Source organism: Bradyrhizobium sp. SZCCHNS30572, assembly GCF_032484415.1.
Taxonomy (GTDB): Bacteria; Pseudomonadota; Alphaproteobacteria; order Rhizobiales; family Xanthobacteraceae; genus Bradyrhizobium.
Window position 1 is genome coordinate 1 of the sequence record NZ_JAUESY010000007.1, and the last position, 57,671, is coordinate 57,671.

The following is a 57,671-nucleotide window of genomic DNA, read 5'->3' on the forward strand; positions in this document are numbered from 1 at the left end:
AAGCGCCTCATCGATTCCCCCAAAAGAATCACTGGAGAATCATAACAGCCGCGCAGCGTTTTCACACAGCCAGGGTCAGCAGCAGACATCCCCGGCGCTGGCTGGGGCGCCCGAGATGGGCCAGAACCGGAAATTGGGAAGACCCGGCCCTCGACATTGAGGGTGGTGTCTCTTACCGGTGGGCCAGAGCTGCCTCGGAGTCCTCTACGATGAACGTAAACCCGCGCGGCGGGAAAAGGCGCCGATAGAACCAGCTAACTCGATGCACTTCTTCTGGCACGACCACCCCAGTATCCACGAAAGAGAATAAGCAAAGTCGTTTGTCTCGGTAAACTTCAGTGATCGCTTTCTCTATCGCTCGTTCGACATCCAGGGCATCCACTACTCGTGTCGTATAGAATCCGAGCGTCGCCGGCCATTCCTCCATGCTTGGACGAAGTTCTTCCTGCCGTGAAACAAAGCGCTCTCCCCTAAGCAAAACGTAAAATCGCACGAGGGAAATCCTTCAGCGGAGTAGATAATAAGACGCGATATTACACCAGAGTACTGTTGGCTATTGCGACGAGTGCGTTAGCGGCAGCAAACCAGGGTTAATTCATCACTAAGTCGGTCCCATTTGATCGGGGGTGATTCTGGGAGCACCCTTGGCGTCCGTAGTGGGTCAAAAGCGTTCCTATGGTCCTTTGACGCCTGCTTCCAGTCCGCTCCGGGAGCGGACGTCGCGAGCGCCAACCGAGAAGATCCGCGAGGCGACGTCTCGAATCGGGCTCTCGGCCGGGCCATCTCAGCGCTCCTGAAATAGTCGCGCGGCATGCCGTTGACGCGCACGCACTCGACTCAGAAAGGTGCCGAGGTGTCTATTCGTCGTCGACCCAAGCGCAACGATGCTAAGGGAGTCGCTTTAGTGCCCTGCCTCCCAATCGATACGCGGCCGTCACTCATCATTGTCGGGCCGCCGTCCTTCTCAGCAGCGACATTGCCACGTCTCGGCTACGTGGGGCACCGAAAGGTGGCCACTAAACCAGAAATGGATTGGCTCTGCCGATTGCTAGGCCATGCTGGCGTACTGTGTGTGGATGGAGGACCGAAGCACGTCTGGCGAGGCGAACCGGGTTCACACCCCGGTGCCCTGATCGACCCATAGCTTTGCCCATCGAGGGCAGGATGGGTATGTCCGCCGAAGCCTACGGCTTGCTGTTCTGCCAGATCCCTGAGAGCGGGTTCGGCAGCGGGACATAATCGCGCGTGTTCTAAAGGGCAGATCGAGGGTGAAGATGGTAAAAGGGTCGCGCCGGCCGGGCTGTCGTGAACGGAGTCGCTAGCAAGTATGGACGCGTCTCCGCCATTCGGCTTTCATCCCTGGCGCATCATGATGGATCGCTCGCCGGGGGCAGTCGGTCCCGCGTCCCGGCTTCGCCGTCGCATGCTGACGCTCCTGCGGCTGCCCTCTTGACCGGTCTCGCGATCGCAGTCGGTCCCGCGCCGCAAAGCGGCGCTCCTGCGGCTGCTCTTTCGTGCTCCATGCCCTGGCGGCTGATTGCCGCACCTTCTCTTCAAAGAAGATCCCAGGGCAAAGAGGTTCCCAGGAGCAAGCGGCGCCTCGCGTAAGGTGGCTTCGATTCCCTCTATCGTGGTAGGCGTTCGCCCCGCGGCGATCATTCATTCCGACCTTCGGCCGGACGCACGAGGCTGCGGATCGGGAGCTCGTCGTGTAGATGCCGAAATCTGGCAGGCTCACCTCCGCGATGCTTGGCCGGGCCCGACCACTTTGAGCGCGACCGATCGTCTTGCAGTCCGGCTGTCCGAAGCCGTGCCGCGTGGTCTAGAATCGTTTTCCTTTGGTTCCGTCAGCTTCGCGGCAGCGACGCTACAACGCCGCCCGATGACTCCACACGAGCGAGCGCTTCGAGTCTCGGACGCGGAAAAGGTTGTCGCCGGGAGCTGTAGGATTGGGGCGCAAGGCGAGCCCGTCTTTGTGCAATCCGCCGGCTCGTTCAGGCCGCAGGTATATCTTCCTTGGCCGGCCCGCGTGCGACGATCTCGAGCGCGCCATCGGGCAATGGACGTTGCAGCTCCTTGGCCTCGTTCCATGGCGCACGCAGCCAGACCTCCCTCTCTTCTTCGGTCGTCAGGATGACCGGCATCGCCTTGGGGTGGATAGGTGCGACCACGGCGTTGGGCTCCGTGGTCAGGAAGCCGTAGACCAAATGAGGGCCTGGCAGCGGCTTGGATTTCGTGCCGCGGTCGCCTTTGAACTCGGTCCAAATGCCCGCGAAGCTGGTCAAGGGGCGATCATCAGACAAGGCAAACCAGACCACGTCCTTCTTCTTCGTCTCCGGGTTCGGCTCAGGCGCATATTCGGCGAAGCTGTTGAAAGGCACGAGGCACCGGTTCTCGGGCTTGAGCCAGCCGCGCCAATGCGGAGACGACGTGTTGCGGATGTTGGTCACGGGTGGCCCGCCAGTCCGCGGAGGTGGCGGCATTCCCCACCGCATCATCATCATCTCGCGGTCGTCTCCGGTGCCGCGAATGATCGGAGCCGGATAGTCGGGGAAGACGCCCGGCATCGAGGGGAGATTGCCCGCGAACTGGCGAACGATCCGAAAGAGCGCGGCGATCGCGGCCTGGTTGGTGGTGATCGAGTAGAGATTGCACATCGTCAAGATGATCCCGGAACCAAGCGTCTCGCGGTCGGCATGTGGTGAGAGTAGATGTGCTCGGTACTTGTCTTCAGGTCGATCACCGCGCCGCAGAAGCAGCGCGAGCGACCTGACTTGGTTTGGGTTGGCTGAGGACATCCGGCCTCCCGCATCTGATCCTTCCAGGCGACGAAGGCCCGGTGCTGGCGCCATTCGTCGAAATCTTGCTGTGACCGATTCGATAGGAAGACGTTCCATGCTGCCTGGAACGCGTCGCGCGCCTGCTCATAGGTGCTGGCGCCGCCGAGCTGTTGCTCGCCTGGGTGACTGCCTGGATAGAAGCCGCAGAACCACTGCCAGACGGGCGAACCGGAGGGGCCTTCGGGGCGCTCTGCAATCGTTCCAGCCTCGACGTCTCCGAAGTAAATGCGCCAGGTCTCGTTTGGCGAGTGCGGATCGCGGCGACGGGTGAGTGTAGGCATGCCGCATTGATTCCAGTCCGGCGGCTGAAAGTGAAGCCGCTACGCCTTGGGTGCAACTACATCGCCGTCCTCAATCTCTGGGCCGGGCGGTTCGGGAACCTGAACGGGAGACCTTGGTCTCGAGCCCGATCGAGAGCTGGATTGCACAGCGCTGTGCGCTCCTGTTTGGCGGCGAGAGGTCGTGGCCGCTCTGCCGCTTACGGAACTCCATTTGGAAAGACGGTTCTCAGATACCGATCGTCAGCCCTCCCCGCGCGGGAATTCGCGACCGTCGCCGGCGCTTTGGCAACATCGGCCGTGAGTATTATTCTCGAGATGAAATGTGGACGTGCGTCGGCTACACGAACGCAGGCGACGAGCCAAGCGTGAGCGAGCGCTTGCAGCAAAACGCCTTGGATTAGACGCAAGCGCTTCATGGCGGCGGCAAAGACGCGTCGAATTGTCTTCTCAAACAGCTCCGGCTTTGCCGGCATTTCAACACGGACATCTTTCTCTCACGCGGGAGCGACAGCTGAAGACGTTTGGAAAGCGGTCTCGTGCCCGGATCTCGACGGGGTCCGTGCTGCTTTTTCAGGTCGACAGGTTGTGTTCGCTCCAAACAGGTTCTGACCAATGCCCATTCCGCCGCTCGATCCCGCTGTCGCCGACCTCGCGCCGACTGATTCCGTTCTGACAGCCTATGATGAGGAACATGCTGTGACCTATCTCCGCCTTCTGGATGCAGCATCCGAGGGCGCGGACTGGGAGGAGGTTGCCCGGCTCGTCTTGCACATCGATCCGGTCAACGAACCCCAGCGTGCCCGCCGCGCCTTCGATAGCCATCTGGCGCGGGCGAGGTGGATGTCTGAGAAGGGTTATCATCAGTTGCTACGCGGATCGGATCAGACGTAGCTCTGAGCTCCTGAGGCTGCGGCAGGCCCGCTTGGATTGGAAACAAGCCGCGGTCCGTCGCGAGCATGGATTGAACGGGCTTGCGAGATCATACGCAGGCAACCAAACTCAAGTTGCGGCAGAAGCGATCGAACGCATGCGGCGCAGCTTCAGCCAGCTTCGAAGCCGCCTTGCGGCATGCGCCGCGATCCATGGTCTTGGCCGACACTCAGATCCTTCTCCAGGCGACTGAGGGCGTAGACAAGAGATCAGGGCGGAAGCCGCACGCGGAGCGTCCCTGGGTCGCGCCTGAGGCATCATCTGGCTGCCGCTCGCGCTTGATCCTGCCGGTGGGTCTGCGAGCTCACCCAATGGCAGCGGGCGGGCGATCGCTATCCGAGGATTTTCGGAACTGCCCTTGAGCGCGGCATTCAGCATGCCACTGATCGGCCTCCTATGCTCAGCCACACCGGTCGCCGGTGAAAAGACGGCTCGTGGCCGATAGGGGCTGTCACTAAGGCCGCGCCCGCCGCCGCAAAGACGAGTCGCTTCCTTGAGGCGAGGGGGTGCCGAAACCGCGCCCCTCGATCTCCGGCATCCCCCCTCGCTGCCCTGCGCGTCGATCATGTCCGTCGACGCGCCGAACGACCCGTGAGGGCGCGAACCTGTCCCGGAGGATGCTCGATGCCCGATCAGACAGCCGGTCCCCCGCCGCGCTTTCTTCGTACCCCCGAAGCTGCGCGTTACCTTGGACTGTCCGGCCGCACCCTGGAAAAGCACCGCACCTACGGCACCGGCCCCTTATATCGCAAGATCGGCGGCCGCGTCGTGTATGCGCTCGACGATCTGAAAGCCTGGGCCGATCGCGGTACCAAGACGTCGACGGCTGATCCCGGCCAGGGCACCGTTCTGCCGGCGAAGCGACATCCAGGTCTCATTCCCTATGCAGGGCAGGAGCGTCGCGCGTCGCGGGCTGGGCGGGCTTGAACGTGCGGGGTTTGCGCAAATCCGAGCGCGATCAGCTCGATCTGTTTCGCGCGCTGCCTGGCGATCTGGCGCCGCGCGATGCGCAGGATCTGATGGCCTATCCGTTCTTCTCACTGGCCAAGAGCAAGCGAGTCGTGCCGATCGACTTCCGCGCGGGGCCTGTCGCCATTCGGGTCGAGGCCGTCCCCGAACATGGCATGGCGACGATCTGGGATGCGGATGTTCTGATCTGGGCGGCGTCACAGATCGTCGAGGCTCGCGACGCCGGACTGAAGACGTCGCGCCTGATGGCCGCCACGCCGTATGAGATCCTGACGTTTGTCGGTCGCGGCACCGGCGTGCGTGACTACGACCGTCTGAAGGCAGGACTTGATCGGCTGCAGTCGACGACCGTGCTCACCTCGATTCGCCAGCCGGCCGAGCGGCGGCGGCACCGCTTCTCCTGGATCAACGAGTGGAAGGAGACGGCGGATGCCCATGGCAGGCCGTCCGGATTGCAGCTGATCCTGCCGGACTGGTTCTATTCGGGCGTCATCGATGACGCGCTCGTGCTGACGATTGATCGGGCCTATTTCGCGCTGACGGGCGGGCTGGAGCGCTGGCTGTACCGCCTCGTGCGCAAGCATGGCGGCCATCAGGATGGCGGCTGGAGCTTCGATCTCCGCTATCTGCATGCCAAGTCCGGCAGCCTCTCGCCGCTGAAGCATTTCGCCTACGATCTTCGCGAAATCGTCCGCCGTCAGCGCCTGCCGGGCTACGAGCTGGTCCTCACCCGCGATCCAAACGGCACCGAACGGCTGAACTTCGCAGCCGCCGTTACTGACCCGGTCGCAAGGCGTTTCGCCAGGCATCACCCCTCGAGCTCCGCAGGGGACAAGCTGTGAATTGTCTCGTGCTATCGGGGACCGGAGGACGCGTGCCATCGAGGACCGGATGGTCGTGCCATCGGGGACCGAAATCGGGCTTAAGCCTTTGGTTTGGCGTGTCCTTTCCGCCTTCTAACATACCTAACCGCAAAATCCTTCGGATTTTGTCTAACGGGCCCGCGCTTTGGGGGGCCGGTGCACGCTGGTGTCTCCTGTTGCCAAGGGTGGAGGCCGCTCGAGACGCCACGGCCGTTCTCATTGCCGGCCCGCAGCGCCGTCCAGATGTCATCAACCTCAGAGTTTGCGAATGAGCGAGCTGACGCGCGTCCAATTGCTATGGCTGCAGGGTAAGATCGAAAACCGCATACGCTTCGGTCGAACCGTGCAGGAGGTTCGCCTCGACCGTTATCGCCGGGAGGTCGCGTTCACGCCGGGCAGCGTCTTTGCGTTCGTGCGCTGGTCGTCGAACGACTACGGCACGGTGCTGTCGCGGATCAACGTTCTGCAGGCCGTTGGCCCCGGAGAAGCCTGTGCGACCGTGCCCTTCGTCGCTCCGGGAGCAGCGATCCTGTTGCAGGTGTTTGGCTGGCCGAAGGTCGAGCGGGTGCTGAAGCAGATCGACGCGATCGAGGCGCTCGGCATCGATCCGGCGGATGTCGCACCGGATCATTGGTGGCACGTTCAGAACCGCATGGCCGCCGGACAACCGCCGCGTCCCTACACGGATGTGCGCCATCGGGCCTGGCTGCATCGAAGGACGATCATGCCATGACGAAAGGGCTTGCCATTGGCGTCGCGATGCTCGCCGGGGTTTGGCTCGTGACGGAGGTCGGGCGACCAAGGTTGCGTCCGCTGCTCATCTGGAATGTCTCCGGCAGCGTTCCGATCGGCCTCTATCTGGTTCGGCCGGTCCGGCAATGGGTCACCAACGAGATCGTCGTTGTCCTGCCCCACGGCGTGCTGGCCGAATGGCTTGCGGACGAAGGCTACCTGCCCAGGGGCGTACCGATGCTGAAGCGCATTCTTGCTCTTCCGGGCCAGGCCGTTTGTCGTCGCGAGCATGTCATCCTGATCGATGAGGTCGAAGTCGGCATCGCGCAAGAGAGCGACAGACAGGGCCGGCCGCTACCGGATTGGCGTGGCTGCCGCATCATCGGCGGTGACGAGCTCTTTCTGATGAACAGGCAATCGGACAGCTCTCTGGATGGACGCTATTTCGGTCCGACGGCGACATCGGACGTCATCGGGCGCGCCATTCCCGTGTGGACGAGGCAGCCGTGATGATGCACGCGTTCTGCGCACGACCTGCGAACGTCATGCCGACTTTGATGAGCAGCCGCTGCGATCGGAAACGGTCGTCATTGAGGTCGGCACGAGAGGCTTTGAATGACAAAGCCGACCGCAGCGGAATTCCTCGTGACGTTGTCGTGCGGTGCGATGCGTCGGCCTCGATGATGATCGTCCGTCGCAGTCCTCACGGCCGCCGCTGCTTCGCTGTTGTTTCCGGCACGCCGGCGCGGGGCGTGAGACCGAGAGCCGAGGCGAGGGTCCAAAGCCAGCCGCAAGCTGCCGACGGTCGATCGCAAGATAAAAGCGGCTCGCCTGTTGATCAGCAAGCCATTGACATGGCTCGCGTTCAACCGTGCCGTCCGGTCGGAGCGCGTGTCGCGCTGATGCTCTTTCTCAACAACATCAATGCTGCTTTCGGCACTATAGCCTCAATCCTTGCCGCGGGATGCCGCGCATGAGCACCACAGAGCGCGAATTCCGCATCCGTCCGGGGCGCATCCGTCAGGCGCGTGAGAGGAAGGCCAGAAGCTTCATCAATCGCGTCCTGCGCGCGGCGAACGCCGCGGGGCACGTCACGCTGCCCTCGGTGATCGACGGACGCCGGCCGGCTCGCACCCATTCGACCTTCGGCCGCGGCCGTCTCAGCTTCAGTCGCGAGCGCCTCTTTGCCTCGGGCCGCCGCGTCACGGTGAAGGCCCGCATCGCAAGGCACAAGGGCCGTGCGTTTCGGTCAGCGCCGCTGGCGATGCATCTGAGCTATCTCAAGCGGGAGGGGGTCACCCGTGACGGCGAGCCGGCAAGGATGTTCGATGCGCGAGCTGATCACGCCGACGAGGCCGCATTCGAGGCGCGGAGCAGCGACGACCGGCATCATTTCCGCTTCATCGTCTCGCCAGAGGACGCAGCCGACATGGTGGACCTCAGAGCGTTCACGCGCGATCTGATCCGGCAGATGGAAGCTGATCTGTCGACGCGTCTCGAGTGGATCGCGGTCGATCATTGGAATACGGACCATCCGCACGTTCATGTGCTCGTACGCGGTGTCGATCAGACGGGCGCAGATCTCGTCATCGCCCGCGACTATATCGGCCGGGGCCTGCGCTCCCGGGCCGAAGAGCTGGTGGCGCTCGAGCTCGGTCCGAAGCCTGAGCACGACATCCGCAACGCACTGGAAAGAGAGATCACCGCGGATCGCTGGACACGGCTCGATCGCGAGATCCGCATGGCCTGCGATGAGGTGGGGGCCATCGATCTCCGTCAGCGGGTGGCAGCGGGTCCTGATCCCGAGGTCCACCGCCTGATGCGAGGGCGCCTGCAATATCTGGAGCGCCTGGGACTGGCAGCGGCGGCCGGACCCAACGAGTGGATGGTCGAGCTTGGCGCAGAGCGACAGCTCCGCGAGCTCGGCACGCGTGGTGATATCATCAGGACCATGCATCAGGCGTTCGCTCGCCGTGGTGAGGAGCGGAGCGCTGCGGACTACGTCATCGACGGGATCAACAGTCCATCATCGATCATGGGGCGGTTGGTCGACCGTGGACTCCACGACGAACTGACCGGCGAAGCCTATGCAGTGATCGATGGCATCGACGGCCGCGCCCACCACGTTCGCTTCCGCGGGATCGAGGCCTTTGCGCAGGCGCCTCAGCCTGGCGGCATTGTCGAGATCAGGCGCTTTGGCGCTGCGGACGAGGCGCGGCCGACCCTGGTCCTGGCGACGCGCTCGGACCTAGCCCTGGCCGATCAGATCAAGGCCGAGGGAGCGACCTGGCTCGATCATCGGCTGGTCGAGCGTGAACCTGTCTCCCTGGCCCTCGGCGGATTTGGCGCGGAGGTGAGGAGCGCGCTGCGCAGCCGGGCGGAGTATCTCGCGGACCGGGGACTGGCGCAGAGACATGGCCAGCAGATCGTCCCGCAACGGGATCTTCTGAAGACACTACGCAGGCAGGAGCTCGAATCCGTGGGCGCGCGGCTGTCGGCGACCAACGGCGCGCCGCAGCTGAAGGTCGACCCCGGCCAACAGGTTGCGGGCATCTACCGCCAGCGGCTTGTCCTGGCCTCCGGCCGCTTCGCCATGATCGACAATGGTCTCGGTTTCTACCTCGTCCCGTGGTCGCGCGACATCGATCACCGGCTCGGTCAGAAGGTCACGGGCCTTGCGAAGGCCACCGGCATCGACTGGCAGCTTGGTCGCAAGCGCGACCTCGGTCTTTAGCACTCGGGAGACGCCACATGCCTGCGACCCGAATCCAATGGGCACAATTACTCGCCGTCGTGCTGATCAACCTGCTTGCGATATGGGCCGCGACCGAATGGACGGCCTGGCGGCTCGCCTTCCAACCGCGATTGGGGACGCCATGGTTCATGCTGTCCGGCTGGCCAGTCTACTTCCCACCGACCTTCTTCTGGTGGTGGTTCATCTATGATGCCTATGCGCCCTCCATCTTTGCCGAAGGTGGGGCTATCGCGGTCAGTGGCAGTCTCGCGTCTATTGCGGTTGCGGTCGGCATGTCACTGTGGCGGTCGCGGGAGGCGAAAGCCACAGCAACTTACGGGTCCGCGCGCTGGGCCGAGCTGGGCGAGGTGCGCAAGGCGGGACTGCTCGGCGAGGATGGCGTGGTCCTGGGACGGTTGGGAGCGCGCTACCTGCGCCATGACGGACCGGAGCATGTGCTCTGTTTTGCACCGACGCGGTCTGGCAAGGGCGTCGGTCTCGTGGTGCCGTCTCTTCTGACGTGGCCGGGATCGGCGATCGTTCACGACATCAAGGGCGAGAACTGGCAGCTCACGGCAGGATTCCGCGCGCGGCACGGCCGCATATTTCTGTTCGACCCGACCAACCCGAATGCCTCAGCCTACAATCCGCTGCTCGAAGTCAGGCGAGGGGCCTGCGAGGTGCGTGACGTCCAGAATGTCGCCGACGTGCTGGTGGATCCCGAGGGATCTCTCGACAAGCGCAATCATTGGGAAAAGACCAGCCATTCGCTTCTGGTCGGTGCCATCCTGCACGTTCTCTATGCCGAGCCCGACAAGACCTTGGCCGGCGTTGCCGCGTTCCTTTCCGACCCCCGGCGCACGATCGAGGCGACGTTGATGGCGATGATGGCGACGCATCATCTGGGCGCAGCCGGGCCGCACCCGGTGGTGGCATCGACAGCGCGCGAGCTTCTGAACAAATCGGAGAATGAGCGCTCGGGCGTCCTTTCAACGGCGATGTCATTCCTCGGTCTTTACCGGGATCCGGTGGTGGCTGCTGTCACGGGGAGATGTGATTGGCACATTGCTGATCTGGTTGCAGGGGAGGAGCCCGCGACGCTGTATCTCGTCGTGCCGCCATCCGACATCTCACGTACGAAGCCGCTCATTCGTCTGGTTCTGAACCAGATCGGCCGGCGTTTGACCGAGGATCTCAAGGCAAAGCAGAGCCGGCATCGTGTCCTGATGATGCTGGACGAGTTTCCGGCGTTAGGCCGGCTCGACTTCTTCGAATCCGCTCTCGCCTTCATGGCTGGGTACGGCATCAAGAGCTTCCTCATTGCGCAATCGCTCAATCAGATCGAGAAGGCCTATGGGCAGAACAATGCCATTCTGGACAACTGCCATGTCCGCGTCAGCTTCGCGACCAACGACGAGCGAACCGCCAAGCGCGTCTCGGACGCGCTCGGCACCGCAACCGAAATGCGGGCCGTGAAGAATTACGCCGGGCATCGCCTGGCGCCATGGTTGGGTCACCTCATGGTGTCGCGCCAGGAGACGCCGCGTCCGCTCCTGACGCCGGGCGAGGTGATGCAATTGCCGGCGGCTGATGAGATCGTGATGGTCGCCGGCGCACCACCGATCCGCGCCAGGAAGGTGCGATATTTCGAGGATGAGAGACTGGTCTCGCGCATCCTGCCGCCGCCGGACATCGCCAGGACCAGAGCGTCTGTGGGTGCGGATGACTGGTCATCGCTTGCGCCCCTTACGCCTGTGCTCGCCGGATCCCGGCTGACGCTGCCCCCCGAGACAAGGGACGAGCAGGCCAATGGCGGCTTGCGACGCGAGCCGGAGCTGCCGCAGCACGAAGCGATCGCGAGCGAAACGACGAGCGTAGATCCGGCGGACGAGTTTTCGGTCGTGTTCGATGACGATGATGGGACGCCGCAGCTGGTCGGCTCACGCGATGCGAGCACGACGGGGATTGCGCGTCAGGCTGCGCTCGACCCGCGCGATGACATGGGCTTGTGAGGACAGACCAATGCGGGATCGAATGAATGTCTACTTCCCGCCGGAGCTGCTGCGGCAGATCGTAGAGCTCGCCGATCGCAGGAAGCTTTCGCGCTCGGCCATCGTCGAGGCGGCGGTTCAGTCGTTTCTGTCGCCGGATGCGGCTGATCGGCGCGAGGCGGCGCTCACACGCCGGCTCGACAGGCTGTCGCGGCAGATGCAGCGGCTCGAGCGTGATGTCGGCATCCTTGCCGAGACGCACGCATTGTTCGTTCGCTTCTGGCTGACCGTGACACCCCCGCTGCCGTCCGAAGCGCAGGCCACAGCGCAGGTCAAGGGACGCGAGCGGTTCGAAGGCTTTGTGGAGGCGCTCGGCCGCCGGCTGCAGAAGGGGCAGAGCTTCCTGCGCGAAATTCCTGAGGATTTCGTCAGACCGCCGTCGAGCGAGCCCGGCTCCTGAGGCGGTGGAAGCGTCGATCGGGACCGTTCCAGCGCGCGGGTTGAGCTTGGCATCTACGCCAGAGTTTCTTTCCACCCGCCAGGCTTCGAACGTTCGAATCTTGCGCGTGCCAGGCCAGGCAAGCTGACCTAATCGACGGACCAGATGAGGTCCGAACGATGAAGAAGAAACTCACTTTGCAGCTATCCAGCGAGATTCTCGCCCGCCTTGCCGGCGCAGCCGAGGAAAGATGCGTGAACCGCACGATCGTCGTGGAAAAGGCGCTCGAACGGTTTCTAGCCCAGCCGCTGGATGGACCGATGCCGGCGCAAGATCGCCTGCAGGGCCTGGAACAGCAGCTGCAAACGATTCAGCGCGACATCGCGGCCCTCAATGAGACGGTCGCCCTTCATGCACGCTACCATCTGGCGGTGACGTCGCTGGCGGATCAGGAGAGCACGAGCGCAGCAAGGGGCGGTGATCGTGATTTCGACCAGGCGATGCGGATTGGCGCGATCCAAAAGCTGCAGCGTGACTTGTCGGAAAGGCAGCGAGAGACGCGACCCGATGGCGCTGCGCGAGCCGGTCAAGTGAGCCAGCCATTTCCGGCTCAACTTCGCCGCGCCGAGCCTCCAATCGCCGAGGTGTCCTGGGGCGTGCCTGCCGCCGGGGAGGGCGGCGAGGATCCCTTTCGCCTCCCGCCTCAATCGAGCCGTTGAGCGATCCCGCGAGCACGCGGATCACGGCAGTTCGTTGTCGGCCTATGCCTTCGGCCGAAAGGGCACCGAAGCCGGAGACCAAGGCCATCGCGAGATCACAGGCTGGCGGCTCGCCGCCCTGGTGTTTCTGCCCTTCGCAATGGGCTATTTCCTGTCCTATCTGTTTCGCACCATCAATGGACTCGTCTCTGCCAGTCTTGCCTCAGAGCTCGGGTTGAACGCGGCCGACCTTGGTCTGATCACGGCGGCTTACTTCCTGGTCCTTGCGGCTGCCCAGATCCCGGTCGGCATGATGCTCGACCGCTATGGCCCGCGCCGGGTTCAGAGCGCGCTTCTTGTCGTCGCGGCCTTTGGCGCGGAGGCCTTCGCAAGGTCGTCGGGGCCGCTCTCGCTGCTCCTCTCACGCGCCCTGATCGGGCTCGGGGTCGCTGCGGCTCTGACCGCGGGCCTGAAGGCCATTGTTCTGTGGTTTCCGCGCGAGCGGGTGGCGTTGGTCAATGGGTACATGGTCATGCTCGGGGCGCTTGGCGCTGTCAGCGCGACGCTGCCCGCCGAGGCGATCCTGGTGAAGACCGGATGGCGCGGCCTGTTTGACATCCTGGCCATCGCGACCGCTGCAGCGGCGATCCTGATCTATTGCCTGGTGCCGGAGCGCGAAACGCAGGGCTCGTCCGCGTCGGAAGCAGGTGGCTTGCGGAGCATTCTTCGCGACGTCCGGTTCTGGAGGGTCGCGCCGCTATCCGGAGCCTGCATCGGATCGGCGTGGTCGCTCCAGGGCTTATGGGCATCCGCGTGGCTGGCCGACGTGGAGGGCATGACCCGCGCCCAAGTCGTGACAGCGCTGTGTCTGACCGCCCTGATGCTCAGCCTCGGTGCGTGGATGCTCGGTGCGCTGACCAACTGGACACGACGCAGGGGATTAGGTCCAGAGCATGTGCTGGCTTTGATCGCCGTGCTCTCCATGGTGGCGCAGCTGGCGCTGGTATGGCGGCTGCCATTGCCGGCGATCGCGCCATGGCTGATCATCGCGATCGTCGGAGCCGCCACCGTGCTCAGCTTTGCGATCATCTCGGACTATTACCCGAAGGAATTGGCTGGCCGCGCCAACGGGGCCTTGAACGTGGTGCATTTCGGGTGGGGGTTTCTGGCCCAGTACGGGATCGGTGTATTGCTGGCCCAATGGCCGCAATCCAATGGGCACTATCCTGTCATCGCCTATCAGGTTGCCTTCGGAGTGAACCTCGCGCTGCAGGCAGCAGCACTGATTTGGTTTGCCGCTCCACGAGAGCACAGACCGCGATCATCGGAGGCGAGCAGCGGGACCGAATTTGTCATGGCCGACCTCCCCGCGACCTCAAGCGATCGCCCGGCTCCCGCCCGCGAGCCGCCAAGCCATGCCAGATGGTGAGCCGACGTCGCGGCGCCGGTGGCGACCTTCGCCTTCGCTACAGCAGCGTTCGCCGTCGCTCTCGGCCGCGAGGGGGCGGTGCTGCGGGCCCATGACCCGCGCTCTGAAAGCTGCTGCCCCGCCTTGGTGATCTGCTTGTCCCGCCCGAAAGAGCCCTCCTGTCTCTACGCTTTCCTGCGCCAGGCTACACCCGAAGCGCTGTTGGTCTTGCTGCTGCAGGAGGTCTGCATCTTTGATCATCACAAGCGATGCTGACCGCGCTTCAATGATCGGAGATGAGAGTGACCGGCTTCGTCCAGACACAGCGCATCACGCGTGGCACCCGCATGCTGCGGACGGCATTGGGGCCTGCCATCGCGCGTCATCTCGACGATCAATCCGTCGTGGAGATCATGCTCAATCCAGATGGCCGGCTCTGGGTCGATCGGCTCGCGTCTGGCTTGGCCGATACCGGTGAGAGTCTTGCTGCCGGTGATGGCGAGCGCGTCGTCCGGCTGGTCGCGCACCACGTCGGGCTCGAGGTCCATGCGGGCTCTCCGCGCGTGTCGGCGGAGCTGCCGACGACGGGCGAACGTTTTGAAGGCCTGCTGCCGCCGCTCGTTGCAGCCCCGACATTCGCCATCCGCAAGCCCGCGATCGCCGTCTTTACGCTCGACGACTACGTGGCTTGCGGGATTGCGACCGCAGATCAGGCCGGCGCGTTGCGGCGGGCTGTTGCCAACCGCTGCAACATTCTGGTGGCCGGCGGCACCTCGACCGGCAAGACCACGCTGGTCAATGCCTTGCTGGCTGAAGTGGCGATGACCGGCGACCGCATCGTGCTGATCGAGGATACGCTCGAGCTGCAATGCTCGGCGCCCAACCTCGTGACGCTTCGAACCAAGCAGGGTGTGGCGTCGCTTTCGGATCTGGTGCGCGCCGCGCTTCGGCTGCGCCCGGATCGCATTCCGATCGGCGAGGTCCGCGGGCCGGAGGCGCTCGATCTCGTCAAGGCCTGGGGCACCGGCCATCCCGGCGGCATCGGCACCATTCATGCCGGGTCCGCACTCGGCACCCTCCGGCGGCTGGAGCAGCTGGTTCAGGAGGCCGTCGTGAGCGTCCCACGTGCTCTGATTGCCGAGACGATCAACGTGATCGCCGTTCTCGCCGGGCGCGGCTCGCAGCGGCGGCTCGGCGAGCTCGTGCGTGTCGAAGGGCTCTCACCTTGCGGGGACTACATCCTCGTTCCCTTGGGAGATCAGCGATGAAGGCGCGACTGTCTTGCTGGTCCATCGCCACGATTGCGATTGCGGCAGCCGCAGTGCTCGTGGCGGCGGCGCCGGCGCATGCGGCGGGCTCGAACATGCCTTGGGAGCAGCCGCTCAACAAGATCCTGCTTTCAGTCGAGGGACCGGTCGCCAAGATCATCGCCGTGATCATCATCATCACGACGGGTCTGTCACTGGGTTTTGGCGAAACCTCCGGTGGCTTCCGGCGGCTCATCCAGATCGTCTTCGGTCTCTCCATCGCCTTTGCCGCCTCGAGCTTCTTCCTGTCGTTCTTCTCCTTCGGCGGCGGCGTGGTGTTGTGATGGATAGCGAGATCAAGGGCTTCAGCGCGCCTGTGCATCGCTCGCTGACCGAGCCCATTCTGCTCGGGGGCGCGCCGCGATCGGTCGCGATTGTCAACGGCACCGTGTCGGCGGCGCTCGGCCTCGGTTTGCGGCTCTGGCTCTTCGGCCTGCTGCTCTGGTTCGTCTGCCACATGGTCGCGGTCTGGGCGACACGGCGCGATCCGTCCTTTGTCGAGGTCGTGCGCCGCCACCTGCGGATTCCCAATCACCTCAGCCAGTGAGGCTCGCATGTTCAATTTGGCCGAATACCGCCGCACCAATATCCGGCTTGCGGATTTCCTGCCCTGGGCGGCGCTGGTGGACGAGGGCGTCGTTCTCAACAAGGACGGCTCGCTGCAACGGACGGCGCGTTTTCGCGGGCCTGACCTGGAGAGCTCGGTCGCATCCGAGCTCACAGCAGTCGCCTTCCGTCTCAACAACGCTCTGCGGCGCCTGGGGTCGGGCTGGGCGATCTTCGTCGAGGCGCAGCGGCATTCGGCCGGAGCCTACCCAATTTGCGTGTTTCCGGATGCCGCGTCCGCCCTGGTCGATGCCGAGAGAAAGGCACAGTTCGAGGAGCAGGCGGCGCACTACGAGTCGAGCTATTATTTGACGTTTCTGTACCTGCCGCCGCGAGAAGACTTAGCCCGTTCCGAACGCGTGCTCTATGAAGGCGCGCCGCAGCCGGAGGGCTCGCGCGGCCGCGACATCCTGCGCAGCTTTGTCGATCGCACCGACCGCATTCTGCAGCTCGTGGGCGGCTTCATGCCGGAATGCGGCTGGCTCGGCGACGACGCCGTGCTGAGCTATCTGCACTCGACCGTCTCGACCAAGCGCCAGCGGGTCCGCGTCCCTGAAATCCCCATGCATCTGGATGGGCTGCTCGCCGACCAGCCGCTGACCTGCGGCCTCGCGCCGATGCTGGGGGCGGTCAATCTCCGCGTGCTCACCATCATCGGCTTTCCCTCTGCAACGACGCCAGGACTGCTGGACGAATTGAACGGGCTTGCATTCGCCTACCGCTGGTCGACCCGCGCCATCATGCTCGACAAGCAGGATGCCGTGAAGCTCGTGACACGGATCCGCCGGCAGTGGTTTGCCAAGCGCAAATCTCTGGCGGCGATCCTCAAGGAGGTCGTGACCAACGAGGTGGCAAGCCTCGTTGACAGCGACGCCCACAACAAGACCGCTGACGCCGATGCGGCGCTGCAGGATCTCGGCTCCGATGAGATCAGCCAGGCCTATGTCACCGCGACCGTGACGGTGTGGGATCCTGATCCGGCGAGGGCTGACGAGAAGCTGCGCCTGGTGGAGAAGGTGATCCAGGGGCGCGATTTCACCTGCATGACGGAGACTGTGAATGCGGTTGAGGCCTGGCTCGGCAGCCTTCCGGGGCATGTCTATGCCAATGTGCGCCAGCCACCGTTGTCGACGCTGAACCTTGCGCATCTCGTCCCGCTCTCGGCGGTCTGGGCAGGTGAGGTGCGTGACCATCATCTGAGGGCGCCTGCGTTGCTGTTCGGCCGCACCGAGGGCGCGACGCCATTCCGGTTCTCGCTCCATGTCGGCGATGTCGGCCACACGCTGGTGATCGGACCGACCGGAGCTGGCAAATCGGTGCTGCTGGCGCTGATGGCTCTGCAGTTCCGCCGCTATCCGAATGCGCAGATCCTTGCGTTTGATTTCGGCGGCTCCCTGCGGGCCGCCGCGCTTGCCATGGAAGGTGACTGGCATGATCTCGGTGGAGCGCTCTCGGCCGATAGCGAGACCTCGATCGCGCTGCAGCCGCTGGCAGGCATCGGTGATGTGATGGAGCGCGCCTGGGCGGCGGATTGGATCGCCGGCCTGCTGGTCCGCGAGAAGATCGTGGTGACGCCGGACGCCAAGGAGCATCTCTGGTCGGCGCTGACCTCGCTGGCTTCCGCGCCAACTTCTGAGCGGACCCTGACCGGCCTGTCGGTGTTGCTGCAGTCGAACATCTTGAAACGGGCCCTCAAGCCGTATTGCCTCGATGGCGCTCACGGACGACTGCTGGATGCCGATCATGAGCTCGTGGGCGACCGGTCGGTCCAGGTGTTTGAGACCGAGGGGCTGATCGGGACCGCTGCCGCTCCTGCTGTCCTCGCTTATCTGTTCCACAAGATCGCCCGGCAGCTCGACGGCCGCCCGACACTTCTGATCATCGATGAAGGGTGGCTGGCGCTGGACGACGCCGACTTCGCGGGCCAGCTCAGGGAGTGGCTGAAGACCCTGCGCAAGAAGAACGCCTCCGTCGTTTTCGCGACCCAGTCGCTATCCGACATCGACGGCTCGCCGATCGCACCCGCCATCATTGAGAGTTGCCCGAGCCGCATCCTGCTGCCGAACGAGCGGGCGCTCGAGCCGCAGATCATGGGCATCTATCGTCGCTTCGGTCTCAATGATCGTCAGATCGAGCTCGTCAGCCGTGCGGCCCCCAAGCGCGACTATTACTGCCAGTCGCGCCGGGGCAACCGCATGTTCGAGCTCGGTCTCGGCGAGGTCGCGCTCGCCTTTGCCGCGGCGTCGTCCAAGGCCGATCAGGCCGCGATCTCGGACGTTCTGAAGTCCGCCGGCAGGGACGGCTTTGCGGCAGCGTGGTTGCGGCACCTCAAGCTTGGCTGGGCAGCCGACCTCATCCCCGGCCTCGACAATCTGGAGACGCGGCAATGATCTCTGGCAAGCGATGGGCAGCGTCGTTGGCGCTGCTGGTTCTGACCTCGGCGGGTCCGGTGCGGGCCCAGCTCGTCGTCTTCGACCCCAACAATTATGCTCAGAACGTGCTGACCGCCGCACGTGAGCTGCAGCAGATCAACAATCAGATTCTGGCCCTGCAGAACCAGGCAGAGATGTTGATCAATCAGTCGCGCAACCTCGTCAACCTGCCGTATTCGTCATTGACGCAGCTGCAGCAATCGATCCAGCGGACCCAGGATTTGCTCAAGCAGGCTCAGCGCCTGGCCTACGACGTGCAGCAAATCGAGCAGGCGTTCAAGACGGTCTATGCGCCGGCAGCCGCCGGCGCCAGCGCCGCTGACCTCGCGGACAATGCGCGCTCACGCTGGCAGACGTCCGTGGCCGCGCTGCAGGATGCGCTCAAGCTTCAGGCGGGCGTGGTCGGCAATCTCGACACCATCAAGAGCCAGTCCGTCGCGCTGGTTGTCGCGAGCCAAGGAGCCGCCGGCGCCTTGGCTGTCAGGCAAGCCGGCAACCAGATCCTGGCGATGCAGGCGCAACAGCTCGCGGATCTGACGGCGGTTGTGGCCGCCCAGGGACGGGCGCAGAACCTCACCATGGCGGAGCGCGCGGCGGCCCAGGATCAGGCACGCGAACAGCTCCGCCGCTTCCTGACGCAGGGTCAGGGCGACCAGGCCTCCAGCGTACGAATGTTTCACTGATGATGACGAGCGTTCCGGACCAAATTGGCGGATCCCCCGCCGCGGCTGCCCGGCAGCTCATGGTTGAGATTGCCCGATGACAGGAACGGGGATCATCGATCAATTCCTGGAGACCTTTACCCGGACAATCGACAGCGGCTTTGGCCTGGTGGGCGGTGAGGTCGGATATCTCGCAACCACGCTCGTCACCATTGATGTGACGCTTGCTGCGCTCTTCTGGGCGTTTGGCGGCGAGGACGATGTCGTCGCCCGGCTGCTGAAGAAGACCTTGTTTGTCGGCGTGTTCGCCTACCTGATCGGCAATTGGAACAGCCTCGCCCGGGTCGTCTTCGAGAGCTTCGCAGCACTCGGCCTGAAGGCCTCGGGCTCGGCGCTGTCGGCGGCGGACTTCCTGCGCCCGGGCAGGATCGCGCAAGTGGGTCTCGATACCGGGCGGCCGCTCCTCCAGGCGATCTCGGGCCTCCTTGGATATGTGAGCTTCTTCGAGAACTTCCTGCAGATTGCGGTCCTGTTGTTTGCGTGGGTGGTCGTGCTGCTCGCCTTCTTCATTCTGGCCATCCAGCTCTTCGTCACCCTGATCGAGTTCAAGCTCACGACGCTTGCTGGATTCGTGCTCATCCCGTTTGGTCTGTTCGGCAAGACCGCCTTCGCAGCCGAACGTGTGCTCGGCAATGTCATCTCCTCCGGTGTGAAGGTTCTGCTGCTCGCCGTGATCTCAGGAACCGGCTCGACCCTGTTCGGTCAGTTGACCCAGGTGACGAGCGGCGATCCTCCGACCGTCGAGAGTGCCATGGCCCTGGTCCTGGCGTCCCTGGCGCTGCTCGGCCTTGGATTGTTCGGGCCCGGGATCGCCAATGGTCTTGTCAGTGGTGGACCGCAGCTTGGAGCAGGGAGCGCGGTCGGGACGTCGCTTGCAGCGGGTGGTCTCGTCGTGGCCGGCGCCGGCATGGCCGCTGGTGCAGCGGGGCTCGCAGGCGGCGCGATCTCTGGTGCAAGCCGTGCTGTCGCGCCGCTTGGTGCGGCGGCGTCCGGCGGAGGGCGCGTCAGCGGCGCTGCCGCCGAGGCAGCAGGAGCGAACGCGAGTCCCCTTCGCCAAAGGGCGAATGTCCAGGCTGGCGGCTCGGATCAGCCGGGTCAGGCCGATGGCTCGGGCTCTCCGATGTGGGCGCAGCGCATGAAGGCAGCGCGCGCCGTCCATCAGGGCGCATCTACAACGGCACAAGCCGTTCGCCATGCCGAGCGCGGCGGGCAGGGAAGCGCGGTCGATCTCTCCGAGGGGAAATCCTGACATGTTCAAGCGGTCATCTGTTCATTACGGCCGTACGCCCGAGCCGGTGACGCCCTATCAGAAGGCAGCGCAGGTCTGGGATGAGCGCATCGGCTCTGCGCGCGTGCAGGCCAAGAACTGGCGGCTGATGGCATTCGGCTGCCTCACCCTCGCCGCAGGCTTCGCGTCCGCCCTGATCTGGCAGTCGGCCCGCGGTACGGTGACGCCCTGGGTGGTCGAGGTTGGCCATCTCGGCGAGGTCCAGCGGGTAGCGCCTGCGGTGGCTGACTACGTGCCGACCGATCCGCAGGTCGCCTTCCATCTTGCCCGGTTCATTGAGGACGTGAGAGGTCTGCCGGCCGATGGCATCGTGCTGCGCCAGAATTGGCTGCGCGCCTACGACTTCACCACCGATCGCGGCGCGGCTGCCCTGAATGACTATGCCCGCTCCAATGATCCTTTTAGCAAGCTCGGGAAGATCCAGGTCTCGGTCGAGGTCTCCAGTGTGATCCGCGCCTCGCCGGACAGCTTCCGGATCGCCTGGGTCGAGCGTCGCTACGAGAACGGCGCCTCGGTTGCGACCGAACGCTGGAGCGCGATCCTCACCCTCGTGTTCGCCATGCCGGACGATGCTGACCGCCTGCGCAAGAACCCGCTCGGCGTCTACGTCCAAGCCATCAACTGGTCGAAGGAGCTGTCGCAATGAGCAAGCCAATGGTCCGGAGGGCTGGAGGGCCAATGATGGCGGGGGCCGCCGTTCTGGTTCTGCTCTGCAGCTGCACAACGACCAATCTGCCCAAGATCAGCTATGACAGCGAAGCACCACCCTTGCCGGCGCCGCCAGCTGCGCTGGATGGAAAGGTTCAGCCGCTTCATCTTCCGCCGCCCTGGAAAGTGTCCCTTGGTGGCAAGGCGGGAGCCCAGGAAGAAGCGGAGCCGCTCGACCGCGTCGAGATGGCCAATAGCGCGGCGCGGGTCGAACCGCGCAAGAAGGGCTACTTCAACGCGACGCAGATCTATGCCTACAGTCCCGGCGCGCTCTATCAGGTCTATGCGGCGCCCGGGCAGATCACCGACATCATGCTCGAGGAAGGTGAACAGCTCACAGGGTCGGGGCCCGTGTCCGCCGGCGACACCGTGCGCTGGGTCGTAGGCGATACCGAGAGCGGTGCGGGCGAACGCCGCCACGTCCACATCCTGGTCAAGCCGACGCGTGCCGCGATCGAAACCAATCTCATCGTCAACACCGACCGGCGGACCTATCTCCTCGAGCTGCGCGCTCGTGACAAGCCGTATATGCCCGCTGTGGCCTGGTACTATCCCCAGAATGCCGAGACGAGAGCGCGCCAGCTCGTCTTGAGGCCGGAGCTGCCCAATCCGGCGCTGCGACGCTTCCGCTATCGCATCGAGGGGGATGATCCGCCATGGAGGCCGGTCAACGCCTATGACGACGGTCGCAAGGTCTATATCGAGTTTGCCCCTGGCATCGTGCAGGGTGAATTGCCGCCCTTGTTCGTCATCGGGAGCGATGGTGCGCCCGAGATCGTCAACTACCGTGCCTTCCGCAACATCATGATCGTCGATCGGCTGTTTGCCGCAGCCGAGTTGCGCCTCGGCGGCGAGGAGCAGCGCAAGGTCCGGATCGTCAGAACCGACGGAGCCTCAGGGTGAAAAACGAGGAGGATGAGGCTTCTGCGTCTCAGGCTCCGTCTGCAGCCGAGAAGGCTGAGCGTCGCACGAAAAGAATGCGCCTGAACGGAGATCTTCCGCCGGTTACGCGGCTGTCGCGCAATGTCCTGGCCGGCGGCAGTGCAGTTGCGCTCCTGTTGATGGGAGGCGCCGTCGTCTGGACATTGCAGACCAACAGGCCGAGCAAATCGGGTCCATCCGAGCTCTACAGCACTGATCATCACGACATCGCGGACGGGGTTTCGGCCCTGCCGCGTGACTACGCCAGTCTTCCCAAGAATCTCCCGACAAACGTCCCAGTGATCGGACCGCCGCTGCCCGGGGATCTCGGCAAGGCGATTGTCGCTGCGCAGGGCCAGGCACTTGCGGTCACCCCCGATCAGGAGCAGCTCCGCCATGAGCAGGAGCGGGATGCCGCTCGCTTGAGCCGCCTGTTTGCGACGGTCAATGTTCGTGGCACCGAGGCCGCGGCGAGCGGGCCTCAGACCAGCGAACGCGCGGGCGCGATGTCCAGTCCCGACGACGCATTCGCCCAGAATGGCCAGGACCGCAAGCTCGCCTTCGTCAATGCCGCGGTCGATCGCCGGACCACGAGTCCCGACCGTGTCAGCCGGCCGGCCTCCCCCTATGTGGTTCAGGCCGGGACCGTGATTGCGGGCGCCCTGATCACGGGCATTCGCTCCGACCTGCCGGGGCAGATCACCGCTCAGGTCACCGAGAACGTGTTCGATTCGCCGTCAGGCCGCTTCCTGCTTGTCCCGCAGGGCGCGCGGCTGATCGGGATATACGATAGCCAGGTGACGGCCGGGCAATCGCGCGTGCTCCTGGTCTGGACCAGGCTGATCATGCCCAATGGACGGTCGATCGTCCTGGAACGGCAGCAGGGCGCCGACGCTGCCGGTTATTCGGGTCTCTCGGACGAGGTTGATAACCACTTCAGGCAGCTGGTTGGCGCAGCGCTGCTCTCGACGCTGCTCTCGATGGGCAGCGAGGTCAACGCGGGCACCAATCAAAATACGAACAACGCCGCGATCATCCAGGCGCTCCGCCAGGGCTTCGGCAACTCCATGAGCCGCACAGGTCAGCAGCTGGTTGGTCAGCAGATGAACGTCCAGCCGACTCTGACAGTGAGGCCGGGCTTTCCGGTCCGCGTGATCGTCAATCGTGATCTCGTGCTCGAGCCGTATCAGGGGTAGCAGTCATGGCGAAGCTGAAGATCTCGGAACTTCCCGATGAGAAGCCGGTCAAAATCACGGTCGAACTGTCAGCGAGCGTATTTCGCGATCTGCAGGCCTATGCCGAAGCTGTCGGCCGCCATTCGGACCAGCCGGCCAATGATCTTGGTCGCCTGGCCTCGGCAATGGTGGCACGTTTCATGGCGGCTGATCGGGCGTTTGCCAAGTCGAAGCGGGCACCAGCCATCAAGGCCAGATAGTCCCGGAGCCACGCATCGCGTTGGCTTCCTCCGCAATGCATACAAACCAGGACCGACTGGCGCTCAAAGTTGATACATTCGGTGTTCCTGAAGCAGGAAGCTTGTGAGCGGCAAATCCAGCGTGGCAGGCTTTCTTGAGCGAAGGAGCCGACGCGTTGATCGCCACCGATTGCGGTGATGCCGCATCTTCTCCAGAGACGGTCAATCGCGCTGAGGCCCAAAGCCTGATGCAAGCGCTGATCGGCCCTCACTGGCGGGCCCTGCGGCGGCAAGATGGTCGAAGGTTCGGGGATCGCGCTCATCCAGCCTCCACGAGCCCTTCCAACTCTGGGCTGCAGGCCAGTCCTTTGGGCTCCGATGGAGCATCCTCTGCCAAGCGCGGGGACAATGCTGATGGGACAGGCCCAGGAGAAGGGCTTTCATGCAGCGCTTTAGGGACGCCTGTATGCTGGCGAACCAATTCCAGCACGGCTGATGATACCCCGATATAGGCTGCCCCAATGTCATGCCCCGGAAACGGCAGCTTCGCTCCCAGTGGCCTCACCGGGCAGCCATGGGCAGCGATGACATTCTTGAAGATCCAGCTGGGCATGACACCAAGATAGGACGAGATGCCGTTGGCGAGGCCGAATTCCTGACAAGCCTGTATGAGCTGCCCGATCACTCGGCGCCGTCCGCCGGTGCTCAGCGCACGATCACAGCCGAATCGCGATGCTTCCCAGATTTCGTCCGAATGCGGCAGCAAGCCTTCAACCAGATTAGGCCACAAGGACTTGACCATGTAGGGGCGTGTGGTCGGAATCAGCCGCGCAGTTCCAAGCGCCTGATCTTGCTCGTCCACGACAAGGATGTAGGTGGCTGCCGGTGTGTCGAACTCATCATATTCCATGCCCTGATAATGAGGCACGGACCACCCCTGGCGCTCGACGAACATCCGGTACCGCAACCGATGATGCGAAATCCAGGCTTCGCCATATCGATGGACGGTTTCCCACCTGACTAAAAGGGTACGCATGAGCATCTTCCAATGTGCCACGTGACGGGAAGATGCAGACTAATCGGCACAGCGTCAGCGAGGCAGCTACCCAGTCGAGTAGTTCGCGCGTCTGTGGAGCGGCTGCTGTCCTACCGGCTGCTCAGAGGAAGACAACTGTCAGACATCGCCCCAATATCACCTACAATCTGGCGCAATTCTGAGTTGTATTGGGGTGTAGTTCTTGGCTTTTGCAAGGCTCGTCCAGGCCCGTTTGAACGGGTTCAGCTTGGGATGGCCGCGAGGCCTGACTTGCGCGTGCTGCGTGCCGGGAGAATGTCCCTGGTGCGCATGATCCGATCGAAACTTGTACCAGCAATCTCGTGCATGCTGACACAAGTGCCGAAGATCGCTCATCAAACAGGCACTTTGCTGCGCGATCTGATTGCCGGAGTCGGCAAGATCGTCAGGGCCGCCGCTTCCGGAGAAGGGCATTGTTGATGACATCGCGGCTTCTGAAAAAATCAATCGAATATGATCGTCAATTGCACGACGGAGCGTATCATGGTACGGTCTACCTCAGGTTGGGTTGGAGTTTGGACAAGCAAGCGCCTGCTTCTCGCCTTGATAGAGGCAGACGAGGGGGCAAGGACGGACCGTCGGCAATCGGGACATTCAGACGGATTCGTTTTCACGATCACATCTGGGCGGAAGTTTGCGCAGCTTTGTCTGCCGTGAGGTAGCAATGGACCTCTTCAGCTTCATCGATTGTGCAAACCGCACGCAGTCGCTGTCCGACCTCTTCGATCTTCTCGTCAGTTCTGCAGCCGATGAGGGGTTCGGCCAAGTGGCTTATGGCGCCCTGAACTATGAAGAGACGGTACGGCTGCCAGAGCATCCTATGCCGGCCGTCGCTCTCAACTTTCCGCTCGATTGGCGAGAGCACTATTTCGAGCGCAAGTATCACGAGATCGATCCGGTCGTCAGGCGAACCCCGTTTCATAGCAGTCCATTCATGTGGGATCAGCTGCTCGAGCAGAAGCAGCTGCAGGATGGCGAGCGGTTGGTCCTTCGTGAGAGCCGCGAAGCCGGTCTCAAGCACGGGGTGAGCGTGCCGCTGTTTGGGCCATCGGGGCGCATCTCCGTTCTATCCTTTGCATCCAGCTTCGACGATGCCGACCCGATCCGGCATATGAAGCATCTTCACGCCTTGGCGTGTCAGTTCCATGTTGCTTTTGGCGAGCTTGCCCAGCCAGCGATGGGCAAGAAGGCGATTGGGCTCTCGCAGCGCGAACGCGAATGCCTGAAGTGGACCGCAGAGGGCAAATCCTCCTGGGATATCGGAATCATCCTCAAGATCAGCGAAAACACGATCAACTTCCACCTCAAGAAGGCGATGAGAAAGCTTGGCACGAACAGCCGGACGGTCGCCGTCGTGAGGGCGATAAGGCTTGGTCTCATTGAGATCCCTGGATTATCCGGCCCATCCGTGTCGGCGTGGATCGACAGGCCACCGACTGAAGCCGACGCCGCCCAACCGTTGCCGCTCTGACACTCACGACGAAGCGCCGTTCCTGCGCGGCGCGCAATTGGCGAAACGGCGCGATGGTCGCGCGCAATCGCCAGCTTTGAGATCAATCGCTTCCGTAAGCCAACCACGGCGCGTCCTCCATCGATGCGCGCGGCGGTGTGGCGGCACAGGGTTCCGCGTGCCGCCTGTGACGGAGCTATGCTCACGCTCTCATGGGGGCCGTTCCGGATGGAGGCGACGCGCTCCGGGTAGACGGTTCGCCGGGTCTGCAGTCGCTGCCGCCTGGGTCCTGGTACTCGAACTTTTGGGTCGCGGTTGAGCTTCGCCGTTAGCCCATAACGCCCAAGAATAGGTCTCCTTGATTTCGGACTTTGACAGAGATGCAGGACTCTTCCAGCCTGATGCGTGGGCAACGGGCGAGGCACCGGATGAAGTACGTCTCTATGAAGTACGTCTATATGTTGGCTTTCTGCATCGCCGTCACGGTGAACGCGACCGGTGATGTGTCTGCAGCGGAAGCCCCGGAGATCACCCTGCAAATCGGGGCCGGTGGATCAGACATTACCACGCTCGACCCCCATCGTGCGACGACCAGCACCGACAAGCCGCTGATCGGCCTGATGTTCAACGGCCTGGTTCGATTCAAGCCAGGGAGCGCGGACCCTAAGGATCTCGAGCCCGATCTCGCCGAGCGGTGGGAAACGTCCCCAGACGGACGAGTCTGGACCTTCTTCCTCCGAAAGGGCGTCAAGTTTCACGGCGACTGGGGCAGCCTCACCGCAGATGATGTCGTCTACTCGCTGACACGTGCCGCAGACCCCAGCCGATCGAGCTTCGCTGCAGACTTCTCCGCGGTGGAGAGCATCGCCAAGGTAGACGGGTCCACCGTTCGCATGACCCTGAAGTATCCAGATCCGAATTTCCTCGGCCGCTTGTCCAACTATCACGGCGGAAACATTGTCTGCAAAAGAGCAGTGGAGGAGCTCGGAGACAAGTTTGCCTCCAATCCCGTCGGTACGGGTCCGTTTGCGTTTTCAGAGCATGAAACGCAGCGGCATGTGAAGCTGGTCGCAAACGAGGGCTATTTCCGCGGCCGGCCGCAGATCAGCAATATCATGTACCGTACGATCCCCTCCGACAGCGCCCGCGAGCTCGCCTTTGCGTCTGGAGAGCTCGACGTCATCCAAGGCCGGCGCGAGCAACGCTGGGTCGATATGACCCGCCAGCGCGGCAACATGGTCGTTGATGTCTTCCGTCCAGGAGAGTTTCGAACGCTTCACATCAACAGCAGTATTCCGCCGCTCGATGACCTGAAGGTCCGACAGGCAATCGCCGCTGCGGTCAATCTCGACGATCTCGTGCAGTTTGTCGGTAAGAGCGTCAGTCTGAAAGGCTGCTCGGTCGTGCCCCCGGGCTATATCGGAGAGGACTGTTCATCAGGGGCTTATGCTTACGATCCGGTGAAGGCCAAGGCACTTCTGGCCGAAGCGGGCTACCCAAATGGCCTGACGCTCAAGGTCGTGGTGTCCAACATCTCGGCTATCCTGCCGACAATGGAAATTATTCAGCGCCAGCTCGCAAAGGCCGGTATCAAGCTGGATATGAGCGTTGTCGATCACGCCACGTATCAGAGCCAGATTCGCGGCAATGCCAGCGCTCTGGTGTTTTATGGCGCCGCCAGATTTCCGGTCGCCGACACGTACCTGACCGAGTTCTATCACTCGAGCTCGAGCATTGGAAAGCCGACGGCGGTTGCCAATTTCTCCCATTGCGACGTTGCGGACGCAGACATACAGGCGGCGCGGGTGGAAGGCAGTGTGGAGCGGCAGCAGGAGCTGTGGAAGGAGGCTCAGCGCAAGATCCACGACGCCGTCTGTTCTGTTCCGCTGTTTGAGCTTCAGCAGGTCTGGGGGCACAGCAAGCGTGTCAACTACGGCTATGAGCTCAAAGGAGCCATGAACCTCGCTCCGCCGATCACCGAGGCGACGACGCTTATGCCGCGCTGAGCGACTCCTGGGAGAGCCGTGCGGCCGTCGTGCGCGCCTGCTGGAGGAAGGCGTCGACCAGACTTGCATTGCGGCTGTCGCGCATTCGACAGAGCTGGAAGTCGTAGGACAAAGCGGGCTCGAAGCGTCTGATGGCCAGACGGTCCTGAAGCCCGCTGAACATCAAAGGGTGAACCAGCGCGACGCCGAGGCCGGCTGCCACGAATTCGCACAGGGTCGGCGAGACATTGGCAACGAGCACGGTGTTGGGTCTGACGTTGTAGGCGTCGAACATCGTCGCAATGCACTGACCGGCCTGGCTCTCAGGGTCGAAAGACACGAAGGGGATGTTGTCGAGATCATCCGGCTCCACAACGTTCTTCATGGCGAGAGGATGATCGGTCGGCATGATGCAGACGAGCGGGTGCTGGGTCAGCGGTTCGGCGATCACATAGGGATTGTCGATCCGCGAGCTGACAAGGCCGACATCGAGCTTGCGTGTGACCAGCCAATCCACGATCCATTCCGAGCTGCGTGACTTGACCGAGCAGAACACGTTGGGATGCTGCTGAAGGAAGCCCATCGTCGCCTGCTGGATGAACGAACGCGACAAAGCCGGCATGACTCCGACAAGAAGCTGCCCCTGCTCCTCGCGGCGGATCGCCTCGACGGCATTCTCCACCTGGCGGACACCTGAAAAAATACGATCAATCTCCTTGTAAAGCCGCATGCCGCGCTCTGTCGGAGCAAGACGGCCCTTGACGCGATCGAACAGGCTGAGCCCGGTATCCTCTTCGAGATGAGCGATCAGTTTGCTCATCGCGGGCTGGGAGATGTTGAGGATCAAAGCGGCTCGGCTGATCGAGCCGCTCTCGATCACCGCTTTGAACGCCTCGACCTGTCTGAGATTGATCTGACGAGCCATCCCATAACCCTGAAGAATACAGCCAGAGATTTTCGACTTTGACCAAATATCTCTTTTTGTCGTCATATTGGGCAAGAGGAAATCTGATGCATCCTGAGATAATAGTTATCGGTGCGGGCACGGTTGGTGCTGCGATCGCTTATGGGCTTGCGCGAAGACAATGCCGAGTGCTCGTGCTCGACGGTGACGATCGCGACCATCGTGCGGCGCGGGCCAATTTCGGCCTTGTTTGGCTACAGGGCAAAGGCCAGAACATGCCCGCCTATCAGCAGCTGTCACGCCGTAGCGTCGACATGTGGTCCGACTTTGCGTCGGAACTCACTGATCTGGCCGCGTTGGATCTTCAGTATGAGCAGAATGGCGGTTTGGCGTTCTGCCTCGGAGATGACGCGTTCGAGAAGCGCCGCTTGGACCTTCAGCGGCTGCAGAATCAGCTCGGCGGAGCGGAGGCGGATTGGCGGATGCTCGATCGCGCTGAACTGGCCAAACTGCTTCCGAAGGTTCGATTGGGGCCTGACGTGGCCGGCGCCAGCTTCGGCCAGCGGGACGGGCATGCCAATCCGCTTCAGCTCCTTGCGGCTCTTCATGCCGGAATCCTGCGTCTGGGTGGAGATCTGCGCCCAAACGCTGCGGTGCGGCAGATCGTGCCCAGCGAGGCGGGCTTTACGGTGACGTTCGGAAACGAGACCGTCAGTGCGCCGCGCGTGCTGATCGCTGCGGGTCTCGGGTCTCAGGCGCTGGCGCGGCAAGTGGGTCTTGAAATCCCGCTGCGGCCTCAACGCGGGCAGATCCTGGTGACCGAGCGCCTTGAACCATTTCTGCCTCTGCCGACGAGTGGCTTGCGTCAGACCCGGGAAGGCACCGTGATGATCGGTGCTACCCATGAGGAGACCGGTTTCGATAGCTCCGCGACCGCGATCGCGGCGGCAGATCTCAGTCGGCGGACGCTTCGCATCGTGCCGGGGCTTGCTGAGGCAAAATTGGTTCGGCAGTGGGCCGGGTTGCGCATCATGACCCCTGACGGGTGTCCCGTCTACGCCCAGTCCCAGAAGCACCGGGGAGCCTTCGTGGCGTTGTGCCATTCAGGCGTCACGCTTGCAGCTCTGCATTCCACCGTCTTGGCCGATGCCATCTCGGCCGGCCAGTTGCCGGATTCGCTCGATATCTTTCATCAGAGTCGCTTTGATGTTCCGAAAGCTGCATGAGCCCGTTGAGACCGTGACGGTCTATATCGAAGGCAAACCTGTCACGGCGGAGCCGGGCGAAAGCCTGGCAGCTGTGCTGCTCCGGCAGGCTGTCGTCTGGTCACGCCCCACGCCGGTCAAAGGGAGCGGGCGAGCTCCCTATTGTATGATCGGCGTCTGCTTCGACTGTCTCGCTCAGGTGGATGGAATCGCCTCGGTTCAGACCTGCATGACCCCGGTTCAGGAGGGCATGAAGGTTGAGCGCCAGCAGCGTAAGCGGTGCTTGCCGTCATGAGCACCACCGATCTTCTCATCGTAGGGGCTGGCCCTGCTGGCATGACAGCGGCCATCACAGCCCGCCGCTATGGAATTGACGTCCTGGTTGTGGACGATCAAAGTTCTCCTGGCGGGCAGATCTGGCGCTCGGTCGAAACCCAAGCGGCGACCCCGAGGGGAGCCATCCTTGGAAGGACTTATCAGGACGGAAAGGCTGCGACCGATGCATTCCGCGCCAGTGGCGCGCGGTACGAGCCTCGTACACAGCTTTGGCAGGTTGAACCTGGTTTTCGTGCCTTCGTGACCCATGATGGCAAGGCCAGGACGATCGAGGCGCGCGCCATCATCCTCGCAACCGGCGCCCAGGAGCGGCCTGCTCCCTTCCCAGGCTGGACACTGCCGGGAGTCCTCACGGTGGGTGCCGCTCAGGTCCTGTTGAAGACCGCCGGGCAGATCCCCTCCAAGCCGGTCTGGGTCGCTGGTTGTGGCCCGTTGCCGCTTCTCTACCTCGTTCAGTTGCTCAACGCCGGAGGTCAGATCGCCGGCTATCTGGACACGACACCGGCCGGGAGTCATTGGGCGGCGCTCCGGCATCTGCCGAAGGCCCTGCGTGCCAGTGGGGCGCTCCTCAAAGGGCTCGCGTGGACGGCCGTCCTTCGACACCGGCGTGTGCCCGTCGTCCGTCATGTCATCGACCTCGTGGCGCACGGATCGGACCGGATCGAATCCATCAGCTATCGAACGGCCGATGCACAAGAGAAGACCGTTTCCGCGGATAATCTGTTTGTGCATGAAGGTGTCGTGCCGAACGTCCATGCACCGCTGGGGCTGGGCTGCGCGGTTGAATGGTGTGACGAGCAGGATTGCTACGTTCCGGTTCTCGATCAATGGGGTGAAACGACCAAAGCCGGTATCTTCATTGCCGGGGACGGCGCGGGCATTGCTGGTGCGAAGGCCGCGCAATTTCGTGGGGCGCTCGCAGCACACAGGCTGGCAGTCAAGCTCGGCTATGCGGACGAGCAGATCGTGCTCAAGCAAGCGCTGCGCGTTCAAAAGAGTTTGGCTCGCGAACTTGCCTTGCGGCCTTTTCTTGACACCATGTTCAGACCCCACGGCAGGATTTTTAGTCCGTCCGATGAGACCGTCGTATGCCGCTGCGAGGAGGTCACGGCAGGAGAGATCCGGGCGATGGCGCAGATCGGCGGCTCCGGCCCGAACCAGATCAAGGCCTTCACGCGTGCAGGGATGGGCCCCTGCCAGGGGCGGCAATGCGGTTATAGCGTCACCCGCATCCTCGCGGAAATCCAAGATTGTCCCGCAAGGGAGGTCGGCTTCTATCGCGTCAGGCCCCCGCTCAAGCCCGTGACGCTTGGAGAGCTGGCCACACTCGATCAAAAGGAGGAGGTGTTGTGAGGCACTTTCCTTGTCTGGAGAGAAGAGTTCAGTCCGAACATTCTGGTTTCTGTTCGCGAATGTGCTGGGTGATCCAATGATCAGCTTTGCCTTCAAGCGGCTGCTGCTGGCCATCCCCACCTTGCTGGTGATGCTGACAGCAATCTTCGTGCTGGTGCGTCTCGTTCCGGGTGATGCGGCATCCGTCATCCTTGGCGATCAGGCAACCGAAGCCTCGCTTCGCGCGATGCGCGCCCGGCTCGGGCTCGATCAGCCGATCCAGGTCCAATATCTTCACTTTCTCGGTGAGGTGCTCACCGGAAATCTCGGGCAATCGCTGAGCAGCGGCCGGACTGTCGTGCAGGAGGTCCTGCTGGTGTTGCCCTCCACGATCCAACTCACCTTGGCGGCCATCGTGATCGGAATCGTCCTGGGTCTGCCGCTCGGAATCCTCGCCGCGCTCGGCCGCAACAGCTGGATCGACTACGTCTCGCGGCTGGTCTCGTTGGTCGGGCTATCGTTCCCAGCGTTTGTGTCAGGCATTCTTTTGCTCATCGTATTCGCGATCCAGCTGGGATGGTTCCCCGTTCTCGCGTCCGATAGCACTGATCCGATCGAACGGTTACGAAGCCTTGCCTTGCCTGCGCTGAATCTCGGCTTGATCCTGATGGCCTATGTGGTGCGTGTCACGCGGTCATCCATGCTGGGAGTCCTTGGCGAGGATTACATCCGCACAGCGCGCGCGAAGGGAGTGACTCCCACGCGCCTCGTCATGCGACACGCTCTGCGCAATGGCCTCATTCCGGTGGTTACCGTTGTTGGCCTCTACTTCGGTACGTTGATCGGAAATTCGGTGCTCACGGAGATCATCTTCAACCGGCCCGGCCTCGGCAAGCTGATCTTCGGGGCACTCAACGCTCGCGACTATACGCTGCTCGAGGGGCTGATGATCATCTTTGCCATCTGCGTCATCGTCGTGAATACGCTGACGGACATTACCTATGGGCTTATCGATCCGCGGGTGAAATACAAATGACGGTCGGGGTTGCATCGGTTGCAGTATCGCAGCCCAGTCGATTGTGGCTGGCCTTCTCCAGAAATCCTCTCTTCTGGCTGGGTGCGCTGCTCATCGCGCTCATCATCGTCGTGGCGGTGCTCGCGCCGGTGATCGCGCCTCATGACCCGCTGGAGCAGAATATCGTGGCCAGGCTCGAGCCGCCGTCAGCGGAGTTTCTGTTCGGAACGGACAATTACGGCCGAGATGTCCTGTCCCGTCTGATCTATGGAGCCCGCATCTCACTGATGGTCGGTTTCGTCGCCATCCTGATTGCGATGACAATCGGCTGCACGATCGGAATCGTTGCGGGTTATGTCGGAGGAGCGCTGGATCAGCTCGTGATGGGAGTGCTCGATGTCATGCTCTCGTTTCCAGCTCTCCTGCTCGGCCTCATGATTGCGGCGATGCTCGGCGCCAGCCTTCAGAACCTGATCATTGCAATCGCAATCACGGAGATCGCGCCGTTTGCGCGAGTTGCCCGGGCGCCAACGATTGCCTTGAAGCAGCAGGACTTCGTGATCGCCGGCCGAGCGCTTGGGTTCGGACCCGTCCGGATCATGGGGGTTCATATTCTCCCCAATCTCATCTCGGATGTCGTGGTGATGAGTTCACTATGGATGGCTTCCGCGATTCGCACGGAAGCATCGCTGAGCTTCATCGGGCTAGGCGTTCCGCCACCGACACCGACCTGGGGCAGCATGATCCGCGAAGGGTTCGACAACATCCTCGACGCCTGGTGGCTCGCGGTCTTCCCGAGCCTTGCGATCCTGTTGACCGTGCTCGCCCTCAATCTCCTGGGAGACGCTCTGCGAGACGCCATCGATCCAAAGCTGCGGGGGGAATAGCAGGCATGACATCGTTTCCTAGGCCAGCTCTCGACCTGCGCAATCTGCGGACCGAATTCCGAATCGGCGGCCATTGGTACCCGGCAGTACGAAACGTCTCGGTATCACTGATGCCAAACGAGACGCTCGCGGTCGTGGGCGAGTCGGGCAGTGGCAAGAGCGTCACGGCCCTGTCCATCCTACGGCTGCTTCCGCATGCCGGTGCTCGCATCCAAGGCGGAGAGGTGTTGTTCGAGGGTCAAGATCTCGTGACCTTGTCCGAGCGGGACATGAGCACGATCCGGGGCAATTCGATTGCGATGATCTTCCAGGAGCCGATGACCAGTCTCAATCCGACCATGACCGTGGGAGACCAGATCGCGGAGGCGATCCTCATTCATCGCGGAGGGTCGCGCATGGAGGCCAAGGCTGAGGCGCTTCGGCTCTTGGCGGAGGTCAAGATTCCATCGCCGAAGAGCCGACTAGATGAGTATCCGCATCAATTTTCGGGGGGGATGCGCCAACGCGTCATGATTGCCATGGCACTTGCCTGCCATCCGAGGGTTCTTCTGGCCGACGAGCCGACGACGGCACTCGATGTGACGATCCAGGCGCAGGTGCTGACTCAACTCGAAGAGCTCAAACAGGCCTACGGAATGTCGATGTTGTTCATCACGCATAATCTTGGCGTGGTTGCGCAGATCGCCGACCGCGTTGCCGTGATGTATGCGGGCGAGATTGTCGAGCTTGCGACTGTCGACGCGCTGTTCGCAAAGCCCATGCACCCTTATACGGCGGCGTTGCTGCGCGCCATGCCGCGAGCTGACCGGGCCAGCGAGAGTCTGGAGCCGATCCCCGGCAGTGTTCCGGCCCTGTCTGCCGTTCCAGCAGGCTGCGCCTATGCGCCCCGCTGCCCGTTCAAGGACCGCAGCTGTACCGAACTGCACCCAGAGCTCGTATCATCAGGTGATCCCGGACATTTGGTGCGCTGTCCCGTCAGACCGGTCGGAGGAGTGCATTGATGACGACATCCCTGGGAAGCGGCGACTTTGTTGTACGTCATCTTTCGAAGACCTTCGTGAGACACGGAGGTTCAGGCGCCAGATGCGTCCGGGCGGTCGATGATGTGTCCTTCCGCATTCCAAAGGGGGCTTCCGTTGGCCTCGTGGGCGAGTCCGGTTGTGGCAAGTCAACGGTCGCGCGTACCATTCTTCGGCTCATTGAGCCCGATAGCGGATCAATCTTATTCGACGGCATCGATGTCCGCGCCGCCAAGGGGGCCACCTTGCGCGCGTTGCGGCGCCGGATGCAGATCGTGTTTCAGGATCCGTATTCTTCGCTCAATCCGCGCCGAACAATCCGGCAGACTCTGGAAGAACCCCTTCGTGTTCATCTGCGACTCTCGTCCAAGGACATCCGCGAGAAGGCGGAAGCCGCCATGTTCGAGGTCGGGTTGCCGCGAGAAGCACTGGAACGCTACCCGCACGAGTTCTCAGGCGGGCAGCGGCAACGGATTGGCATTGCACGGGCGCTGGTCTTGGATCCCGAACTGGTCGTCGCAGACGAGGCCGTTTCTGCTCTCGATGTGTCGGTCCAGGCGCAAATTCTTCGACTGCTGGAGGGGCTGCGCGAACGCCGCGGCCTGTCGTTCTTGTTCGTTTCGCATGATCTCGGGGTGGTCCGCCATTTCTGCGACCGAGTCTCCGTCATGTATCTTGGGCGCATCATCGAAGAGGGGCCGACGGCAGATGTTCTTGACCGTCCGTTGCATCCTTACACCAGGCTTCTGCGCGACAGCTATCCAGTGCCGGATCCGAGGGCCCGCCGGCCTCTGATCCAGATCGTGGGAGAGGTTCCTTCTGCAGCCAATCCGCCTCCGGGCTGTGGCTTTCATCCGCGTTGCGCGCGAGCGGAAGGTCTATGTTCCGTCGAAAAGCCGCAGTTGGAGACGTCGGGAGACGGCCGATTCCGGGCATGCTACTTCCCGGAAACAAGCGAGATCGCGTGGGGGAGCCTGCGCATCGGAGCGCGATGACTTGAAGCCCCGCCAAAGAAGTTCATTGGCGAGTGTGCCGTGATCGTAATCCAGTCGCCCAATTCCTTGGATTGAAGTCGACCGAGCGGAAGCTTCGCTGGAGGCTAGCGCGAGAGCCGCTCCCTGATCAGCGGCGAGCGGGGTTTACCCGATCCGATCGGTGCAGCATTCGCAGCGTTGCTGACCGGCTCAGGTCGGGGAAGGTAGGTGGCAGGTCCGTCCGGGGCAAAGTCGAGCGAATAGCCCAATCCTCGCACCGTACGGATATAGTTCGGCTCGCCACGTTCACAGAGAGCCTTGCGAATGCGGCTGATATGAACATCGATTGAGCGAACGGCGTTCTCCTGAGTATGTGCTCGAATGCTGGATAGGATCTGCTCCCGAGAAAAGACCTTTCGGGGGCATTCGAGGAGCTGTTGCAAGATCCGATATTCGACGGGGCAGAGGCGAATGCAGCGCGCTCCTCGGGAGACGCGATGCGCGTCGGACTCCATGACAATGTCGGCAAATCGAAGCACTTTGGGACTGGAACAAGTCGATTCGCGCAGAAGACCACGCAGCCGGTCGATGAAGATGTCCGGAAGAAACGGCTTCAATATATAGCTTGTCCGATCCGCATGGACGCACGCCTCCTCGAGGTGAGGCGATACGCTTGCCATGATCAGCGTCGGGACATTCTGCGTTGCAGGGTCCCGGTGCAACTGTTCGAGCGCGAAGGCTACGCGATCCCCGCACGATACATCGTCCAGGGCGATCAAGCCGGGGCGCGCGGCGGTGGCGGAGGCGATCGCATCTGTCAGGGTATCAGTCAGCATGCAGTCGAAGCCGTTGCTCTCGAGAATGTATTTGAGCAGGCTCGTGAATCCCTTGTCGCCGACCAGCAGGACGCGTGGTCTCGAAGGCACGGAGATGGAGCGGCCTTCGTCGCGGGCTGTAGAAGCCGGCGCAGACATCTGGTCGCATCCCGCCGCGGATTGGTCGACCCTCGAATCCGGTTTCCAGCCGGTCGCGAATGCAAGGCCCTTGTCCTGATTTTTAGCTGAGTTTGCGACACTGCAGAACTCCTCGGCAGGCTCGTCACTGCCAGCTAGGACTGCCTTGTGCACCATTCCCATCTCCATCATGTGTCTGCATCATCAGATGCAGTAGAGCAGCTTCCGGCGCGCGCGGAAGCTACCAAGCCGGATAGGGGGCTGGACGTGTACGGCTGCCGTCGGCAACCTTGGGACGGGTACGGATCCGTGAATGGTGATGCAATTCCGCAGATGGCGGTCGTCGCTGCGGAACGAGAAGTTTGCGCTCCGGACCGCGGACCTCTACCAGGGTTGGTAGTGGCAGTGTGTGGTCGGTCGCCCTATCTTTGCGGTGCAGGCTCTCCGTGCCGCAGCCGGTCGCAAGTCATCAAGCTTTGGCGCGTCCAGTCGAAGGATCCATGATATGATTTTCGGAGAGGCGCAGATGGTCAGCCGCATCGGATTTGTGCAGGGTGACCTCATGGAGCCGGCTGACAAGAGAGGACGAGGCTTTCTCACGGATTGCTGGCGCGAGGAATTCTCGGTTGCCCAAAAAGTCGGCTTCGAATTGATCGAGTGGAGAATCGGTGACGAGCCGATCCTGATGAATCCTGTGATGTCGACCACCGGACGAGATCAGATGCGGCGGCTTAGTCGCGAGTGCGACATCTGCATTCCATCGCTGTCCGCCGACTTCATGATGCAATCCCCCTTCTACAAGGTCACCGGCCGTGAGCATTGGGCGAGGCTCGATCTGCTCGGTGCCGTGATCGAGGCGTGTGCTGAGATCGGCATCAAGCTCCTCGTGGTGCCACTCGCGAACGGCGGGCAACAGCTTTCCCCCCGCGAGGCGGCGGCACTTCGATCCGGACTGGATCGGCTTGCGCCGCTCCTCGAGGCTTGCGGCGTCGTCCTCTCCCTTGAGTCTGATCTCGATCCGCCGCTCTTGGCATCGCTGATCGAACCATACCCGGCAGACCGGTTCGGCATCACATACACGGTTGGATGTCGAGCTTCGACGAGCGCTGATGCGCATGAGGCCCTTGCCGCCTGCGGCAACCGGATCGTGAACGTCCACCTGAAGGACTGGAATTTGCACGTCAACCGCGCTTCGCCGTCTCGTCAGCGAACCAACCTCGCCGGCGCGCTCAATCAGCTGAGACTCGCAGGTTATCGGGGCGATCTTATTCTTCAATCGACCCCTGGTAACTGTCGAGCAGCATTGCTCGCCCAGTATGGTGCCATGGCTGCGACCTGGTGGAGCTTCGGTGGGCCAGATCATCTCAGTCTTGCTCCAGGGATGGTCGAGGCGAACGAGAACCTGCAACAGCTGTCGCATACGCGGTGAGCCTGGAGCTCGACGCCACGCCGAGACGAATTCCCTGCAGGCTGTGACTTCGCACCTCTCTGCATGAATTGGTGCGTCCCGGAGCTCGCTTTGGACGAAGCATGATCCTGGCGGTTGCCCTTGACCGAGCGAGGATGACGCCTCCGCGCGCGTGAACAAGTCGTGCAAAGATAAAGGCGATCTATTGACTGCAAAGGCAAGTCAATGCGCGCATTTATGCGTTTCATCGCCAGCCCATTATTAGTGTCCGAGGCGCGTACGTTAGCGAGATGCTTCCGTATGTTTACAGGATTATTATGTTGACCGGATCGTGCTGCTCCAAGAATACTTAAATCTACGTTAGGTTGCGTCATGGAGCAGCGACATGCAGACGTCGGTTTCGATCATTGGTGCCGGGAATTGCGGATGTGCGTTCGCGGCCGATCTTGCCAGTCGAGGAGCGAACGTACTGTTGTACGCGCATCCCGAGCATCGCCGGCACGCGGAGACAATCGACCGCAACGGCTATCTGGAAGCAGGCCTCAAGATCGAAGGCCGCTTCCATCCTGATGTCAGCTCGGACATGGCCGACGTCGTCCGGTTCTCCAAGTTCATCATCATCACGGTCCCGTCATATGGCCATGAGGCCGTCCTGAGCGAACTCGCAAAGTTCGACCTCAGCAAGCATGTCGTCATTTCGATCACGGGCAACTTCTTCGCTCTCATGGCGCGCAGACAGATCAATGCGCGGTACATCCTCGAAACCGCCACGGCGCCCTACGCCTCGAGAATGCAGGATGGCAAGGTGACGGTGATGGGCATCAAGAGCATCATGCCGATCGCAGCGATGCCGGTCGATGTCAGTGAAGCGTTGCGCGATGAGATTGGCGCGATCTTCCCGATGCCGCTGCAGTGGCGCAGCAATGTTCTCGAGATCGGCATGTCCTGCATTACCGGAGTGATTCATCCGACGCCGGCGCTGATGAACGCCGGATGGATCGAGACGCGAAGGGGCGACTTCTATTTCTATCGTGAAGGCATGTCGACTTCGGTCGCCCGCGTCATCGACGAAGTCGACAAGGAGAGAATGGCGATCGCCAGGGAATTTGGCTTCAAGCCGCAGTCTGTCGTGGCGATCATGAACAGCTACTACGACAGGGCCTTCGCCAGTTTCGGCGAGTTCGCCAGAGAGACGGTCGAACACAACACGACCAAGATGGCGCCGACGCACATGCGCGACAGGTTTATTGTGCAGGACGTTCCATACGTTCTGGTTCCCTGGTTCGAGCTCGGCGTCAAGGTCGGCCTCCATTCCACCGCGATCAAATCGATCATCGATCTGGCCTCCATCGTCAACGAGACGGACTATCTGGAGACCGGCCGAAATCTGCGCAGGCTGGGACTGGATGCGGCTTCCAAGGGCCAGGTGATCGAGACATTCAGCGCACCGCTTGCGCCATGGGACGATGAGCTTCGCCGTATCGCGTAGATCTTGGCCGCTTCTCGACCATGAGGCTTGTATGACGATCATCAGCAGCCGGCAGGACGTGCCAGATAGCTCGGTGTCATCTCACCTGCCGGCAATCGGCTATAAGGTGCTCTCGGCAGCGGTGCTCGCCGTCATGTTCGCCTTGATCAAGAAGTTGGGCGGCGAGTACCCCGTGGGACAGATCGTCTTCGTTCGGAGTTTCTTCGCTCTACTGCCGATTCTCTGGCTTGTCCGGCGTCTCGGAGGTTATCGCCTGCTTCGCACCGAGCGGCCGGGCGCTCATCTGCGCCGCTCCGTTGCCGGTCTTTGCTCCCTCTTCTTCAGCTTCACGGCGGTCGGGATGCTGCCGCTCGCGACCGCGACGGCGCTGGGCTACGCAGCACCGTTGTTCATTACGCTGTTTGCCATTCCCTTGCTCGGGGAGAGCATTCGCCTCCATCGTCTCGTTGCCGTCGTTTTCGGATTTGGCGGCGTGCTGCTGATGGCCCATCCCGATGGCCGGGGGCTCTCCTCGGGAGTCCTGTTCGCGCTGGCCGGTGCGGTGGCTACGGCCCTTGCATTGATCTCCATCCGCAAGATGCGGGACACCGAGACGAGCATGGCCATTGTTTTCTACTTTTCGCTCTCGGGCACATTGGTGAGCGCAGCGACACTGCCGTTCTCTGCAGTCTGGCCGAGCGTGACTGACTTGCCGATCCTCGTCGCGATTGGTGTTCTGGGCGGCGCTGCCCAGATTCTGCTCACCAAGGCCTACCAGATGGCGCCGGCGAGCGTCGTTGCACCCTTCGAATACGCCACCTTCGTCTTTGCCTTTCTGCTCGGTCTCCTCGTCTGGCGTGAGATGCCGGTCCCCATCGAGCTGGCCGGAATTGCCGTCGTGATCGCCTCAAATCTCTTCATTGCGATGTACGAGCAGCTGGCCGGAGTTTCGTCAAAGCTTCGCCTGCCCGGCAAGTGGCACCACACCGCGACGGTCCGCGCCAAAACCGACTGAAAGGATCGGCGCGGATCCGGCTCAACCCCATAACTCCGACGAATAGGTGCTCGCAAAATTCGACTTTGACTTCCTGCTGCCATTCGCGCGGAAGATGCTCAAAGGCCAGCTTCGTGCCATTTCGATAGAGTTCGGTTTGCCAATCATGAGTCGGACGGCTGCGCTACCTCACCTCGTCCGATCAGCACACATGTTGAAGATCCCTGGAGGCCCGCATGACATACACCGCTGCCGAGCTGTTGGCCGAATGGGTCAGCGCGAGCAAAGTTCCAGAAGAAGCCCGGATCAGCGCGGCGAAATGCGTGCTCGATTTGATGACCGCCGCGATAGCCGGCCATGAGACGCCAAATGCGGTGGCCGTGCGCCGAATAGCGAGCGCGACCTGGGGCCATGGACCGGCGGCGATGTGGTTTTCAGGAGAGCGGTCGACCGCTGCGGGGGCAACCTTCGTCAATGCGGCCTGCGCGTGCTCGCTCGACCTGGATGATGGCCACCGCGCCGCTTCGGGGCACCCCGGCGCAGCGATCATTCCGGGGGTATTGTCACTACTCGGCGGTCCGTCCTTGGATGGGCAACGGGCGCTTGCCGCCATTGCCATCGGATATGAGATAGGCATTCGTATTTCTGCTGCCCGGGATCTGCGAAGCGTCCCGACGGTGAACAGCGGCCTCTGGAGCGGTCAAGCCGTTGCGGCAGCGGTGGGTTGGCTGAGAGGGCTGTCGCGGAGCCAGATCGCACACGCGATCTCAATCGCTGGGACAACGGCACCGAGCCAGTCGGCCACTCCATACACCCGGTTCAGAGGCAACAGCGTCAAGGAGGGCATCCCATGGGGAGCTGCCAATGGCATCCTGGCGGCCGATCTGGCCAAGCAGGGCTTCACCGGACCGATCGACATTCTGGACAGTTCAGAACGGTACGATCGCGCGCGGCTTCTCGACGGGCTCGGAACGAGTTGGCTCATCAACAGCACCTATTTCAAGCCCTATAGTTGCTGCCGTTGGATTCACGCGCCGATTGACGCGCTGATCACATTGCTGAGCGATCATGACATTCATCCGGAAGCCATCATCAGCATCGATGTGGAGACCTTTGGGAGGTCGTTGACCCTGAGCAACGAGGTGGAGCCGCGTACGCTGGAAGGAGCGCAATACAGCCTTCCGTTCTGCCTCGGTGTCGCCGCGACCAGCGGCGCACCTGCGTTGCTCCCCTTGAGCAACGAGTCGCTGACAGACCAAAGGGCCATCGAGATCGCTGGACGCGTCCACATGACCGTCAATCCCGAATTTGAGCTGATGTTCCCGGCTGCGGTTCCCGGGCGAGTTCGCATCACCACGGCTTCGGGCACCTTTGAGCGGACCGTGTTGGCGCCGAAGGGAGAACCTACGAACCCCATGAGCTGGGACGACATCGGGTTCAAGTTCCAGGCCATTGCAGCTGGTCGCGCCGATGCTCGTGTCGCGGCTGGGATTCCAAATGCGATCGGCGCGTTGCGAAGGGGAGATGTTGCGCCGTTGCAATCGATGCTGGAAGCAAGGCTGTTCGCCAGCTCGAATGACGCGTCGTCCGTCGAGCGGCTTGAGGTCGCCCAGTAGGCCCAGCGAGCGATGAGACGGCGGCAAAAAGTCTTCCTGGCAACAGGTCTATGCAGATCGCTTTGTCCCATCCCCTGGACAGGAGCGTGCGTGCGAAGCCGGCGAGGAGGGACCGGCCACTCAGTTTCTGCAGCGGTTTGACATCTCCCCTAACCATGCTGTCTCATTTGGCTTCCTGATATGAAAATGACGAGAAAGCAGCACTGCCTTTAGGGGTAGTGGTACTGAATGCAGTTGTATGCCTGTCACAATATCGGGAAATCCCTCAGTGCGGTGAAGACGACGCCACGGTCGCCGTCGACGTGAAAGCGCCATACGTCAATCGGATCGACCTTTAGTCTCTGTTTGAAATCTTGTTTTGAGCAGCGAGAAGGCCGGCATGGTCAAGACACCAGTTTTCATCGGACCTAGCGTCGCAACGGATGCTCCCTCCCTTGCACGAGCGGATACTGCCCGTCTGCTCTGTCCCCATCGGGCAGATTGCGGGACGAACTGGCGGGGGTCTAAGGCGAACCTTGTGTTCGCAGCAAAGCTGCTCGGCTGCTTGCGCACAGGAACGTCACCGCCACCATCTGCGCTCGAATGGTCCGGATTTGTTGAGCACTGGACTGTCATCGTTCGCGACGACATATGTGTGCTTGAGGGAACGGTATGGCGTCTCCCATTGTGCCAGGGCAGCTTGGCTGCACCTCTTTTGGCCATTGATCCTGCCGCAGGGTGGGCGCGCGCGCTCGGGGAATGGCTTACAATAGGGGCGCCGCACAAGAGCACCGGCGCAGCCGGACTTCGTCCGGAGCTGATCTCCGATCGTGCTGCACGATGGCTGGAACATCAGCTCGCCCCCACAGATTGAGCTGTGGCCCAGATCGCTTGACCGACATTGCCAAGGGCGGACGAAGCGCTTCTCAAACGGGTGTGAGCGCCTTTTGAGAGCGCGCGTGAGCTTCGAGCGTAAGCAAACTTGATAGGGTCGCGCGACCGCCGTCGATCTGCTGAAATCCTTGGCAAAGTGGACCTGAGGCGAGGCTGGTATGCCGCAGACAGCAGCGGGGCCTCATCATCGCTGCCCGGAATCACGCGATTTGAGTGAAACCGAAAGTCCCTGGAATACGCAAAATCCACTGTGTTGCGCTCGATCGGTGTCAACGCCGCAGATTGATAGCCCCGTGCGGGAGCCCTCGTTGCTAGCCTCTGCAAACCTTGGTGAGAGAGTGGAAATGGCAGGGACGAGTGTGTAATGAGCGAGTTCAACTGGAGGTCGTCCGAGTCTTACAAGAAGCTCGAAACAGCCGATGCGGCCGACTTTGCCTGGGAATGTCTACGTCGTAATCCGGACTATCGGCGAGATTACAGCGATCTGCTTGCACAAGACAAAGACGGCCCGACCGATCCTGAATTCCGGCAGCGATGGGGGCTTTCTTTTCGCGGCTGACCCAATGCGCCGGTTTGATGCTCAGGCCATATTCTGGGCGCCGGAAGTGCTGCCGACTGTGCTTCGGGTTGCTCCGACCTCGCAAGGCTCGCTTGCGCCATTCTCTCATCTCGACCTTCGCGGATCGCCCGGCGCCGAGCTGAGACGGGCGTCCGACGGCTGGTACGCGGTGCTGCAGTTGGGCGGCGCCACGCACCGGCTGATGCTCTCCCGGCTTCCGGCGAAGGGGACGGCCGTGGCTTTCGAACTGCCGCTCGACCGTGATTTCGATTTGCAGACGCGCGCGGCCTATCGGCTTTGGACGGCGCTGAGACGAGGTCCGATCCGGCTGCAGGCTCACACCGGGCCCATTCAGCAGCGCCGGCGCCTCGTTCTTGCGCTGCGCGCCTTGGATGGCCGCCTCGAGGGCCAGAATTATCGGGCGATCGCCACGGTTCTGTTCGGGTCCGAGCGAGTTGAAGATCGGGGATGGAAAACGCACGACCTGCGCAGCCGGACAATCCGGCTGGTTCAAACAGGTCAGACCCTGATCCGAGGCGGCTATCGAAAATTGCTGCGTAGCCAACGGCGATCAGCATGATCGGCGCGCTGGTCCGTCTCGCAGCCGCCGCGGAAAGTCGACCCTCCGGGCAAGGACTGGCTGGGCATGAGGGATGCGAAAACTCAGTCATTCGGCTTGGCCGATGTCCTGAGCGCATTACTCGTCGTCGCGCGAGCGGAGAAGTTCAGCCATCTGCAGCACCTTTCGGCAAAGCCGCTCGTCGGATATGCCGAAATAGAGCTCGAGCAGTTGGCGAGATTCGCGTTTGGTCACAAGCAAAGAACCACGTGATCGGAACAGCGAGCTGATTTGCGATTTCGTACAGCGCAAGATGCGCTGATCTGGGTCTCGCCCGCTTCATACTTCTGAATGAGTTGAGCTGTCACGCCGAGGCGTCTTGCCAGGTCATCCTGGCTGAGATCGAGCAGGTTCCGTCGCAGGCGCAAGCGCGTTCCCACATGCTGATCGACATGATTGGGCTTCTTGGATGACCTCCTGAGCCGCTTGCCTTGGCTTGAAAGCTTCGGCAGAACTTGGCAACAGCATGCGCCGGGATTGCCGCTCGAGGAGCAGCCGGACTATCATTACGGCCAATGGGTCCGTGGCGTTTACGACCATGTGTTTCGTCCAGGCAGGCCGCTCTTCGACGACGTTGATGCCGTCATCCGGCGCCCGCACCGAAATGACAGGTTGCGGGTGCACTACAGGCGCCTCATCCTTCCCTGCGGTTCGACTGGCTCCAGATCAGCTCGGCTTGTCGGTGCGTCTCTCGTCGAGAACGTTGCATCAACCCCCAGTACGAGGATGATTGATACACCCCTGATGGCGAGTGGTTGAGTGCGGTCTTGCGAGCTTTCCGGCTGTTGAGCGGCCCGCTTGCAATGCGTCAATTGCCTTGAAACCTGGCAGTTCGTGCTTGGGTCCGCAGCAGCGCGGCGCGGCATGCCTTTGGCTCAATTCCGGCGCGACATGTCGCAGCCGTCTGCTCAACCGGAGCCGTTGATTGCGCCGTCCCATGGTATGACGCGGATGGGACGGTTCGGACGGCCACAGCGACTGCGAATGACCAAGAGCTGGCCCCGGCAAGAATGGAAGATTGGTCCGTTCGCGCCACAGCATGCATTCTGACCGCGCGGCTGTTGAGGCCGGCCGTGAGGCGGGCCCGCGGAACATCTCAGGGCATGATCTGGGAGATCGAGGTTCATCCTGGATGGCGCAACGATCGGACCCCGCATCGGCTTCCAAACCTGCGTCCACGTCATGACGGAGGCCGTTCAGCGCCGTGCCGAGTGAGGCGAACAGGCATTGGCTACTCGCGTAAGACGAGTGGCGATGATAGTGGCAACGCAGCAATAGGCCGCACTGCGGACGCCGGACGAGCTTTCTGGCCAGTGACTCCGCCGCTGGTGCAGGACCACCAATTTCGGTAGCTCGCCAAGCGCAGGCTTGCGTGGCATGAGTAGCCAAGCTGGCCGAGCGCAACCTCTTTCGTCTCGGCACGTCGCGTGAAATGAGCCGGCGTCAAAGACAACGCCGTTTCCTGCGTCGCGATGCGAGCTCTCCGCATTGCGTCGTGACGGGACCCTGGCAGTCTGGGACCTATTGATGACGGCCTGAAACAGATATTGTATTGATGTTGATACGACTGGGCGATATCGTCTCACGTCGAGAAGGAGAGGCGGACTTCGTCCGCTGGGTGCACGTCGATCCCTTGCAACCGATCGGCTGTCGGCGACCTTCCACCGACCGTTTTCGGCCTGGAGTTCGGTGATGTCTCTTGATGAAACCCTGCGGATTTTGGCAACCGTCGAGCCAGGTGGTCTGAGGCTCGATGAGCAAGCCATCGAAAGCAATCCCGACGCCGTGCTCGTTGCCCTCGGACGCAGCTTTGAAGCGCTCTCCGCAGAACTCGCAACTCTCCAGCAGCAAGATGCGCAATCAGCTGCGGCCACCTGGGATGCAAACTCGCAGATCTCCGCCGTGGTGGTGCCCGGTGTAGAGCGCATCGAAGCGGTCTTGAGCTCGCTTGACCCGATTGAACGCGCCATCATGGCGATTCCGGCCAGAACGGTCGTCGGCCTGGGGGTGAAGGCGCGGCATGCTGCACATGTGCTCTCAAATTACTGGGCGGACGTCCCCGAGAGGCTCGACTGGGATGCCCGGACCGTGCGGCATCTGATCGAATCCGCTTGTTCAGTCGCCGGTGTAGAGCTGAGCTAAGGTCTTTGCTGCGGGCCGTCTTCATCATGGAGCGGTGCGATGGCCTGTGGCGACAGGCGTGTGCCGGCGCTCTCGCCCCTATGGGGCGGCCAAGTAGGTCGATTGGGCAGCGAAGCTTGTAGGCCTCAGCGGCGCTGCGCAATGAGGACCTGCGATTCAATGACTTCTACGATGCCGCCGGCGGTTGCGAATGGCGACATCTCCATCGTCAATTCCTGCGCGAGCTGACCTTCGAGGACGCCCAGCTGTTCAGGCGAGGAGGTCGACATCGATAGTGCGCGATCGATCAGACGAGCGACAGGCACGAGACGCTGCTCAATGACACCAATTCTGGTGAGCTGACCGAAGCGCGACTCCAGCAGGATCGGTTCGTGACGTAGGCGCTCGGGTGCGAAACCGACACTCTTGTTGGTGAAGCGATCGACGACGTCCGAGTAACGCTTGTACCAGGCGTTCTGTGGGACATCGGGACGTACGTCATTGAACAGCAGGACTGCGCCGTCCTCCTCGATCAATGGGTCGAGCTTTCGCAGCGTATCGGCGCGATCCATCCAATGAAAGGCGCGTCCAATCGCCACGGCGCGAAAGCGGCCGAGCTGCGGGCTGAGGTCGAACGAGCTGCCTTCGATCAGTTCGATCTCAACGGCCGCCGCGTTGGCGATCGCCTGAGCAGCCTCCAGCATGGCAGGCTCCGGATCTATTCCGATGACCTTGCCGACCAGGGGCGCAAATGCGATGCCGAGCCACCCTGGTCCACAGCCGAGATCCATCAATCGGTGGTCCTTGGTCAGACGAAGGTGATCCGCCACGACTTGGATGAGCGCGGGTGCGTAATTCGGTCGCCCGGCCACGTAGTGAGGGACCGTCGATTGAAAGCGCGGGAATGCTGGAGAGGCCGGTTCGGACGTCATCTGTATCGTTCGACAGCCGTGCTGAAGCTCATGTCTTGTGACGCCTTCCGGTGTGGGCCGGTCCGCCCATGGCGCGGCCCCATGAGATCGTGAGCGCTTCTCCTTCGCACGCACACCGAAATGTCAGTTTGGACGGGACGTGCTCGGGACTTGGCGCGCTTGCAGGCAGGCTAGAAGTCTTTCAATGGCATGCGAAGCTCGTAGGTTGCAGGTGGAGCCAGCAGCTCGAAGTGCTGAATCGGACGTCCGGCGCTGTCGAAATGAATGCGCACCACCTTCAAGAGCGGTGCGCCTATCGCGACATTGAGGCGTGCTGCGACAATGGGGTCGGCTGCAGCTGCCGTCACAATCTGCTCGCCAGATGTGAATGTGATGCCGAAGCGCTGCAGAATCGCATAGAGCGACCCTCCTTCCATGTCTTCAGGACCAAATTGCCGTCCGATCGCTTCCGGAATGTAGGTCGTGACCTGCATGATTGGCCAGTCATTCATGTAACGGATGCGAACTGTGCGCTGGAAAAGGTCGCCTGGCTGGGCTTGGAAGTGCTCGCGAACGTGACGAGGGGCCACCTTGAACTCGAACTCGACCACGTGAGCTCGCGTTGTGCGCACGATCTCCCTGTTTCGAGCAGCGAGGTCCATCATCGGCACGGTGAGAGGCTCCGGCTTCGAGAGCTCCCGTACGAACGTGCCGATACCCTGGCGGCGTTCGATCAGTCCGAGCTCATCGAGAGTGTCCAAAGCTGCCCGAATCGTCACGCGCGAGACGCCGAAGAGCACAGCCAGATCCGCCTCCGCCGGCAAGACTTCTCCTGGTGCATAGCGGCGTTCTGCAATTTCGTCCTGCAGGACCAAGAACACCTGATGATGAAGCGGTATGTCGCGCCGCCGTCTTGCAAGGATCGCGGGCCGTCCTTTTGGGCGCTTGGGCTTATCTGTCGGACGCGTCTTCCGCGCCGTTTTCTTGGCGGCCGAAGCAGAAGCGTTCGAATGCTGCGGAGCTCGCGGCGCCACCACCTAGCCTCGATCCCACAGTGCCGCGGGCATGTTCATCGGCTTGAGCTCTCCACGATGCTATTTCGATGCTAGCGTCTGGAGAGCCTTTTCGACGAATCTGTTCGTAAATGTCTCCGCGAGATCGACCTTCACGCCACGCAATTGTGGGTCGACGGTCGACAACACCTGAAATGCGATCCCCGCGCCCTCGGCGCTGAACCGGCCATCGGGCGAAAACATGTCTCGGGTGCTCCGGACGGAGGCGAGAAAGATGTTTCGATCAGGTTTGGCCCATTCCTCCGGGAGCGCATCGGCGATCTCGTCGACGGAAGCGCGATCAATCCACTGCAGGGCGCGTACCATTGCGAGAACGAAGGCTTGGAGTGTGTCGGGGTTGCGCTCGATGAAGTCCGACCGCGCGTAGATGGTCCCTGACGGATAGAGACCGCCATAAACGCCGATTGTGCCTTCGTTGGTGCGAGTGTCCGCGACCAGTTTGACGTCACCTGCTGATGTCAGCGTCGTAAGCGCCGGCTCACCCGTGACGACCGCATCCACAGCGCCGTTGCGAATCGCCGCTACGGCACCTGTGCCACCTCCGACACTGACGAAGGAAATGTCGGTCGGAGAGACGCCAGCTCGCAAAGCGATGTACTCCACCATGAATTGCGTTTGGGATCCCAATGCCGTGACCCCGATCTTCATGCCTCTCAGGCTGCTTGGGTCGCGATAGTCCGCAGCCTTCTCCTTTCGCAGAGCCAATGCGAATGTCGGATGCCTGCCAAACAACACAACCCCGACGATCTTTTGTCCCTTGGCATGCATCTGAATCGTGTGGTCGAAAGCGCCAGCGGTGAGTTCGGCACTTCCTGCCACCAGAGCCTGGAGCGCTTTGGATCCGCCGCTCACGTCAAGAAGCTCCGGGTCGAGACCCGCGTCCCTGAAAAAGCCAAGGCGCTCGGCAAGTGTGACCGGTGCGTATTGTAGGAATGCCTTCCCGCCGATCGTCACTCTGACTTTGGACGTCTCGACGGAATTGCCCGCCCAGGCCGACCTCGCCGAGCCACACAACGCCAACAACGGAAGCCCGAGAAAACTACGTCGCTGTAACACTGGCCGGGTCTCGCGAGCGTTGAAGGAATGCGTGCCGGCAGTGAACTTTTCTCACGATCCGATCACATTCGAATCATACGAACGATCATCCGCACGAGCAAGGCAAAAGCTCGCCGAGGTTGCACAAGTCGAGTGCACGCGGAGCGATAATCATCATAAACTGCGACCAAAAATTGTTGAAAGTAGTTGATCAGCATTAATTATGGCCGGCGAGTCGGCCGCGCGATTGCGCTGAATCAGTTCGACGCACTGAGAATGAGCCGGCGACGCTCGCGACTTGCAAAGCACACGTGTCAGATATGCATGTCGCGCAGATGCGCAGAGCGCGGAGGGAGTGTCATTCGACAACGCGGCCGCTGCGACAGTCGACGGGGCAGTTCTGGAAGGCTACCGCTTTCTATGCCGACGTGTCGATAGCGGCCGGGTCTCCGCGGTGCATTCACGACCACGAGCCTTGCGGCCGCCGCTCGACGGTCAATCATAGATTGAATTGCAAGATCGTGTTCGCGGACCGCAAACGGAGGGGGAGCCTGGAGTCTGCCTGAAACAAGGTTGTTGAAAGCGCCGTTTGTTGCTCCTGCCACAGGCAAATTCGAGGAGCTTTGTCCGCAATGCAGAACCATACGCGAAAGTTTAACGGTCTCGCCGACCTTTACGACGCTAGCCGAACGACTTATCCGCCTGACGTTCTCGCTGCCGTCGCCTATGCTGTCGCCGCAGGTAATGGTCCGGCATCGCTGCTTCGATGTCGGCGCAAGTAACAGAATTTCGACGCGTGCACTCATTGATGCCCTGTCTGACTGGACCGTGCAGACGGCCGAGCCCAACCCCCACATAGCTGCACGTGCGGGTGCGGCGGGACTCGAAGTCACAATCGCGCCCGCTGAGGCTCTGCCGATCGAGCCAAACTCCGTAGGCCTGGCCACGGTGGCGCAGGCATTTCACTGATAGGCCGCGCTTTCTCGTGAAGTGCGCCGCGTCTTGTCGCAGAACGGGGGGCTCGCCGCTATCAACAACAACCGCCGGGCGGAGGAGTGTGAGGCTCTCATGGCAGCCGACCACTTCATCGAGGCCGAGAGTCCGGATTATTCGCGGCACTATTGGGATCTTGATATCGTCGCTGAGATCGAGGCTTCCGGCAGCCTCGACGAGATCCAGCGCCGAATGGCCTTTGGTGGACTCGCCCTTGCCAATGATGACCAACTACTGCGTCGCCGCTTCGCGCAGAAATGCCTGATAGGCGAGCCCGACTCCCACTTCCAGGGAAGTCGTCGCGCGCCAGCCGAGCTCCGTCAGGCGGGAGACGTCGAGAAGCTTGCGTGGTGTGCCATCCGGCCGCGACCGGTCAAAGCTGATGCTGCCCTTAAAGCCTACTACGGCGGCAACCACGCGGGCGAAGTCGGCAATGGTGATATCCTTGCCAGTGCCGATGTTGACCAGCGCGGTGTCGGAATAGGTCTTCATCAGGTGCACGCAGGCATCCGCCATGTCGTCGACATAGAGGAACTCGCGCCGCGGCGTGCCGGTGCCCCAGACCACGACCTCCGGCGCATCCGCGAGCTTGGCCTCATGGAAGCGGCGGATCAGCGCCGCGACGACGTGGCTGTATTCGGGATGATAGTTGTCGCCCGGACCATAGAGATTGGTCGGCATGACGTTGATGAAGTCGGCGCCATATTGGCTGCGATAGGCCTCGACCATCTTGATGCCGGCGATCTTGGCGATCGCATAAGGCTCGTTGGTCGGCTCCAGTGGCCCTGTCAGCATCGCGTTCTCGCGCAGCGGCTGAGGAGCAAGCTTCGGATAGATGCAGGATGAGCCCAGAAACATCAGCTTCTCGGCGCCGTTCACGTGGGCAGCGTGAATGACATTGGTGGCGATGGCGATGTTGTCGTAGATGAACTCCGCGCGCAGCGTGTTATTGGCGACGATGCCGCCGACCTTGGCGGCCGCCAGGACCACGACTTGGGGCTTCGCGCGTGCGAACCATGCGAACACCGCGGCTTGATCGCGCAGATCGAGTTCTCGGTGTGGCACCGTCAGAAGCTCGACGCCCTCGGACGACAAGCGGCGTATCAATGCGCTGCCAGCCATGCCGCGGTGACCTGCGACAAAAACGCGTTTTCCAGAAAGATGAAAGCGGTAGGACACGAGTTACCCTCTGACATGCAGCATCAAAATCGTCTTCGGTCTGATTTTATGGCATAGCAGCACCGGCGATCCAGGTCGATGACGGTGACCGCCCACACATTCCCATTGTGCGGAGCCAGCCTTCGCGTTGCGATGTCTCCAGGCTCGGACGGGGCGTTCTGCTGCACGGGTCCAACAGCGTGGCCAGACTCCGGCTGACGATTTCCGGACTCCGGGTTGTGTTCGAATGGTGGTTCGGAGCACATGGTGCAACGATGCTGCCCGACGAGCCTCGCCGTCGCGTCCGGCGCCCGGCTAACGGAACCGGAGCCGTCAACTACGGAGCGCTGATCTCCGAGGCAGTGATGCGGCACGAGATTGCGGCACGCATGACGAACTCTGTGAAGCGTTCTTGCCTGCATGACCGTCGCCAAATGGGCGAAGTCGAGAAGTATGCCGGCAGCAAGCAGCGATCTGAATTCTCCGCTCCTCTGAATTCTCGGCTCCAACGGGTCGCAACGACGGCGCAGTCGTCACGAACCGTCAGACGCCTTGGCGTTTGGGGCACGACGACCCCCGCGACGCAATCTTCGAGCAGCCGGTGACATTGCGACAATCCGCATGCCACCCTTCTTCTCGCGCGAAGATCGCTTGATCGTCAACGGCTGAATCAGCATCACTAGATGGTCCGGATCAAGATCGTGGTGGTAGATCTATCGCAAGGCTGCCGGCATCGATGTGGGTGAGACACTGTTCCAACGCAATCGATATCGGCTCACGGAGCTCTCTCGCTCCGTCTGACCGGGCGCCTTGTCCTGACATGGGCAGGGCCGTGTGGACGTCAGCAACGTTGCGGTTGGCCAGTTGGCAGTTCTTGCGGGGCCGGGTTCAACGGCTGACGCTGTCTCCGCCTTCGGCCGGCGGGTTTAGAGCGCGACCGTTGCGGGGTGATACACGTTGATCGAGACCCTTCAGTCCATTCCGACGATCGAGTTCGTCGCGGCGGAGGCTCGAACAGGCGGTGCCGAGAATCCGCCTTAGCGAAGACGAGAAGGCTAGCTACCAGTAGGAAGTCGGCCCATCTCAGGCCAACCTTGTGGAAGCCCACAACCAGAACAATGTCGATCAGGACTCACCCAAGCTAAGGACCGCAGGGATGATCGGAGCCGCGACTCCAAGCTTGGAGGCTGCATGCACCAAGAAGTTGCAGCGCCCCAATCTGCGTGCCGATTTGGCCTGAGACAGGTTAAGTGTCCTGCCGTACTGGATCGGTGGCGCCATTTCCCGGAGGGGATAAATCTGCACCGCTCTCAACGATGCTATAGCCACACTCACTGAGCCAATCGAGTACCCGGTCGGCCGTATTGTAGTCCCAACCAGGGTACGACCTCGCGATGATGTCTCTCGGAGAAAGTCGGCGGAGGGCCAACGACGGTTTCGTAGAGTTTCCGACCATTACAAACACCATACTGAATTTGTCTCATTATTACGCAATTCGGCATTTCTTAACTAGTGAAAAAAATCAACAGTTGAGTCGAAACTGGCATCAGCTCAGGGCTGCTCCTTCGAAATGCGGGAGGCGCAAGTCCGAGCGTCGCGCCGCGACGCGCGCAAAAGTTGTTTGCAGTCTGTGTGCTCCGGTGTTGACCTCACGAGCTTGTTCAAGCGCGTCGACCATGAAGGTGACAAAGTTCGTTCTGCGGGTGCGGAGGCGAGGGGATGCATGGCCTTGCTGCACAAGCGGATTGGCCCGGTGCGTGCGTTGATCAGGCTGGAGGCCGCCCATTGGGGGGCATTCTGAGCCCAACTGTTCGCTGAATTGCCGAGGCGGCGCAGGGCCAATATCCGCCATGAGACCTTCGAGGTCCGGCGGCCGAAGCACGTACCTGTCGACATCGAGGTGGTTGAATGGATCACTTCCAGTTCTGGAATTGCGTCAGATCGGAGAGTTATGGCCGCGCAGTCACAAGCATCGAAATGCAGCAGGTCGCTGATCGAGCAACGCGGCTGCTTCCAGCGGCAGCGCAAAGGTCAAAGCAATTTGGACCCGTGCCGCCACCAAAGGATCAACGTTCGGAGTCCTCATCCCCCTCTGCACAAGGATCACCAACGATTCCAGCAGCGCCTTATAGCACGAGCCGATGTAAGCGGCCGAGCCAACGGCAGATCCATAGCCTGCCTTTCGGGATTTCTAGCTGGCGTCCCGATCATCAGTGAGGGCGATAGTCAAACGACTGCTCGGGAGCCGGACGCCCTTTGCAAATCTGGTGCGAGACGATCACTGCGATCGGCCTGATCGCGCCAGGAGCCGTTAGCTCCCCCGTCTTCACCAGATGCACCGCTCTTTCCCGCGCGCTCGGCTGAGGGAGGGATCTGCTCTTTCAAGTCATACCGATCTTTCGAGTCATCCCAAGCGTCGCTATCAAGCAGTCGGACGGCGTACAATAGAACCGAAATCCCCACTATCGCCGCCAAAGCAACAAGCGCCCAAACCATTCCGGCCCAACCATAAACCGATGAAATATGGTGAAACAATACCTGTTCACGAGTGCGAAATCAATCCCAGCGGGAGGATTAACCGCAAGTCTACCAGACCGATTCCGAGACAAGCGGAATAAATACAACCACAGGTCAAAGGTGAGCGCGCAATCTTGCGCAGCGGCGGCCCGGCACAAAACGGAGTCCCGATGCCCAGCTCTCCGTTTGCGTGTGATCTTCGCATCGAACTACTTCCGATCAACGTCCCATTGAGTGGTTTCGCTGGCATGGTGGGGCGCCGGGCTGATCAGCCTGCCACACCATGGGGTCGTCGCTTAAAGGCGCGATGGTTCCATCGTCATGTAACGGACGCGCTGGACGGCCACGCGTCGTTCTGCTCGAGCAAGATCGCGCCGACGAGACGAACAATAGCGTCCTCGCTTCGGAAGATGCCCACGACCTCGGTGTGCGCTTGATCTCGCCGTTGACCCTCTCGATTGGATTGGGCGAGTGCAGCTTGGCGCGGTGCTACGCCGGGCGGCTCATACAGGCGAGCTCCGCCTCATCCATGACGGCTGCGAGCTTTGGGCACATTGGTCGGGATTGAGCTGATCGGCGACCTTGCGCCATTGCGCCCTGGCCATCGGGCCACTATCCGGCCCAATATGATGGACTGTTGAAAGTCCGAAAGAACGGAAATCTCAGATGTGACAGGGCGAGCCACATCGTCCGGGGTCAAGACGTTTTATCCAGAAACTACTTGGTAAGCTCAGCAAAGGTGTTGAGGTCGACTTGGTGTGCTCGGGTATCGCGGCCTTGAAGCTCGGCATGCTCGGAAATGCCGTAAGTGAAGAAGCTTACCTTTCTAAATCCGATGTGCTCAGCGATAAGTCGGAGCTCTTCCTTCGCATAGAAGTGAATGTGGTCCCAAAACGCATAGGCTTCGAACTCACCTTCACGAATCCTTGTCTCGGTCGGTGGCGAGTAGTGGCGGTGTAGAACTCCCTCCAGCCCAGGAAAGCTGAAGCGCATCACGCCTCCAGGCTTTAGTGTCCGATAGATCTCAGCTATTACGAAGATCGAGGCGGCTTGGGGGAGATGCTCAAGCATATCCTCCGAATAGCCGAATCGAACAGTGTTGTCGGCGAACGGGTGTTTGTCCAGCAAGTTGACCTGATAGTAGGCTGGATGGTCGTGCTCAAACAGGTCAATGTTGATCCAGTCGTCGAGGATCGTGCTGCCGCAACCGTAATTCACCTTCAGATCGTTTCCCTCGATTGTCTTCCGGAGGGCAGCACGAGATCCCGCCTTGGTCCAGGCTCCAGAGTCCGGCTCATAAGTATACTGTTTGTAGGCCCGGATCTTGTCTTCCCAATAAGGAATTTGCGACAGCCGGCCCAGAAGACCCTGTTGCGAAACAATCGCTGGTTCAGCTGCCGGCTGGCGGATCCGTGCAGCAACGTTGACGAGTCTCGGCGCGATGAGGCGCTTTAGGTATCGTGTCGCGCGTCTTAGCATTGGTTCCTCTTGAGCCGCACCCAGACGGATGGACGTAGGAATCGTGATAGCCAAGTAACGAGGGAAGGGCGTTTAATCGAATGACATATTTACAACTGCGGCGCAACGATCGGCTTGGCCCGAGCGCCAGGCGATACTCCGGCGTGGGTGGGCAGTCTCGCAACCCAGTCTTACGGCGATCCTCGCAAGCGCAAATGTCCCTGGAGGTCAGCCAACAGCAGCGTGCCGAGGGCAATCTGTGCATCGAAAAGCCCGCCCATGATCATGTTCAGGAGTTCTGGAGGACTTGCCAGCAGCGTCTCGACGCCTGCCTCGGGCGCGAATCCTGGGATCCGGGCTTCTGTCTCAATGAAGAAGGAGTGTACGCGATCGCTGAGGCGACCTGCATCGGTTTTGTTCACTCCGAGCAAATGGACGGCCCTGCTCGGAAATCCAGTTTCCTCAAGCAGTTCTCGAGCCGCTGAGCTCGCGGCTTGCTCTCCAGGATCGATCAGACCCGCTGGAAGCTCCAGAGTGAAGTCCTCAACCGCCGGCCGGTATTGCCGAACCAGCGGCACCAGACCCTCGGGGGATATGGCGAGAACGACAACGTAGTCGAACGTTTCGACTGAATGGTACGTTTCGCTCGCAGTTCCTGAAGAAAACTCGACTTCGCGAGCCGTCAAAGTCACCCATGGCGAGATCCTGCTCTTGGATGTGCGTGTTATTCTGGGCCGTGGCTCAGGACGGTTCATTGTCGCTCCTTGCAACGCCGAGGCATCAATGAATCTGGATGCCAAGACGGGTCGGGAAGGTTTGGGAGCCTCGATGGAGGTGGAGCCTATAGCTGTTGAAGTGACGCGGCATATCGGTAGCTCGCCTGCAATATGGGGGGGCTGCCGGCGCCAGGTCACCCAGCCTCGCTCGCCGTGTCGCACCCCATCACCGTCACCATTCCTATTTCAACATGTCGAGCGACGGTCGAGGCGACGGTCGCGCTCGCCTCCGCGAAGGTCTCGTAACCGTTCAATAATTCAACGATTGCCTGGGCGATTGCATGCGGGGATGGAGTTGCTTCGAGGGCGTTGCATCCCACGTTCCAGTCGGAAAGCGAACTGCCACTCAGGAACACGAAGGGCCTCGAACTCGAAATTGCGTCACAAACGACGCCCGACCCTCGTATCGCATAGACAGCAGGATCATGCAGCAGGAGCGCTGCGTGGGCCTGCTTCCAGCTCCATACGTATTCGTCCGGATCCAGATGGAGTGGCAATGCTTCTATTTGAACCTTACCCGCCCTGCTGCTTGGATGGCCCTGAACACGCAGGACGACGTCTGGGTCATGCGCGTTGAGCTTTGCCGCGAGCGCCTGCGCCGTCGCGTTCAATAGTCTAGCTCCCTTGTCCGAGCGAGCATGACCCGCCATGTATAGAATGAACCTGCCATTCACCGCGGGAGATTGCTGGGCCGGCAGGTCAGTGGGGTGAGGTAACAACTCGACAGGCTTAGGCCAGATTTCGCGTATCGCGCGTGCGAAGGCGGGCGTCTCTGCGAGAAGATCCACGTTCTCAATGGCCCCTGGGGACTCCTGGAGACGCTTTAAGGCTGATCGCCATGTCGGATCGCTTGGATGGCAGCCCACATCATCATACATCAGCCGCACGACAAAACGAGCCGGACCACGATGCGCCTCAAATTGCTCGGCGGTTGCGATGAGAAGCTCAGCGTCGGCAGACGGCAAGAATACGGTGTCTCCGGGCTCGGGCTCAAGGGTGCTGAGAAGTTCGCCGAGTTCAGGGGCAATGATCGAGCGGAGTTTGCTCGCGTCTGCGCCGGCGACCGTTAGAGTAGGTGCGTCAGGAGCATGAAAGCCTCTGCGGCCCCTGATGAAGCGTGCTATAGGCATGATCGCGCCTGCGCCGAGCGAGAACGCGGTCGTGACCGTGGGCCCGTAGCGGCGGGATCGTGATACGGTATCGCGATTATGTCTGAATACTCGCAAGATATCGCCGCCGCCGAGATGCTGCGATCCGTTCCATCCCTTCCCAGCGGCTATCAGCGGGCGTGTGTCGCCCATGAGGGTTGCAAACCTGGACGTGGCAAACGCGTGGTGACCACGTTCGTTGATCAAGTTTGGTTCGATTATGATGGTCCGTCCTCTCACGGTCCCTAATCTCCCGGCAATATCGAGACCTCATGCTCAAGCGGCGCTACGGCTGCTCTTCCGTTTGCCGCTTCCCTGCGCCCAGGGTGTATTCAACGCATTTTTCCAGAAAGCGGGCCATGGAGCGGTCCGCTCTCGTGGCCTCGATCCTGCGACAGATTGCATCAAAGAGGTTCGGATCGAGCGCGATACGCTTGATAGCATCAGACAGCGCAGCAGCGTCGACGCGCGCCGCGAGGACGCCGTTAACGCCATCCTGTATCTGCTCGATCAGTCCGCCGACCGG

The 57,671-nt window shown here is 61.7% G+C and carries 49 protein-coding genes and 1 pseudogene (1 of these 50 running past the window's edge); 36 read left to right on the top strand and 14 right to left on the bottom strand.

Annotated elements, in window-relative coordinates:
* Positions 1-1,994 precede the first annotated feature (1,994 nt).
* Positions 1,995-2,657: an SOS response-associated peptidase gene (locus QX048_RS19835; RefSeq protein ID WP_315718658.1), complete on the bottom strand. Its 663-nt coding sequence runs from the start codon at positions 2,655-2,657 to the stop codon at positions 1,995-1,997.
* A 1,076-nt stretch (positions 2,658-3,733) separates the two neighbouring features.
* On the opposite strand from QX048_RS19835, the gene QX048_RS19840 reads away from it, so the two are divergent.
* From QX048_RS19840 to QX048_RS19935, 20 genes are all read left to right on the top strand, one after another.
* Positions 3,734-4,012 carry a DNA -binding domain-containing protein gene (locus tag QX048_RS19840; protein ID WP_315718652.1) on the top strand — a complete coding sequence of 93 codons (279 nt, stop codon included), beginning with the start codon at positions 3,734-3,736 and terminating at the stop codon, positions 4,010-4,012.
* Positions 4,013-4,675: 663 nt separating this feature from the next.
* Positions 4,676-4,978 (top strand): helix-turn-helix domain-containing protein, encoded by a 303-nt coding sequence (locus tag QX048_RS19845; protein WP_315718653.1) that lies wholly within the window; start codon positions 4,676-4,678, stop codon positions 4,976-4,978.
* Positions 4,979-4,980: 2 nt separating this feature from the next.
* Positions 4,981-5,862, top strand: coding sequence for a replication initiator protein A (locus QX048_RS19850; protein ID WP_315718654.1), 882 nt, complete (start codon positions 4,981-4,983; stop codon positions 5,860-5,862).
* A gap of 289 nt (positions 5,863-6,151) precedes the next feature.
* The gene (locus QX048_RS19855) at positions 6,152-6,616 is read left to right on the top strand and encodes a DUF2840 domain-containing protein (RefSeq protein WP_315718655.1); all 465 of its coding nucleotides are present in this window, start codon (positions 6,152-6,154) and stop codon (positions 6,614-6,616) included.
* Positions 6,613-7,125 carry a S26 family signal peptidase gene (locus tag QX048_RS19860; RefSeq protein WP_315718656.1) on the top strand — a complete coding sequence of 171 codons (513 nt, stop codon included), beginning with the start codon at positions 6,613-6,615 and terminating at the stop codon, positions 7,123-7,125. Before QX048_RS19855 ends, QX048_RS19860 begins: the two co-directional genes overlap by 4 nt.
* A gap of 463 nt (positions 7,126-7,588) precedes the next feature.
* On the top strand, positions 7,589-9,349 hold the full coding sequence (locus QX048_RS19865; RefSeq protein ID WP_315716452.1) for a relaxase/mobilization nuclease domain-containing protein: 1,761 nt from the start codon (positions 7,589-7,591) through the stop codon (positions 9,347-9,349).
* Between the two features lie 17 nt (positions 9,350-9,366).
* Positions 9,367-11,361: a conjugal transfer protein TraG gene (locus tag QX048_RS19870; RefSeq protein ID WP_315716451.1), complete on the top strand. Its 1,995-nt coding sequence runs from the start codon at positions 9,367-9,369 to the stop codon at positions 11,359-11,361.
* Positions 11,362-11,371: 10 nt separating this feature from the next.
* Complete coding sequence (locus tag QX048_RS19875) at positions 11,372-11,800, top strand: CopG family transcriptional regulator (protein WP_315716450.1); 429 nt, start codon at positions 11,372-11,374, stop codon at positions 11,798-11,800.
* 158 nt (positions 11,801-11,958) lie between these two features.
* Positions 11,959-12,498 carry a hypothetical protein gene (locus tag QX048_RS19880; protein ID WP_315716449.1) on the top strand — a complete coding sequence of 180 codons (540 nt, stop codon included), beginning with the start codon at positions 11,959-11,961 and terminating at the stop codon, positions 12,496-12,498.
* A 34-nt stretch (positions 12,499-12,532) separates the two neighbouring features.
* Positions 12,533-13,906 carry an MFS transporter gene (locus tag QX048_RS19885; protein ID WP_315754263.1) on the top strand — a complete coding sequence of 458 codons (1,374 nt, stop codon included), beginning with the start codon at positions 12,533-12,535 and terminating at the stop codon, positions 13,904-13,906.
* Between the two features lie 275 nt (positions 13,907-14,181).
* A complete protein-coding gene (trbB, locus tag QX048_RS19890) occupies positions 14,182-15,153 on the top strand; it encodes a P-type conjugative transfer ATPase TrbB (RefSeq protein ID WP_315729350.1) in 972 nt (323 codons plus the stop codon).
* Positions 15,150-15,476, top strand: a complete 327-nt coding sequence (locus QX048_RS19895; protein WP_315754265.1) for a TrbC/VirB2 family protein — start codon at positions 15,150-15,152, stop codon at positions 15,474-15,476. The genes trbB and QX048_RS19895 overlap by 4 nt, the downstream gene beginning before the upstream one ends.
* Positions 15,476-15,739, top strand: coding sequence for a VirB3 family type IV secretion system protein (locus QX048_RS19900; protein ID WP_315754267.1), 264 nt, complete (start codon positions 15,476-15,478; stop codon positions 15,737-15,739). Before QX048_RS19895 ends, QX048_RS19900 begins: the two co-directional genes overlap by 1 nt.
* Positions 15,740-15,746: 7 nt before the next feature.
* Positions 15,747-18,188, top strand: a complete 2,442-nt coding sequence (trbE, locus tag QX048_RS19905; protein WP_315754269.1) for a conjugal transfer protein TrbE — start codon at positions 15,747-15,749, stop codon at positions 18,186-18,188.
* Complete coding sequence (gene trbJ, locus QX048_RS19910; protein ID WP_315716471.1) at positions 18,185-18,913, top strand: P-type conjugative transfer protein TrbJ; 729 nt, start codon at positions 18,185-18,187, stop codon at positions 18,911-18,913. The genes trbE and trbJ overlap by 4 nt, the downstream gene beginning before the upstream one ends.
* 76 nt (positions 18,914-18,989) lie before the next feature.
* Entirely contained in the window at positions 18,990-20,201 is a 1,212-nt protein-coding gene (gene trbL, locus QX048_RS19915; protein WP_315716443.1) for a P-type conjugative transfer protein TrbL, read from the top strand.
* Position 20,202: 1 nt separating this feature from the next.
* A complete protein-coding gene (gene trbF, locus QX048_RS19920) occupies positions 20,203-20,886 on the top strand; it encodes a conjugal transfer protein TrbF (RefSeq protein WP_315716441.1) in 684 nt (227 codons plus the stop codon).
* Between the two features lie 32 nt (positions 20,887-20,918).
* Entirely contained in the window at positions 20,919-21,851 is a 933-nt protein-coding gene (gene trbG / locus QX048_RS19925) for a P-type conjugative transfer protein TrbG (RefSeq protein ID WP_316200630.1), read from the top strand.
* Positions 21,848-23,065, top strand: a complete 1,218-nt coding sequence (locus QX048_RS19930) for a TrbI/VirB10 family protein (protein ID WP_316159729.1) — start codon at positions 21,848-21,850, stop codon at positions 23,063-23,065. Before trbG ends, QX048_RS19930 begins: the two co-directional genes overlap by 4 nt.
* Positions 23,066-23,070: 5 nt before the next feature.
* A complete protein-coding gene (locus QX048_RS19935; protein ID WP_315754277.1) occupies positions 23,071-23,304 on the top strand; it encodes a DUF2274 domain-containing protein in 234 nt (77 codons plus the stop codon).
* 298 nt (positions 23,305-23,602) lie between these two features.
* Here the strand turns inward: QX048_RS19935 and QX048_RS19940 are convergent, their stop codons facing one another.
* Positions 23,603-24,319, bottom strand: a complete 717-nt coding sequence (locus QX048_RS19940; RefSeq protein WP_315754279.1) for an acyl-homoserine-lactone synthase — start codon at positions 24,317-24,319, stop codon at positions 23,603-23,605.
* 703 nt (positions 24,320-25,022) lie between these two features.
* Here QX048_RS19940 and QX048_RS19945 point away from each other — a divergent pair.
* Positions 25,023-25,829, top strand: a complete 807-nt coding sequence (locus tag QX048_RS19945) for a LuxR family transcriptional regulator (protein ID WP_316159730.1) — start codon at positions 25,023-25,025, stop codon at positions 25,827-25,829.
* Between the two features lie 407 nt (positions 25,830-26,236).
* Positions 26,237-27,814 (top strand): ABC transporter substrate-binding protein, encoded by a 1,578-nt coding sequence (locus QX048_RS19950; protein WP_316159731.1) that lies wholly within the window; start codon positions 26,237-26,239, stop codon positions 27,812-27,814.
* On the opposite strand, the gene QX048_RS19955 is transcribed toward QX048_RS19950, so the two are convergent.
* Positions 27,801-28,784, bottom strand: a complete 984-nt coding sequence (locus tag QX048_RS19955) for a LysR substrate-binding domain-containing protein (protein WP_315754364.1) — start codon at positions 28,782-28,784, stop codon at positions 27,801-27,803. The two genes, QX048_RS19950 and QX048_RS19955, sit on opposite strands and share 14 nt — an antisense overlap.
* A 20-nt stretch (positions 28,785-28,804) precedes the next feature.
* Here QX048_RS19955 and QX048_RS19960 point away from each other — a divergent pair, with 20 nt between their 5' ends.
* The 7 genes from QX048_RS19960 (at position 28,805) to QX048_RS19990 (ending at position 35,486) form a co-directional block, all read left to right on the top strand.
* A complete protein-coding gene (locus QX048_RS19960; RefSeq protein ID WP_316200631.1) occupies positions 28,805-29,923 on the top strand; it encodes an FAD-dependent oxidoreductase in 1,119 nt (372 codons plus the stop codon).
* On the top strand, positions 29,904-30,197 hold the full coding sequence (locus QX048_RS19965) for a (2Fe-2S)-binding protein (RefSeq protein WP_316187803.1): 294 nt from the start codon (positions 29,904-29,906) through the stop codon (positions 30,195-30,197). Before QX048_RS19960 ends, QX048_RS19965 begins: the two co-directional genes overlap by 20 nt.
* Entirely contained in the window at positions 30,194-31,591 is a 1,398-nt protein-coding gene (locus QX048_RS19970) for an FAD-dependent oxidoreductase (RefSeq protein ID WP_316173079.1), read from the top strand. The genes QX048_RS19965 and QX048_RS19970 overlap by 4 nt, the downstream gene beginning before the upstream one ends.
* Positions 31,592-31,667: 76 nt before the next feature.
* Entirely contained in the window at positions 31,668-32,606 is a 939-nt protein-coding gene (locus tag QX048_RS19975; protein WP_315754288.1) for an ABC transporter permease, read from the top strand.
* Positions 32,603-33,472, top strand: a complete 870-nt coding sequence (locus QX048_RS19980; protein WP_316173080.1) for an ABC transporter permease — start codon at positions 32,603-32,605, stop codon at positions 33,470-33,472. The genes QX048_RS19975 and QX048_RS19980 overlap by 4 nt, the downstream gene beginning before the upstream one ends.
* Before the next feature lie 5 nt (positions 33,473-33,477).
* Positions 33,478-34,473: an ABC transporter ATP-binding protein gene (locus QX048_RS19985; RefSeq protein WP_315716419.1), complete on the top strand. Its 996-nt coding sequence runs from the start codon at positions 33,478-33,480 to the stop codon at positions 34,471-34,473.
* Positions 34,473-35,486, top strand: a complete 1,014-nt coding sequence (locus QX048_RS19990) for an oligopeptide/dipeptide ABC transporter ATP-binding protein (RefSeq protein WP_316159736.1) — start codon at positions 34,473-34,475, stop codon at positions 35,484-35,486. Before QX048_RS19985 ends, QX048_RS19990 begins: the two co-directional genes overlap by 1 nt.
* A gap of 104 nt (positions 35,487-35,590) precedes the next feature.
* Here QX048_RS19990 and QX048_RS19995 read toward each other — a convergent pair whose 3' ends face one another.
* Positions 35,591-36,595: a response regulator transcription factor gene (locus tag QX048_RS19995; RefSeq protein WP_316159737.1), complete on the bottom strand. Its 1,005-nt coding sequence runs from the start codon at positions 36,593-36,595 to the stop codon at positions 35,591-35,593.
* 349 nt (positions 36,596-36,944) lie between these two features.
* Between QX048_RS19995 and QX048_RS20000 the strand changes: the two genes are divergently transcribed.
* The 6 genes from QX048_RS20000 (at position 36,945) to QX048_RS20025 (ending at position 43,916) form a co-directional block, all read left to right on the top strand.
* Positions 36,945-37,847, top strand: a complete 903-nt coding sequence (locus tag QX048_RS20000; protein ID WP_316159738.1) for a sugar phosphate isomerase/epimerase — start codon at positions 36,945-36,947, stop codon at positions 37,845-37,847.
* A gap of 364 nt (positions 37,848-38,211) precedes the next feature.
* Positions 38,212-39,315: an NAD/NADP-dependent octopine/nopaline dehydrogenase family protein gene (locus QX048_RS20005; protein WP_316173082.1), complete on the top strand. Its 1,104-nt coding sequence runs from the start codon at positions 38,212-38,214 to the stop codon at positions 39,313-39,315.
* Positions 39,316-39,346: 31 nt separating this feature from the next.
* A complete protein-coding gene (locus QX048_RS20010) occupies positions 39,347-40,309 on the top strand; it encodes a DMT family transporter (protein WP_316159739.1) in 963 nt (320 codons plus the stop codon).
* Between the two features lie 215 nt (positions 40,310-40,524).
* Complete coding sequence (locus tag QX048_RS20015; RefSeq protein WP_316159740.1) at positions 40,525-41,904, top strand: MmgE/PrpD family protein; 1,380 nt, start codon at positions 40,525-40,527, stop codon at positions 41,902-41,904.
* 1,237 nt (positions 41,905-43,141) lie between these two features.
* Positions 43,142-43,336, top strand: coding sequence for a transcriptional regulator domain-containing protein (locus QX048_RS20020; protein ID WP_315754303.1), 195 nt, complete (start codon positions 43,142-43,144; stop codon positions 43,334-43,336).
* A gap of 4 nt (positions 43,337-43,340) precedes the next feature.
* Positions 43,341-43,916, top strand: coding sequence for a DUF2285 domain-containing protein (locus QX048_RS20025; protein ID WP_316159741.1), 576 nt, complete (start codon positions 43,341-43,343; stop codon positions 43,914-43,916).
* A gap of 230 nt (positions 43,917-44,146) precedes the next feature.
* Here the strand turns inward: QX048_RS20025 and QX048_RS20030 are convergent, their stop codons facing one another.
* Positions 44,147-44,335 (bottom strand): helix-turn-helix transcriptional regulator, encoded by a 189-nt coding sequence (locus QX048_RS20030; RefSeq protein ID WP_316159252.1) that lies wholly within the window; start codon positions 44,333-44,335, stop codon positions 44,147-44,149.
* Between the two features lie 1,312 nt (positions 44,336-45,647).
* Between QX048_RS20030 and QX048_RS20035 the strand changes: the two genes are divergently transcribed.
* The gene (locus QX048_RS20035; protein ID WP_315716398.1) at positions 45,648-46,097 is read left to right on the top strand and encodes a hypothetical protein; all 450 of its coding nucleotides are present in this window, start codon (positions 45,648-45,650) and stop codon (positions 46,095-46,097) included.
* 125 nt (positions 46,098-46,222) lie between these two features.
* Here QX048_RS20035 and QX048_RS20040 read toward each other — a convergent pair whose 3' ends face one another.
* The 9 genes and pseudogenes from QX048_RS20040 to QX048_RS20080 form a co-directional block, all read right to left on the bottom strand.
* Entirely contained in the window at positions 46,223-47,008 is a 786-nt protein-coding gene (locus QX048_RS20040; protein ID WP_315716397.1) for a class I SAM-dependent methyltransferase, read from the bottom strand.
* A 170-nt stretch (positions 47,009-47,178) separates the two neighbouring features.
* Positions 47,179-48,024, bottom strand: coding sequence for a GntR family transcriptional regulator (locus QX048_RS20045; protein WP_315716396.1), 846 nt, complete (start codon positions 48,022-48,024; stop codon positions 47,179-47,181).
* Between the two features lie 57 nt (positions 48,025-48,081).
* The gene (locus QX048_RS20050) at positions 48,082-49,116 is read right to left on the bottom strand and encodes an ABC transporter substrate-binding protein (RefSeq protein ID WP_316204429.1); all 1,035 of its coding nucleotides are present in this window, start codon (positions 49,114-49,116) and stop codon (positions 48,082-48,084) included.
* 1,203 nt (positions 49,117-50,319) lie between these two features.
* The gene (locus QX048_RS20055; protein ID WP_315716394.1) at positions 50,320-51,267 is read right to left on the bottom strand and encodes a GDP-L-fucose synthase; all 948 of its coding nucleotides are present in this window, start codon (positions 51,265-51,267) and stop codon (positions 50,320-50,322) included.
* Between the two features lie 2,715 nt (positions 51,268-53,982).
* Positions 53,983-54,365, bottom strand: a pseudogene (locus QX048_RS20060) (transposase); the annotation flags it as partial.
* A 115-nt stretch (positions 54,366-54,480) separates the two neighbouring features.
* Positions 54,481-55,242, bottom strand: a complete 762-nt coding sequence (locus QX048_RS20065; protein ID WP_315716393.1) for a class I SAM-dependent methyltransferase — start codon at positions 55,240-55,242, stop codon at positions 54,481-54,483.
* A 170-nt stretch (positions 55,243-55,412) separates the two neighbouring features.
* Positions 55,413-55,913 carry an NUDIX hydrolase gene (locus tag QX048_RS20070; RefSeq protein ID WP_316200632.1) on the bottom strand — a complete coding sequence of 167 codons (501 nt, stop codon included), beginning with the start codon at positions 55,911-55,913 and terminating at the stop codon, positions 55,413-55,415.
* 218 nt (positions 55,914-56,131) lie between these two features.
* Entirely contained in the window at positions 56,132-57,352 is a 1,221-nt protein-coding gene (locus QX048_RS20075) for a hypothetical protein (RefSeq protein ID WP_315716391.1), read from the bottom strand.
* Positions 57,353-57,431: 79 nt separating this feature from the next.
* Positions 57,432-57,671, bottom strand: the final stretch of a protein-coding gene (locus QX048_RS20080; RefSeq protein ID WP_315716390.1) for a glycosyltransferase family 4 protein. 876 nt of this gene lie beyond the right edge of the window; the window shows 240 of its 1,116 coding nt (coding positions 877-1,116); the start codon falls outside the window, past its right edge; it ends in the stop codon at positions 57,432-57,434.

Excerpts from the sequence above, each read along its gene's own strand:
- trbE (WP_315754269.1), top strand. The coding sequence starts at position 15,747 with ATGTTCAATTTGGCCGAATACCGCCGCACCAATATCCGGCTTGCGGAT.
- QX048_RS20010 (WP_316159739.1), top strand. The coding sequence starts at position 39,347 with ATGACGATCATCAGCAGCCGGCAGGACGTGCCAGATAGCTCGGTGTCA.
- QX048_RS19960 (WP_316200631.1), top strand. The coding sequence starts at position 28,805 with ATGCATCCTGAGATAATAGTTATCGGTGCGGGCACGGTTGGTGCTGCG.
- QX048_RS19900 (WP_315754267.1), top strand. The coding sequence starts at position 15,476 with ATGGATAGCGAGATCAAGGGCTTCAGCGCGCCTGTGCATCGCTCGCTG.
- QX048_RS19950 (WP_316159731.1), top strand. The coding sequence starts at position 26,237 with ATGAAGTACGTCTCTATGAAGTACGTCTATATGTTGGCTTTCTGCATC.
- QX048_RS19940 (WP_315754279.1), bottom strand. The coding sequence starts at position 24,319 with ATGCGTACCCTTTTAGTCAGGTGGGAAACCGTCCATCGATATGGCGAA.
- QX048_RS19835 (WP_315718658.1), bottom strand. The coding sequence starts at position 2,657 with ATGTGCAATCTCTACTCGATCACCACCAACCAGGCCGCGATCGCCGCG.
- QX048_RS20035 (WP_315716398.1), top strand. The coding sequence starts at position 45,648 with ATGTCTCTTGATGAAACCCTGCGGATTTTGGCAACCGTCGAGCCAGGT.
- QX048_RS20040 (WP_315716397.1), bottom strand. The coding sequence starts at position 47,008 with ATGACGTCCGAACCGGCCTCTCCAGCATTCCCGCGCTTTCAATCGACG.
- trbB (WP_315729350.1), top strand. The coding sequence starts at position 14,182 with ATGAGAGTGACCGGCTTCGTCCAGACACAGCGCATCACGCGTGGCACC.
- trbJ (WP_315716471.1), top strand. The coding sequence starts at position 18,185 with ATGATCTCTGGCAAGCGATGGGCAGCGTCGTTGGCGCTGCTGGTTCTG.
- QX048_RS20025 (WP_316159741.1), top strand. The coding sequence starts at position 43,341 with ATGCGCCGGTTTGATGCTCAGGCCATATTCTGGGCGCCGGAAGTGCTG.
- QX048_RS19840 (WP_315718652.1), top strand. The coding sequence starts at position 3,734 with ATGCCCATTCCGCCGCTCGATCCCGCTGTCGCCGACCTCGCGCCGACT.
- QX048_RS20000 (WP_316159738.1), top strand. The coding sequence starts at position 36,945 with ATGGTCAGCCGCATCGGATTTGTGCAGGGTGACCTCATGGAGCCGGCT.
- QX048_RS19975 (WP_315754288.1), top strand. The coding sequence starts at position 31,668 with ATGATCAGCTTTGCCTTCAAGCGGCTGCTGCTGGCCATCCCCACCTTG.
- QX048_RS20020 (WP_315754303.1), top strand. The coding sequence starts at position 43,142 with ATGAGCGAGTTCAACTGGAGGTCGTCCGAGTCTTACAAGAAGCTCGAA.
- QX048_RS19845 (WP_315718653.1), top strand. The coding sequence starts at position 4,676 with ATGCCCGATCAGACAGCCGGTCCCCCGCCGCGCTTTCTTCGTACCCCC.
- QX048_RS19985 (WP_315716419.1), top strand. The coding sequence starts at position 33,478 with ATGACATCGTTTCCTAGGCCAGCTCTCGACCTGCGCAATCTGCGGACC.
- QX048_RS20005 (WP_316173082.1), top strand. The coding sequence starts at position 38,212 with ATGCAGACGTCGGTTTCGATCATTGGTGCCGGGAATTGCGGATGTGCG.
- QX048_RS19865 (WP_315716452.1), top strand. The coding sequence starts at position 7,589 with ATGAGCACCACAGAGCGCGAATTCCGCATCCGTCCGGGGCGCATCCGT.
- QX048_RS19870 (WP_315716451.1), top strand. The coding sequence starts at position 9,367 with ATGCCTGCGACCCGAATCCAATGGGCACAATTACTCGCCGTCGTGCTG.
- QX048_RS19980 (WP_316173080.1), top strand. The coding sequence starts at position 32,603 with ATGACGGTCGGGGTTGCATCGGTTGCAGTATCGCAGCCCAGTCGATTG.
- QX048_RS19970 (WP_316173079.1), top strand. The coding sequence starts at position 30,194 with ATGAGCACCACCGATCTTCTCATCGTAGGGGCTGGCCCTGCTGGCATG.
- QX048_RS20015 (WP_316159740.1), top strand. The coding sequence starts at position 40,525 with ATGACATACACCGCTGCCGAGCTGTTGGCCGAATGGGTCAGCGCGAGC.
- QX048_RS19855 (WP_315718655.1), top strand. The coding sequence starts at position 6,152 with ATGAGCGAGCTGACGCGCGTCCAATTGCTATGGCTGCAGGGTAAGATC.
- trbG (WP_316200630.1), top strand. The coding sequence starts at position 20,919 with ATGATGGCGGGGGCCGCCGTTCTGGTTCTGCTCTGCAGCTGCACAACG.
- QX048_RS19965 (WP_316187803.1), top strand. The coding sequence starts at position 29,904 with ATGTTCCGAAAGCTGCATGAGCCCGTTGAGACCGTGACGGTCTATATC.
- QX048_RS20065 (WP_315716393.1), bottom strand. The coding sequence starts at position 55,242 with ATGCTAAGACGCGCGACACGATACCTAAAGCGCCTCATCGCGCCGAGA.
- QX048_RS19935 (WP_315754277.1), top strand. The coding sequence starts at position 23,071 with ATGGCGAAGCTGAAGATCTCGGAACTTCCCGATGAGAAGCCGGTCAAA.
- QX048_RS19945 (WP_316159730.1), top strand. The coding sequence starts at position 25,023 with ATGGACCTCTTCAGCTTCATCGATTGTGCAAACCGCACGCAGTCGCTG.
- trbF (WP_315716441.1), top strand. The coding sequence starts at position 20,203 with ATGTTCAAGCGGTCATCTGTTCATTACGGCCGTACGCCCGAGCCGGTG.
- QX048_RS19880 (WP_315716449.1), top strand. The coding sequence starts at position 11,959 with ATGAAGAAGAAACTCACTTTGCAGCTATCCAGCGAGATTCTCGCCCGC.
- QX048_RS19875 (WP_315716450.1), top strand. The coding sequence starts at position 11,372 with ATGCGGGATCGAATGAATGTCTACTTCCCGCCGGAGCTGCTGCGGCAG.
- QX048_RS19995 (WP_316159737.1), bottom strand. The coding sequence starts at position 36,595 with ATGGTGCACAAGGCAGTCCTAGCTGGCAGTGACGAGCCTGCCGAGGAG.
- QX048_RS19895 (WP_315754265.1), top strand. The coding sequence starts at position 15,150 with ATGAAGGCGCGACTGTCTTGCTGGTCCATCGCCACGATTGCGATTGCG.
- QX048_RS19990 (WP_316159736.1), top strand. The coding sequence starts at position 34,473 with ATGACGACATCCCTGGGAAGCGGCGACTTTGTTGTACGTCATCTTTCG.
- QX048_RS19955 (WP_315754364.1), bottom strand. The coding sequence starts at position 28,784 with ATGACGACAAAAAGAGATATTTGGTCAAAGTCGAAAATCTCTGGCTGT.
- trbL (WP_315716443.1), top strand. The coding sequence starts at position 18,990 with ATGACAGGAACGGGGATCATCGATCAATTCCTGGAGACCTTTACCCGG.
- QX048_RS19860 (WP_315718656.1), top strand. The coding sequence starts at position 6,613 with ATGACGAAAGGGCTTGCCATTGGCGTCGCGATGCTCGCCGGGGTTTGG.